This window comes from Streptomyces sp. NPDC086080, from assembly GCF_044540255.1.
Classification (GTDB): Bacteria; Actinomycetota; Actinomycetes; order Streptomycetales; family Streptomycetaceae; genus Streptomyces.
On the sequence record NZ_JBITRU010000039.1, the window covers coordinates 1 to 57,671 of the forward strand.

General features: G+C 70.4%; 46 protein-coding genes and 3 pseudogenes (1 of these 49 running past the window's edge). 31 read left to right on the plus strand and 18 right to left on the minus strand.

Features of this window, described 5'->3' with window-relative positions; all coding sequences use genetic code 11:
• The 5 genes and pseudogenes from ACIF9R_RS32555 to ACIF9R_RS32575 form a co-directional block, all read left to right on the plus strand.
• A pseudogene (locus ACIF9R_RS32555) lies at positions 1–633 on the plus strand (hypothetical protein); the annotation flags it as partial.
• Positions 630–1,205, plus strand: a complete 576-nt coding sequence (locus ACIF9R_RS32560; protein WP_399986007.1) for a DUF6262 family protein — start codon at positions 630–632, stop codon at positions 1,203–1,205. The pseudogene ACIF9R_RS32555 and the gene ACIF9R_RS32560, both read left to right, overlap by 4 nt.
• Positions 1,206–1,331: 126 nt before the next feature.
• Entirely contained in the window at positions 1,332–1,871 is a 540-nt protein-coding gene (locus ACIF9R_RS32565) for a hypothetical protein (RefSeq protein WP_399986008.1), read from the plus strand.
• A 6-nt stretch (positions 1,872–1,877) separates the two neighbouring features.
• Positions 1,878–2,351 carry a hypothetical protein gene (locus tag ACIF9R_RS32570; RefSeq protein ID WP_399986009.1) on the plus strand — a complete coding sequence of 158 codons (474 nt, stop codon included), beginning with the start codon at positions 1,878–1,880 and terminating at the stop codon, positions 2,349–2,351.
• 61 nt (positions 2,352–2,412) lie between these two features.
• Complete coding sequence (locus ACIF9R_RS32575; protein ID WP_399986057.1) at positions 2,413–3,057, plus strand: NUDIX hydrolase; 645 nt, start codon at positions 2,413–2,415, stop codon at positions 3,055–3,057.
• Here ACIF9R_RS32575 and ACIF9R_RS32580 read toward each other — a convergent pair.
• Together ACIF9R_RS32580 and ACIF9R_RS32585 are read right to left on the minus strand one after the other, a co-directional pair.
• Entirely contained in the window at positions 3,030–3,332 is a 303-nt protein-coding gene (locus ACIF9R_RS32580) for a MazG-like family protein (protein WP_399986010.1), read from the minus strand. The two genes, ACIF9R_RS32575 and ACIF9R_RS32580, sit on opposite strands and share 28 nt — an antisense overlap.
• A 73-nt stretch (positions 3,333–3,405) precedes the next feature.
• A complete protein-coding gene (locus tag ACIF9R_RS32585; protein ID WP_399986011.1) occupies positions 3,406–3,948 on the minus strand; it encodes a DoxX family protein in 543 nt (180 codons plus the stop codon).
• 129 nt (positions 3,949–4,077) lie between these two features.
• On the opposite strand from ACIF9R_RS32585, the gene ACIF9R_RS32590 reads away from it, so the two are divergent.
• The 5 genes from ACIF9R_RS32590 to ACIF9R_RS32610 all read left to right on the plus strand — a co-directional run bounded on the left by ACIF9R_RS32590 (position 4,078) and on the right by ACIF9R_RS32610 (position 13,186).
• A complete protein-coding gene (locus tag ACIF9R_RS32590) occupies positions 4,078–4,404 on the plus strand; it encodes a nuclear transport factor 2 family protein (protein WP_399986012.1) in 327 nt (108 codons plus the stop codon).
• 233 nt (positions 4,405–4,637) lie between these two features.
• The gene (locus tag ACIF9R_RS32595) at positions 4,638–8,012 is read left to right on the plus strand and encodes a pyruvate carboxylase (protein ID WP_399986013.1); all 3,375 of its coding nucleotides are present in this window, start codon (positions 4,638–4,640) and stop codon (positions 8,010–8,012) included.
• 372 nt (positions 8,013–8,384) lie between these two features.
• Positions 8,385–9,194 (plus strand): SAM-dependent methyltransferase, encoded by an 810-nt coding sequence (locus tag ACIF9R_RS32600; RefSeq protein WP_399986014.1) that lies wholly within the window; start codon positions 8,385–8,387, stop codon positions 9,192–9,194.
• Between the two features lie 46 nt (positions 9,195–9,240).
• Positions 9,241–9,984, plus strand: coding sequence for a class I SAM-dependent methyltransferase (locus tag ACIF9R_RS32605; protein WP_399986015.1), 744 nt, complete (start codon positions 9,241–9,243; stop codon positions 9,982–9,984).
• Between the two features lie 190 nt (positions 9,985–10,174).
• Positions 10,175–13,186 (plus strand): family 16 glycoside hydrolase, encoded by a 3,012-nt coding sequence (locus tag ACIF9R_RS32610; RefSeq protein ID WP_399986016.1) that lies wholly within the window; start codon positions 10,175–10,177, stop codon positions 13,184–13,186.
• Here the strand turns inward: ACIF9R_RS32610 and ACIF9R_RS32615 are convergent.
• Positions 13,183–14,823, minus strand: a complete 1,641-nt coding sequence (locus ACIF9R_RS32615; protein WP_399986017.1) for an MFS transporter — start codon at positions 14,821–14,823, stop codon at positions 13,183–13,185. The genes ACIF9R_RS32610 and ACIF9R_RS32615 overlap by 4 nt on opposite strands.
• Before the next feature lie 225 nt (positions 14,824–15,048).
• The gene (locus ACIF9R_RS32620; protein WP_399986018.1) at positions 15,049–15,825 is read right to left on the minus strand and encodes an IclR family transcriptional regulator; all 777 of its coding nucleotides are present in this window, start codon (positions 15,823–15,825) and stop codon (positions 15,049–15,051) included.
• Between the two features lie 73 nt (positions 15,826–15,898).
• On the opposite strand from ACIF9R_RS32620, the gene ACIF9R_RS32625 reads away from it, so the two are divergent.
• The 8 genes from ACIF9R_RS32625 to ACIF9R_RS32660 all read left to right on the plus strand — a co-directional run bounded on the left by ACIF9R_RS32625 (position 15,899) and on the right by ACIF9R_RS32660 (position 23,045).
• Complete coding sequence (locus tag ACIF9R_RS32625) at positions 15,899–17,059, plus strand: cupin domain-containing protein (protein WP_399986019.1); 1,161 nt, start codon at positions 15,899–15,901, stop codon at positions 17,057–17,059.
• Position 17,060: 1 nt separating this feature from the next.
• The gene (locus tag ACIF9R_RS32630; protein ID WP_399986020.1) at positions 17,061–17,888 is read left to right on the plus strand and encodes a fumarylacetoacetate hydrolase family protein; all 828 of its coding nucleotides are present in this window, start codon (positions 17,061–17,063) and stop codon (positions 17,886–17,888) included.
• The gene (locus ACIF9R_RS32635) at positions 17,885–18,520 is read left to right on the plus strand and encodes a maleylpyruvate isomerase N-terminal domain-containing protein (protein WP_399986021.1); all 636 of its coding nucleotides are present in this window, start codon (positions 17,885–17,887) and stop codon (positions 18,518–18,520) included. Before ACIF9R_RS32630 ends, ACIF9R_RS32635 begins: the two co-directional genes overlap by 4 nt.
• A 13-nt stretch (positions 18,521–18,533) precedes the next feature.
• On the plus strand, positions 18,534–19,802 hold the full coding sequence (locus ACIF9R_RS32640) for an FAD-dependent oxidoreductase (protein WP_399986022.1): 1,269 nt from the start codon (positions 18,534–18,536) through the stop codon (positions 19,800–19,802).
• Positions 19,799–20,992, plus strand: a complete 1,194-nt coding sequence (locus tag ACIF9R_RS32645; RefSeq protein WP_399986023.1) for a thiolase family protein — start codon at positions 19,799–19,801, stop codon at positions 20,990–20,992. The genes ACIF9R_RS32640 and ACIF9R_RS32645 overlap by 4 nt, the downstream gene beginning before the upstream one ends.
• Positions 20,989–21,681 (plus strand): 3-oxoacid CoA-transferase subunit A, encoded by a 693-nt coding sequence (locus ACIF9R_RS32650; protein WP_399986024.1) that lies wholly within the window; start codon positions 20,989–20,991, stop codon positions 21,679–21,681. Before ACIF9R_RS32645 ends, ACIF9R_RS32650 begins: the two co-directional genes overlap by 4 nt.
• A complete protein-coding gene (locus ACIF9R_RS32655; protein WP_399986025.1) occupies positions 21,681–22,343 on the plus strand; it encodes a 3-oxoacid CoA-transferase subunit B in 663 nt (220 codons plus the stop codon). Before ACIF9R_RS32650 ends, ACIF9R_RS32655 begins: the two co-directional genes overlap by 1 nt.
• A 93-nt stretch (positions 22,344–22,436) precedes the next feature.
• Positions 22,437–23,045, plus strand: coding sequence for a TetR/AcrR family transcriptional regulator (locus ACIF9R_RS32660; RefSeq protein ID WP_399986026.1), 609 nt, complete (start codon positions 22,437–22,439; stop codon positions 23,043–23,045).
• 17 nt (positions 23,046–23,062) lie between these two features.
• Here ACIF9R_RS32660 and ACIF9R_RS32665 read toward each other — a convergent pair whose 3' ends face one another.
• Genes ACIF9R_RS32665 through ACIF9R_RS32680 form a run of 4 tightly spaced genes read right to left on the minus strand, consistent with a single transcriptional unit; the run spans position 23,063 to position 26,493 of the window.
• A complete protein-coding gene (locus tag ACIF9R_RS32665) occupies positions 23,063–23,986 on the minus strand; it encodes a LysR family transcriptional regulator (protein ID WP_399986027.1) in 924 nt (307 codons plus the stop codon).
• A gap of 10 nt (positions 23,987–23,996) precedes the next feature.
• Entirely contained in the window at positions 23,997–25,115 is a 1,119-nt protein-coding gene (locus ACIF9R_RS32670) for an NAD(P)/FAD-dependent oxidoreductase (protein ID WP_399986058.1), read from the minus strand.
• Positions 25,116–25,135: 20 nt separating this feature from the next.
• A complete protein-coding gene (locus ACIF9R_RS32675) occupies positions 25,136–25,324 on the minus strand; it encodes a ferredoxin (RefSeq protein ID WP_399986028.1) in 189 nt (62 codons plus the stop codon).
• Entirely contained in the window at positions 25,321–26,493 is a 1,173-nt protein-coding gene (locus ACIF9R_RS32680) for a cytochrome P450 (protein WP_399986029.1), read from the minus strand. Before ACIF9R_RS32680 ends, ACIF9R_RS32675 begins: the two co-directional genes overlap by 4 nt.
• Before the next feature lie 246 nt (positions 26,494–26,739).
• Between ACIF9R_RS32680 and ACIF9R_RS32685 the strand changes: the two genes are divergently transcribed.
• The 7 genes from ACIF9R_RS32685 (at position 26,740) to ACIF9R_RS32715 (ending at position 34,435) form a co-directional block, all read left to right on the plus strand.
• Positions 26,740–27,714, plus strand: a complete 975-nt coding sequence (locus ACIF9R_RS32685) for a phosphotriesterase (protein ID WP_399986030.1) — start codon at positions 26,740–26,742, stop codon at positions 27,712–27,714.
• Positions 27,715–27,764: 50 nt separating this feature from the next.
• Positions 27,765–28,721 carry a phosphotriesterase gene (locus tag ACIF9R_RS32690; RefSeq protein WP_399986031.1) on the plus strand — a complete coding sequence of 319 codons (957 nt, stop codon included), beginning with the start codon at positions 27,765–27,767 and terminating at the stop codon, positions 28,719–28,721.
• Positions 28,722–28,734: 13 nt separating this feature from the next.
• Positions 28,735–29,850 carry an FAD-dependent oxidoreductase gene (locus ACIF9R_RS32695; RefSeq protein WP_399986032.1) on the plus strand — a complete coding sequence of 372 codons (1,116 nt, stop codon included), beginning with the start codon at positions 28,735–28,737 and terminating at the stop codon, positions 29,848–29,850.
• 4 nt (positions 29,851–29,854) lie between these two features.
• Positions 29,855–30,778, plus strand: coding sequence for an alpha/beta hydrolase (locus ACIF9R_RS32700; RefSeq protein WP_399986033.1), 924 nt, complete (start codon positions 29,855–29,857; stop codon positions 30,776–30,778).
• Positions 30,779–30,813: 35 nt separating this feature from the next.
• Complete coding sequence (locus ACIF9R_RS32705) at positions 30,814–31,812, plus strand: MBL fold metallo-hydrolase (protein ID WP_399986034.1); 999 nt, start codon at positions 30,814–30,816, stop codon at positions 31,810–31,812.
• The gene (locus ACIF9R_RS32710) at positions 31,805–33,541 is read left to right on the plus strand and encodes a CocE/NonD family hydrolase (protein WP_399986035.1); all 1,737 of its coding nucleotides are present in this window, start codon (positions 31,805–31,807) and stop codon (positions 33,539–33,541) included. The genes ACIF9R_RS32705 and ACIF9R_RS32710 overlap by 8 nt, the downstream gene beginning before the upstream one ends.
• A gap of 96 nt (positions 33,542–33,637) precedes the next feature.
• Positions 33,638–34,435, plus strand: coding sequence for a VOC family protein (locus ACIF9R_RS32715; protein WP_399986036.1), 798 nt, complete (start codon positions 33,638–33,640; stop codon positions 34,433–34,435).
• A 545-nt stretch (positions 34,436–34,980) separates the two neighbouring features.
• Here the strand turns inward: ACIF9R_RS32715 and ACIF9R_RS32720 are convergent.
• The gene (locus ACIF9R_RS32720; RefSeq protein WP_399986037.1) at positions 34,981–35,598 is read right to left on the minus strand and encodes a TetR/AcrR family transcriptional regulator; all 618 of its coding nucleotides are present in this window, start codon (positions 35,596–35,598) and stop codon (positions 34,981–34,983) included.
• Between the two features lie 89 nt (positions 35,599–35,687).
• Here ACIF9R_RS32720 and ACIF9R_RS32725 point away from each other — a divergent pair, with 89 nt between their 5' ends.
• Positions 35,688–36,350: a hemerythrin domain-containing protein gene (locus ACIF9R_RS32725; RefSeq protein ID WP_399986038.1), complete on the plus strand. Its 663-nt coding sequence runs from the start codon at positions 35,688–35,690 to the stop codon at positions 36,348–36,350.
• 151 nt (positions 36,351–36,501) lie between these two features.
• Here the strand turns inward: ACIF9R_RS32725 and ACIF9R_RS32730 are convergent, their stop codons facing one another.
• Together ACIF9R_RS32730 and ACIF9R_RS32735 are read right to left on the minus strand one after the other, a co-directional pair.
• Complete coding sequence (locus tag ACIF9R_RS32730; RefSeq protein ID WP_399986039.1) at positions 36,502–37,872, minus strand: hypothetical protein; 1,371 nt, start codon at positions 37,870–37,872, stop codon at positions 36,502–36,504.
• A gap of 522 nt (positions 37,873–38,394) precedes the next feature.
• The gene (locus ACIF9R_RS32735) at positions 38,395–39,057 is read right to left on the minus strand and encodes a phosphoribosyltransferase (protein WP_399986040.1); all 663 of its coding nucleotides are present in this window, start codon (positions 39,055–39,057) and stop codon (positions 38,395–38,397) included.
• A gap of 676 nt (positions 39,058–39,733) precedes the next feature.
• On the opposite strand from ACIF9R_RS32735, the pseudogene ACIF9R_RS32740 reads away from it, so the two are divergent.
• Positions 39,734–40,175 (plus strand): annotated as a pseudogene (locus ACIF9R_RS32740) (nuclear transport factor 2 family protein).
• Between the two features lie 25 nt (positions 40,176–40,200).
• On the opposite strand, the gene ligA reads toward ACIF9R_RS32740, so the two are convergent.
• Entirely contained in the window at positions 40,201–42,291 is a 2,091-nt protein-coding gene (gene ligA, locus ACIF9R_RS32745; protein WP_399986041.1) for an NAD-dependent DNA ligase LigA, read from the minus strand.
• Positions 42,292–42,399: 108 nt separating this feature from the next.
• Here ligA and ACIF9R_RS32750 point away from each other — a divergent pair, with 108 nt between their 5' ends.
• The 3 genes from ACIF9R_RS32750 (at position 42,400) to ACIF9R_RS32760 (ending at position 47,865) form a co-directional block, all read left to right on the plus strand.
• On the plus strand, positions 42,400–42,972 hold the full coding sequence (locus ACIF9R_RS32750) for a TetR/AcrR family transcriptional regulator (RefSeq protein ID WP_399986042.1): 573 nt from the start codon (positions 42,400–42,402) through the stop codon (positions 42,970–42,972).
• Positions 42,973–43,041: 69 nt separating this feature from the next.
• Positions 43,042–44,235, plus strand: a complete 1,194-nt coding sequence (locus tag ACIF9R_RS32755) for a GDSL-type esterase/lipase family protein (protein WP_399986043.1) — start codon at positions 43,042–43,044, stop codon at positions 44,233–44,235.
• Positions 44,236–44,592: 357 nt separating this feature from the next.
• Positions 44,593–47,865, plus strand: coding sequence for a LamG-like jellyroll fold domain-containing protein (locus ACIF9R_RS32760; RefSeq protein ID WP_399986044.1), 3,273 nt, complete (start codon positions 44,593–44,595; stop codon positions 47,863–47,865).
• 81 nt (positions 47,866–47,946) lie between these two features.
• Here ACIF9R_RS32760 and ACIF9R_RS32765 read toward each other — a convergent pair whose 3' ends face one another.
• The 6 genes from ACIF9R_RS32765 to ACIF9R_RS32790 form a co-directional block, all read right to left on the minus strand.
• Positions 47,947–50,301, minus strand: coding sequence for an AbfB domain-containing protein (locus ACIF9R_RS32765; RefSeq protein ID WP_399986045.1), 2,355 nt, complete (start codon positions 50,299–50,301; stop codon positions 47,947–47,949).
• A gap of 139 nt (positions 50,302–50,440) precedes the next feature.
• A complete protein-coding gene (locus tag ACIF9R_RS32770; RefSeq protein ID WP_399986046.1) occupies positions 50,441–51,478 on the minus strand; it encodes an ABC transporter permease in 1,038 nt (345 codons plus the stop codon).
• Complete coding sequence (locus tag ACIF9R_RS32775) at positions 51,475–52,437, minus strand: ABC transporter permease (protein ID WP_399986047.1); 963 nt, start codon at positions 52,435–52,437, stop codon at positions 51,475–51,477. Before ACIF9R_RS32775 ends, ACIF9R_RS32770 begins: the two co-directional genes overlap by 4 nt.
• Entirely contained in the window at positions 52,430–53,989 is a 1,560-nt protein-coding gene (locus tag ACIF9R_RS32780; RefSeq protein WP_399986048.1) for a sugar ABC transporter ATP-binding protein, read from the minus strand. Before ACIF9R_RS32780 ends, ACIF9R_RS32775 begins: the two co-directional genes overlap by 8 nt.
• Positions 53,990–54,057: 68 nt before the next feature.
• Complete coding sequence (locus ACIF9R_RS32785; RefSeq protein WP_399986049.1) at positions 54,058–55,155, minus strand: ABC transporter substrate-binding protein; 1,098 nt, start codon at positions 55,153–55,155, stop codon at positions 54,058–54,060.
• A gap of 735 nt (positions 55,156–55,890) precedes the next feature.
• Entirely contained in the window at positions 55,891–56,922 is a 1,032-nt protein-coding gene (locus tag ACIF9R_RS32790; RefSeq protein ID WP_399986050.1) for a LacI family DNA-binding transcriptional regulator, read from the minus strand.
• Positions 56,923–57,199: 277 nt separating this feature from the next.
• Here ACIF9R_RS32790 and ACIF9R_RS32795 point away from each other — a divergent pair.
• Positions 57,200–57,671, plus strand: a pseudogene (locus ACIF9R_RS32795) (MFS transporter) (it continues 579 nt past the right edge of the window).

Here is a 57,671-nt window from a genome sequence, read left to right on the forward strand (position 1 = left end):
GATCATCAGGAGTCGCGCTCGTCTGGCAAACCGGCCCAGCCCACCGACACATCACCGGGCAAACCACATCAACCCGGAACTACGCCGGGGCCGTGCGCCGACACCACCGCGGCTTACTACAAGGTGAGCATCAAAATGAAGCGGGAGGCCATCTACACCATCAAGAGTCTGACTACCGACCGCTTCGGCACTCCTGCTCCAATGAGATCGAGCACGGCGTACGAGATGCGGTCGGTAGCGGTGGCATTCGGAAACTGCATCGAACCCACCAACGTGAAGGCCGGCGGGAAGGCGTGCCCCATCCGGTTCCAATGCGCTGGCTGCGGCTCGTACCGACCCGATCCCTCCTACCTACCTGCCGTTGAGGAGCACATCCGTGCGTTGAAGGCGGACCGTGAGGTCGCTGCCGCCGCCGGAGCAGCCGAGTTCGTCATCCGGAACCTGGACGACCAGATCGCTGCGTTCCAGGCCGTCCGTGAAAACCAGAAGGAGAAACTGGCTTCGATGCCCGATGAGATGCGACACGAGGTCGAGGAGGCCAGCAAGGTTCTGCGAAAGCTCCGTGCTGGGGCCTCGAAGGGCGCTGTGAGCCTGGGCATGCCCGCATTCGGTCCTCCGGGGGTAGTCGCATGACGAAGAAGCCGCGTACGCCAGCTCAGGTGCTGCTTGAATCTCGGCAGAAGGCCAGCCGGGAGAAGCGCGCAAGGGTGCTCGCTGTAGTGGATCAGATGAAGGCCGACGGCGACCCGATCACGTTCCTCACAGTCGCCAAGCGGGCTGGCGTCTCAAACTGGCTTGTCTACGCCGAAGGGGTTCGCGAGCACATCGAAGTCGCTCGCGCGGGCCAGGCAGTCGGCGTAACTCGGCAGCGCAAGGAAGGAGCGGTGGCCAGCGCGGCGAGCCTGGCGACCGATCTTGAGTTTGCGCGTGCCCAGGTCCGGACGCTCACCGAAGAACGTGACCGGCTCAGGGCCGCAGTGCAGCGCAGCCTCGGCGAGCGGGTCGACGCCGTCTCGACCAAGGAGTTACTCGCCCGTGTTCAGGAGCTGTCCATCGCCAACCAACGGCTCGCCTCAGAGTTGGCCCGAGCCGAAGCAGACCGCGACAGCCTGCAGGATGATTTGGCCGAGGCACAGGACGACCTGGCCGGCGCCCGGACGGCCCTGCGGAACATGATGCGCGACCAGAACCGCGACTCAACGTAATCGCCCCTCAGATTGCTCGCAGGCGACCCTGGCCGTAGCAGCAGCCATGCGAAGCTGGGGCGTTGTTGTCGATGCTGATCACGCACATGCAACGATGTCACCCTTCCCCGCACGAAAGACACGCCAATGAGCCGTCCCGCGATACCCGACCTGGCCTGGTGGCGCGGGGACCCCGAGCGATGGAAACTTCTGGAGTTCGACGGGCAGCACACTGAGGATGGGCTGCCCATGGACGCCCGCTGGGAGGACAGGCAGCAGGTCCTCGAAGCCCTGGTCGGGGACCCTTGCGAGGAAGACGGGAACTTCGCCCGGTTCCTGCTCCTTCAGGAGACACGCTGGCATGGGCATTCCTGGGGATTCAGCCACAGCATCGAACTCGCCGCCCTGCGGGTCACCGAAGAGCGCCGCGTCGAGGACGTCTGGCTCCTGTGGGAAGCCGTCTGCCGGAGCTTCGACACCTGGTGCGGGCTTCCCCACCACCTGCTGCTCACTGCCGGAGTGTCCACCACCACGGAGTACGTCAAAGACTCTGACCATCCCCAGCGGGACAACCTCTTGGAGCACCTCGGGAAAATATCCCAGGTCACAGACAAGGAGGTCGCCCAGACACTGAGCCAGCGGCGCCGCTACTACGGCGAGATCCTCGACGAGCTGAGCGGGGAGTGAGACGGCGTGGAGATCACTGTGCAGTGGGTACGGACCTCGTGGACCAAGGAGTCGCGGGGAGGTGAGAGTGCCGCGCGCAGGAATGCCGCCCCGATCGGGTTCCCTCTTCCACATGCGTCGAGTTCGCTGGCGCACGTGGTGCGCATGCGTGAGGAGAACGGCTTTCAGCCTCATGACACTCTTGAGGACCTCGGCAAGGTCGATGTCCAACTCCGTGAAGTCGAAGGACGCCTGCGGGTCGTCCCGCGAGTGCAGCCTTTGTTTGCCCTGCCGCCGCGGCGACGACGCCTGCCGGCCGTGCGACTTGTTCCCGGGCAGTGGGTCCGTTGGCAGCTGAACTACCGCTTCAGCAGCGCACTGGGGATCCGGGACTGGTCCTACTGGTTGGACACCTTCAACATCGCCTACGGACCGGTGACCACTGACCTGTTCTGTGGAACGCCTGACTTCTTCATCGACGAGCAGGGCCCCGTCCGCTAGCGCTGGCTGACTTGACCAGCGAGAGGTTGCGGCTCCCTGCCATCATGTGCCCGTGGTCACCATGGATTCGTCAAACGCCCCCGACCAACTACTCCGCGCCCAGCTGATGCAGGTGCTCAGCGGCATCGAGCCCTGGGACGATCAGGAGCAGACACACCTCGCTGCAACAGCAGAGTGGATCACCAGCGGAGCGCCTCTCTACAGGACGCTTAAGCCTGCCACCCCCGCGAAGCACCTGGTCAGCTACTTCGTCGTGCTCGATGAGACGCGCAAGGAGCTCCTACTTGCTGCCCACCGCAAGGCCGGCTTGTGGCTTCCCAGCGGCGGTCACGTCGAGCCGGCAGAGGATCCATGGCACACGGTCCGTCGTGAATGCCGCGAAGAGCTGCGCATCGAAGCCGTACCTGCCTCGATCACCGGGGACCGCCCGACCTTCCTCACCGTCACACGGACTCGCGGACAGGGGCAGCACACTGACGTGTCCTTGTGGTACGTCCTGCGGGGAGAGGCAGGCCAGGTCACTTCCTTCGACGAAACCGAGTTCGACGCGATCAAGTGGCTCTCCTTGGACCAGGTCCTCGCCACACCAGAGGACACCCTCGACCCCCACATGCACCGATTCACTCGCAAGCTGATGAGCTTGCTTGCCCTGCAGGAGCACGCGGTGATGGCCTCCGGTCACCAGGAGAAGACGTGCCTCACGTAACTGACATCTGTAGATCGCTCTGACCAGCGTGTATTTGAGTAAAACCCCAGATAACACGTGTGTGTGGTGCCCTTGCGCGGGTTCTGGCCGGTCGCACCGATCACGGCCTGGGCGACCTCCCCGACCTCCTCGGACAGTTTCAGGATGCGCAGCAGCACGCCGTCCGGGCCGTCGACGGGACGGTTCGCGTCCAGCCAGCCGTGCAGACCGTCGATGGACTCCCACAGATCGGCTCCGGTCGACCGGGGCGGGGGCGAAGACAGGTGATCGCTCATGGCGCAGAGCCTGGCACGAGCCACTGACAGTGCACGGCCGGGCCGCCCCCGGCCGCTTCCACCCGCTCGCCCGCTACTCGAACAACGCCTCCTGCTCGCCCTCCCTGGCCCTGCGCAGCCGCCGGTTGCGCGCCCCCAGTATCACCGCCGTACCCGCCCCGATGGCCGCGAAGGCCACCGGGAGCATCCAGTTCCGGTTGGCCGTGTGGCCGAGGACATGGTCCAGGGAGAGCCGGCCGGGCCCCGTCACGGCGAGACCGGCGGCCGTCAGGCCGAGCGATGCCGCGTACTCGAAGCCGCCCTCCTGGTTGAAGAAGCCGTTGGGCGCGTGCACGGCGGACGCGCCCGCCATCGCTCCGGCCGCCGCGGCGCCCGCCGCCGGAGTCGCGAGGCCGAGCGCGAGCAGTGTGCCGCCGCCCGCCTCCGCCAGGCCCGCCACCGTGGCACTGGTCCTGCCGGGTGTGTAGCCGATGGACTCCATGAACTGGCCGGTGCCCGCGATGCCGCCACCGCCGAACCAGCCGAAGAGCTTCTGCGTGCCGTGCGCCGCGAGTACCCCGCCCGTTCCCAGCCGGAGCAGCAGCAGCCCCAGATCGCCTCGGTCGTAACAGGTCACGTCGTCTCCCCGGGAGCGGTGGCTTGACCCGACCACCGTCGCACCCCCACCACGGGCCCGGCCCGCCGCCGGTCGCCGTTCGGGTGACGCGGGTGGCGGTGCCCGGCGGCCGGTACGACGCTGGCGGACATGACCATTCAGATCACCCGTCTCAGCGACCCGGCCGTGCGTGCCTTCGTCAAGGCGGTCAACCACCACGACCGGGAGGGCTTCATGGCCCTCCTCGCGCCCGGTGCCACCATGGCGGACGACGGCACCGAACGGGACCTCGCCGACTGGACCGACCGGGAGATCTTCTCCTCCAACGGTCACCTGGAGGTCGACAACGAGTCCGACGGCGGCCGCCGCCTCGTCGCCCGCTACAGCAACGACACCTATGGGGAGATGCGCACCCGCTGGAGCTTCACGGTCGACGACGACGGCCGGATCTCCCGCTTCGAGACCGGACAGGCCTGACACCGGCACGCCGGCACCGGCAGCCCGGACGAGCCGCCCGGGATCACGGGACAGGGTGCGCAAGCCCGGGTGAGGGCCCTTGGCATGTGTGAGGGGCCGCAGAGCGGAGAGACGTTCCCCCGCGGCCCCTCACACACCCCGGTGGCCAGGTGTGAGTGGCCCGGGTCACATGGCGTACCGGACCTGCCACCGACACGATGGTCTTCGTCACAGGCAGGCTGAAGGGATCGAGAATGTTCCGCAAGGTGCTGGTCGCCAACCGCGGTGAGATCGCGATTCGGGCGTTCCGCGCGGGCTACGAACTGGGCGCCCGAACCGTCGCCGTCTTCCCTCACGAGGACCGCAACTCGCTGCACCGCCTGAAGGCGGACGAGGCGTACGAGATCGGTGAGCCGGGGCATCCCGTACGGGCCTACCTCTCCGTGGAGGAGATCGTCCGCGCCGCGCGACGGGCGGGCGCCGACGCCGTCTACCCGGGCTACGGCTTCCTGTCCGAGAACCCGGAACTGGCCAGGGCCTGTGAAGAGGCGGGCATCACCTTCGTCGGGCCCAGCGCCCAGATCCTGGAACTGACCGGGAACAAGGCCCGCGCCGTGGCCGCCGCCCGCGAGGCCGGAGTACCGGTCCTCGGCTCCTCGGCGCCCTCCACGGACATCGACGAACTCGTCCGCGCCGCCGGTGACATCGGCTTCCCCGTGTTCGTCAAGGCCGTCGCGGGCGGCGGCGGGCGAGGGATGCGGCGCGTCGAGGACCCCGCCCAGCTGCGGGAGTCCATCGAGGCGGCCTCCCGGGAGGCGGCGTCCGCGTTCGGCGACCCCACGGTGTTCCTGGAGAAGGCCGTCGTCGAACCGCGCCACATCGAGGTGCAGATCCTCGCCGACGGGCAGGGCAACGTCATTCACCTGTTCGAGCGGGACTGCTCGGTGCAGCGCCGCCACCAGAAGGTGATCGAACTCGCGCCCGCGCCGAACCTCGACCCCGCGCTGCGCGACCGCATCTGCGCCGACGCCGTACGGTTCGCCCGGCAGATCGGCTACCGCAACGCCGGCACCGTGGAATTCCTCCTCGACCGCGACGGCAACCACGTCTTCATCGAGATGAATCCGCGCATCCAGGTCGAGCACACGGTCACCGAGGAGGTCACCGATGTCGACCTGGTCCAGTCGCAGTTGCGCATCGCCGCCGGCGAGACACTCGCCGACCTCGGTCTCACGCAGGACGGCATCACCCTGCGAGGAGCCGCACTGCAGTGCCGTATCACCACCGAGGACCCGGCCAACGGCTTCCGCCCGGACACCGGACGGATCAGCGCCTACCGCTCTCCCGGCGGCTCGGGCATCCGGCTGGACGGCGGCACCACCCACGCCGGTACGGAGATCAGCGCCCACTTCGACTCGATGCTGGTGAAACTGACCTGCAGGGGCCGGGACTTCAAGGCCGCGGTGGGCCGGGCCCGGCGCGCGGTGGCCGAGTTCCGCATCCGCGGCGTCGCCACCAACATTCCCTTCCTGCAGGCGGTCCTCGACGACCCGGACTTCCAGGCCGGACAGGTCACCACCTCGTTCATCGAACAGCGTCCGCAACTGCTCACGTCGCGCCACTCCGCCGACCGCGGCACCAAGCTGCTCACCTACCTCGCCGACGTCACGGTGAACAAACCGCACGGCGAGCGGCCCGAGCTGATCGACCCGCTGACCAAGCTGCCCCCGCTGCCCGACGGTGAACCACCGGCAGGCTCCCGGCAGCGGCTCGCCGAACTCGGCCCCGAGGGCTTCGCCGCATGGCTGCGCTCCTCCCCGGTCACCGGTGTCACCGACACCACGTTCCGTGATGCCCACCAGTCGTTGCTCGCCACCCGGGTCCGCACCAAGGACCTGCTCGCCGTCGCACCCGCGGTGGCGCGTACCCTGCCCGGACTGCTCTCGCTGGAGTGCTGGGGCGGTGCCACCTACGACGTCGCCCTGCGCTTCCTCGCCGAGGACCCGTGGGAGCGCCTGGCCGCCCTGCGCGAAGCCGTGCCCAACATCTGTCTGCAGATGCTGCTGCGCGGCCGCAACACGGTGGGCTACACCCCGTACCCGACCGAGGTGACCGACGCCTTCGTCCAGGAGGCGGCGGCCACCGGCATCGACATCTTCCGCATCTTCGACGCGCTCAACGACGTCTCCCGGATGCGGCCGGCCATCGACGCGGTACGCGGGACCGGCACGGCCGTCGCCGAGGTGGCCCTGTGCTACACCGCCGACCTGTCCGACCCGTCCGAGCGCCTCTACACGCTCGACTACTACCTGCGGCTGGCCGAACAGATCGTCGAGGCGGGTGCCCATGTCCTGGCCGTCAAGGACATGGCGGGACTGCTGCGGGCGCCCGCGGCGACGACGCTGGTGTCGGCCCTGCGGCGGGAGTTCGGCCTGCCGGTGCACCTGCACACCCATGACACCGCGGGCGGCCAGCTCGCCACCTACCTCGCCGCGATCCAGGCGGGCGCGGACGCGGTGGACGGGGCGGTGGCGTCCATGGCCGGCACCACCTCGCAGCCGTCGCTGTCGGCGCTCGTCGCGGCCACCGACCACTCGGAGCGGCCCACCGGCCTGGACCTGACGGCCGTCGGCGACCTGGAGCCCTACTGGGAGAGCGTCCGCAAGGTCTACGCCCCGTTCGAGGCCGGCCTGGCCTCGCCGACCGGCCGCGTCTACCACCACGAGATCCCCGGCGGCCAGCTCTCCAACCTGCGCACCCAGGCCATCGCGCTCGGCCTCGGCGACCGCTTCGAGGACATCGAGGCGATGTACGCCGCCGCCGACCGGATGCTCGGCCGCCTGGTGAAGGTCACCCCCTCGTCGAAGGTGGTCGGCGACCTGGCCCTGCACCTGGTCGGAGCGGGCGTGTCCCCGCGCGACTTCGAGGAGGAGCCGGACCGCTTCGACATCCCCGACTCAGTGATCGGCTTCCTGCGCGGCGAGCTGGGCACCCCGCCCGGCGGCTGGCCGGAGCCCTTCCGCAGCAAGGCCCTGCGGGGCCGCGGCGAGCCGAAGCCCGTCCAGGACCTGTCCGCCGACGACCTGGAGGGCCTGGCGAAGAACCGCCGGCCGACCCTCAACCGGCTGCTCTTCCCCGGCCCCACAAGGGAGTTCGAGACGCACCGGCAGACGTTCGGAGACACCGGCGTCCTGGACAGCAAGGATTTCTTCTACGGGCTGCGCCCGGGCAAGGAGTACACCGTCGATCTCGACCCCGGTGTCCGGCTGCTGATCGAACTGCAGGCCGTGGGCGATGCCGACGAACGGGGCATGCGGACCGTGATGTCCACGCTGAACGGGCAGTTGCGGCCGATCCAGGTCCGCGACCGGTCGGCGGCCTCCGACGCACCGGTCACCGAGAAGGCGGACCGCGCCAACCCCGGCCATGTCGCGGCACCGTTCGGCGGTGTGGTGACGCTCGCGGTCGCCGAGGGCGACGAGGTGGAGGCCGGTGCCACGGTGGCCACCATCGAGGCGATGAAGATGGAGGCCTCGATCACCGCCCCCAGGTCCGGCACGGTCGCCAGGCTGGCGATCAACCGAATTCAGCAGGTGGAGGGCGGCGACCTGCTGGTGGAACTCGGCTGACGGCGGAGCTCGCCGGCCCTCGCGGTGCCCGGAGGATAACGCCATGGACCCTCTGCCGCATCTCGACCGCACCCTCGACGAGCCGGATCCGCCCCGCTGGGCGGATCCGGCCGCCAGGCGGTCACCGCCCCCGCCCCGGCGTGGGCCGAGCTCCCGGAGCTCGCGGTGCGGCTGCGCGAGGTGATCGGGGAACGGCCGGAGGCGTCCCTCGCGGATCCGCCGTGCGGCGCGGCGGAGGACCTGGTGCGTTTCGCAGGCCGGACACCCTGAAGTCGCCCCGTGTCCCTGCCGAACAAGCCTGCGCCGACGTGCTGTGGGAACGTAGATTGTGCGTTGGCCAGAACAGCCCTCGAACGACTACGGACGGTACTCATGACCGACCCTGCCACGGCGCCCGGATCAGCGCAGCAGAACATCGACACCTCGGTGCCGCACTCGGCCCGTATCTGGAACTACTGGCTGGGAGGGAAGGACAACTATCCCGTCGACGAGGAAGCCGGTGACGCCTACACCGCCGTCTTCCCCGGCATCGTCACCATCTCCCGCAGCAGCCGTGCCTTCCTTCGGCGCAACATCACCTATCTGGCCGAGAAGGGCATACGGCAGTACCTCGACATCGGCACCGGGCTGCCCACGGCCGACAACACCCATCAGGTCGCCCAGCGGATCGCGCCGGACTCCCGGATCGTCTACGTCGACAACGACCCGATGGTCCTGGCCCATGCCCGCGCGCTGCTCTACTCCACCGCGGAGGGGGCCACGGCCTACGTCGACGCGAACGTCCTGGAGCCGGACCGTATTCTGGAAGCCGCCGCCCAGACGCTGGACTTCACGCGTCCCACCGCCCTGATCCTCAGCAACATCCTGGGCCACATCGCGGACTACGACCAGGCGCGGTCCATCGTCACCCGGCTGATGGCCGCACTGCCGTCCGGCAGCTATCTCTCGATCAACGACGGCTCGCGCGGCTTCGACCCCGACTTCGAGCAGGCCCAGGACGCGTACAACGAGAGCGGCGCCGTTCCGTACAACCTGCGCACCGTCGAAGAGATCACGGCGTTCTTCGACGGGCTGGAACTCGTCGACCCCGGCGTCGTCTCGGTACAGCAGTGGCGTCCGGAGGCCACCTCGCCCGCACCGGAGGTCATTGCCGAGCACGGCGGCCTGGCCCTCAAGCCCTGACGTAATCCATTGGACAACACCCCGGCCGACGGGGAGCGTTGACGGAATGAACCAGGAGGAGATCTGGAACGCGGCCGCCGCCCGGCGCTATGACACGCCGGGCACCGGCATGTTCGCCCCCGAGGTTCTGGGGCCGGCCGTGGACCGGCTGGCCCGTCTCGCGGGAGAGGGCGCGGCCCTCGAGTTCGCCATCGGCACCGGCCGGGTGGCCGTTCCGCTCGCCGAGCGCGGCGTGCCGGTGACCGGTATCGAGTTGTCCCCGCCCATGGTGGAGCAATTGCGCACCAAGGCCGACGAGTCGAGGATCCCGGTGGTCATCGGCGACATGGCGACCGCCGTCGCCCCCGGTACGTACACCCTCGTTTATCTCGTCTACAACACCATCTCCAACCTGCTCACCCAGGCCGAGCAGGTCGCGTGCTTCCGCAACGCCGCCCGCCACCTGGGGCCCGGCGGACGGTTCCTGGTCGAGCTGTGGGTGCCCGAACTGCGAAGGCTCCCGCCGGGCCGGAAGGCCACGGTCTGGGAATGCTCCCCGGGCTATATCGGCCTGGACACCTACGACGTCCTGCGCCAGCACGTCGTCTCGCACCACTTCCGGTTCGACGGGACCGAACAGGCCCGGTTGTACCGCAGCCCCCACCGCTACATCTGGCCGGCCGAACTCGACCTCATAGCCCAACTCGCCGGGTTCGAGCTGGAGTCCAGGCATGCGGACTTCAACGGCAATCCCTTTGAGGCCGATTCGGGCTCACACGTCTCCGTCTACCGGCTTCCCGCAGCCCCGTAGGGGCGCACCGGGCGGCAGCAGACCCATGTCATCGGGACATGCTGCCCACGGGAAGGACTTTGAACTCATCGATGACAAAGTATGGACGAGTTCAGTAGAAGTCTCCTAGCGTGTCGGCCGCAACCGTTGACGTTTCGCCTATTCGGCACCGGAGTTATCCGGCCCTCCGGTCGACTCAGCAGGAGGAAGCATGGACGCACGGCTGTACCGGCGTGCCCGAAGATGTCTGACCGGGCTCGTCGTCGGCACGTTCGTCGCAGGGGGGCTCTGGGTGTCTCCGGCGGCCTCGGCCCGGCCGGGCTCCGCGGCGGGGGACGATGTGCCGCCCCAGGAACCCGGTGTCACCCTGCGCGTCTTCGACGTCCAGGTCCCGCTTGAGGAGATCTGCACCCTCAAACCCGGCCAGACCCCCAACGTCGACAGGCTGATGCCGGTCGTCGACTACAGGTCCACCGACGACTTCGGCGGGTTCGGCGACAACTTCGTCACCCAGGTCACCGGCAACATCCATGTGCCGGCGGACGGTTCGTACACCTTCAGGCTCTCCAGTGACGACGGCTCGCGCCTGCTGATCGACGACCGGCTGGTCATCGACCACGACGGGCTGCACGGCGCCGACCCCAAGGACGGTACCGTCGAGCTGAGCCAGGGAATGCACGCGCTGCGCATCGACCACTTCGAGCGCGGAGGAGACCAGCAGCTCACCCTCGCCTGGCAGCCGCCGGGCGCCACCGGCTTCGTGACCGTGCCGAACACGGCACTGAGCACCGACGCCGGCGTGGTCCGGGTGACCGCCCCGGGCCGCAAGGAGTGCGAGGGCATCACCGACTCACCGGGCGACGGCCTCCCGCTCAACGGGGTGCGCCCCGACCACACCCTCACCGACCTGCGGCCGGCAGGCTTCGAACCACAGGTCACCGGCATGGACTGGCTGCCCGACGGCCGACTGGTGGTGAGCACCTGGGGCGGCACCGACAACACCGCCGGCGAGGTCTACGTCATGGACGAGGTCACCGGCACCACGGGCCCGGACAAGGTGAGGGCCACGAGGATCGCGGAGGGCCTCAAGGAGCCGATGGGCCTCAAGGTCGTCGACGGCACCGTCTTCGTCTCCCAGAAGCACGAGCTGACGGAGCTGGGCGACAGCGACGGCGACGGTGTCATGGATGAGTTCAAGACCGTCGCCACCTGGCCGTACGGCGGCAACTTCCACGAGTTCGCCTTCGGACTGCTCTACAGCAAGGGCAACTTCTACCTGAACCTCTCCGTCGCCATCGATTACGGCGGCGCCACCACGGACCCGCAGCCCGCACCCGGCCGCGGTACGACCGTCAAGGTCAACAAGAAGACCGGCAAGGTGAGTTACATCGCCGGTGGCCTGCGCACCCCGAACGGCATCGGCTGGGGCCCCGGTGGCGACCTCTTCGCCACGGACAACCAGGGTGGCTGGCTGCCCTCGTCGAAACTGGTCCACATCAAGCAGGACCGCTTCTTCAACCACTACACGAACCCCGCGGGCCCCTTCGACACGGAGCCGGTGACCCGGCCGGTGCTCTGGCTCCCGCAGAACGAGATCGCCAACTCGCCCAGCACACCCCTGTACCTGACCAAGGGCAGGTTCAAGGGACAGATGCTGTTCGGTGACGTCACCTACGGCGGTCTCCAGCGCGCCTGTCTGGAGAAGGTCAAGGGCCAGTACCAGGGCGCCGTCTTCCGCTTCACCCAGGGTCTCGAAGCCGGCGTCAACCGGATCACCATGGGCCCCGACGGCGCGATCTACGCGGGCGGTCTGGGTGCGGACGGGAACTGGGGACAGGAGGGCAAGCTCAGGTACGGCCTCCAGAAGCTGACGCCGAACGGCGGCAACACCTTCGACATCCAGGCCATGCGGGTGAGGAGGGGCGGCTTCGAGCTGGAGTACACCCAGCCGCTGTCGCAGGAGACCGCCGAGGACCTGGTGAGCCACTACGAGGCCGAGCAGTGGCGCTACACCCCGACGCGCGACTACGGCGGACCCAAGATCGCCGAGGAGACCCTGAAGGTGACCTCCGCCGAGCTGTCGCGCGACCGCAGGAAGGTGACCCTGGCGATCGAGGGACTCGAGCCGGGCCGCGTCGTGCACCTGCGCTCCCCGCGGCCTTTCAGCTCGGCGTCGGGCGAGACCCTGTGGAGCACCGAGGCCTGGTACACACTCAACGCCATGCCGGGCGGACAGCCCGCGCAGGGCCCGCTGTACGAGGCCGAGGAAGCGTCCCTCACCGGGGCGGCCGGCATCAACACCGACCACCGGGGCTATTCCGGCAGCGGGTTCGTCGACCGGTACGGCACCCTGGGCGCCACGACCACCTTCGACATCAGTGTGCCGCGGCGGGGAACGTACGACCTGGGGCTGCGCTACTCCAACGGCCCGAACCCCTTCCAGGGCACCAAGTCCCTGTCCCTGTACGTCAACGGGAAGAAGGTGGGACAGTCCGGGTTCCGCAGCACCGGTGACTGGGACACCTGGTCGACACAGACCGAGGCCGTGCCCCTGCGGGCCGGGAGCAACACCGTCGCCTACCGGTACGACGAGGGTGACACCGGCCATGTCAACCTCGACCTCCTCACCGTCCAGCGGCACGGCAGCCCGGTCACACTGTTCGACGGCGGCGGACTGGAACACTGGCAGCACACCGACGGACGCCCGGTCGAGTGGCCCGTCACCGGCGGGGCGATGGAGGTCTGCTGCGGGGACATCCGGACCAAGAACGGCTTCGACGACTTCAGGCTGCACCTGGAGTACTGGCTGCCGGAGCTGCCCCCGGACGTGACCGGCCAGGACCGGGCCAACAGCGGCGTCTACCTCCAGGACCGCTACGAGATCCAGATCCTGGACTCCTACGGCGACACCTCACCCGCCACCGACGAGGCGGGAGCGATCTATCAGAAGAAGGCCCCCGACGTGAACGCCGCGAGGGCGCCCGGGACCTGGCAGTCGTACGACATCGTCTTCCACGCGGCGCGTTACGACGCCGACGGCGCCAAGACCGCCGACGCGCGGGTCACCGTGGTGTGGAACGGCGAGAAGGTCCACGACGACGTGGCGATCGACGGTCCTACGGGAGGCGGAAAACCCGAAGGTCCCGCAGCCGGGGCCATCCGGCTGCAGGACCATGGGAACGCGGTGCGCTACCGCACCATCCGTATCGAACCGCTGGGTTAGCGAGCGGTCACCGGAGCCGGCGTCCTTCCGTCCGCAGCGGACGACGGGGCGCCGGACTCCTCGTCCTCGCGGCCCTGCGTGTTCTTGATGCCGATCATGCCGAACGCGGTCAGCGCGGCGGCGACGACGGCCGCTATGGCGCACACCACGTACGCGGTGCTGAAGCCGCTGCCCAGGGCCTCCAGGGCGACGCCGTGCGCCGCGGAACCCGGGGCACCGGGCGGCAGGCTGTTCACGGCGATCGGCCCGCCGGCGTTGGCGATCTCACGCGCCGCGGCCATCTGGCCGCCGTTCAGGCCCGCGCCGCCCAGGTTGGCCATGAACGCCGCGCCGGCGCCGCTGAAGGCGACCGCGCTGACGACCACGGGGCCGAGCACGAAGCCGAGGTCGCGCAGCATGTTGGTGGTGGCGCTCGCCATACCGGCCAGATGCGGCGGCACGCTGTTCAGCGCCACGGCCGTCACGGAGCTGACGGTCAGGGCGAAGCCGATACCGATCAGCAGGGAGGGCGCGACGAAGGCACCGAGCCCGGTGTCGGTGACGTCCATCCGGGAGAACAGCAGGCTGCCCGCCGCTATCAGGAGGAACCCGGAGGTCAGCAGCCAGGTCGCGGCGATCCGGTGCAGAAGGCGCGAGACGACGGGGATGAGCAGGAAGGCGGGGCCCTGGAGCAGCAGGAACGGAATCGCCACCCGGATCGGGTCCTGGTGCTGCACCGGACCGAGCCACATGCTCGTGGCGAAGCAGGCGCCCAGGAAGGCGAGCATGCCGATGACCGCCACCACGGACGACACGGTGAACGCCCGGTTGCGGAACAGCTTCAGGTCGAAGATCGGGGACTCGGCGCCCAGCTCCACCAGGACGAACGCGGCGAGGAAGCACCCGCCGATACCGAAGGCGAGCATCACGGGCAGGGTGGTCCAGCCCGACTCGGGGCCCTCGACGGCGCCGTACAGGACCAGGATGAGGCCGATGGCGAAGGTGATCTGACCGGGGATGTCGAGACTGCGGCCCTCGGGGGCCTTCGACTCCGTGGCCAGGATCAGGGTGAGCACCATGCTGGCCAGGGCGAGTGCGACGAGCACCCAGAAGGAGCCGCGCCACGACCCGACCTTGGCGAAGATGCCGCCGATCACGGGGGAGACGGCGGCACCGGCGGACAGGAAGCCGCTCCAGAGGGCCACTGCCTGCGCACGTTCACGCGAGGTGCGGGTCACGGCACTGATCGCGGTGAGCGAGCCGGGGAACATGGCGCCGGCGCCCAGACCGTTCAGGGCGGCGCCGATCCACAGGACCTGGACGCTGGGGGCGAGCGCGGCCACGGTGCTGCCCGCGACGACGAGCGCCGTACCGGCCACGACGAGCCTGCGCCGGCCGAAGAGGTCGCCGAGGACACCGAAGGTGAACTCGAAGCAGACCACGGCGATCATGAACGCCGCGGTGATCCAGGTCAGTTGTGAGCCATGGGTGTTCAGGTCCTGCTGGAACAGACCGTTCAGCGAGACCGGCAGGGCGTTCGCGACCTGTGCCACGAAGACCGCTGCGCAGGCGGCGGCCAGTGTTCCCGCGTAGCCCGGCGTCCGGGCCGCCCCCGCGGTCGGGCCCTGGGACATCCGCGCCCCGTTGTTGAGCGTCATTGCTGTGTCTCCCTGGCTGGGAAAGCGGGTGACCCGGAGAAACGGGCACCCTGAGAGCGAGAAGGCGCTCGGCTCCGCGTACGTGGTGGGGAGAAAGGGCACGTCGCGCGAGTCCGGCGTGGTGCCGTGGAGAATGGCACTTCGCTTTACGGCATGTCAATGAAATCTTCACAACTTGAAGTGAGTGACCAATATGTAAGATCGTTTCGCCGTCCGGAGTGCGGGTCAGTGCCGCTCCAGCAGGTCCTTCTCCAGGGCCCGCGCCGCGGTGTCCAGGATCGCCACCAGGTGCTGAAGGCGGTGCGGGTCGTAGCGCACACCGGGCATGGACACCGACAGGCCGGCCGTCGCGGTGCCGTCCCGGTCGCGGACCGGCACTCCGACGGCGACCAGGCCGCGCTCGGACCGTTCCTGGTTGACGGCGAAACCGTTGCGGCGCAGCCGCGCCAGCTCGGCCCGCAGCCGGGGGAGGTCGGGGCGGTCGCCCGGCCGGTCCAGGTAACGCTCGGGGGCGTACACCTCGTCCAGTTCCCCGTCGGAGAGATCGGCGAGCAACAGCAGTCCCGCCGTCGTGCGGTGGGCAGGGAAGACCATGCCCTCGCGGGAGCCGACCCGCAGTGCCTGCCGGCATTCGACGCTGGCGATGAACCGGGCGGTGTCCCCGGAGCGCACGATCAGGTTCGTGGTCTCGTCCAGCAGATCGACCACCCGGCGCAGATGCGGCAGGGCCGCCGCCCGCAGCCGCGACACCAGGGACTGCGAGTGGGCGGCGAGCTCGAGCACCGGTCCCGCCCGGTAGACCCGGTCCTCGCCCTGCACCGCGAAGTCCCGGTAGACCAGCATCGCCAGGACCCGATGGGCGGTCGAGCGGGCGACACCCAGTCGCTCCGCCATCTGGGAGACGGTCGCGCCGCCCTCCATCTGCAGGATCGTCGCCGCCCGCAGCGCGTGGTCCACACTGGCGATGGGGTAGGGCGGCGGTGTCTTGAGCGGCTTGTCCATGACGAGACCTCCGGGGGATTCTGCTCTCCAGAATCTACATGTTCTTCAGGAAGACACGGTGCACCCTGAGGGTGTGACTCAGTCCTCCTTCGCCCAAGACACCGCCACGGGTTCCCCGGTCCGGCTGCAGGCCGTATCCGCCGAGGGGCATCCCGAGGTCACCCCGGCGCTCGAAGAGCTGTACCGGGGCTTCGAGCAGGAACTGCTCGTCCCGCTGTGGACCGAGATCGGCGACCTGATGCCGGCCCACCCGCGCTCGCGTGCCGTGCCGCATCTGTGGCGCTGGGAGAAGCTGCGGGAGCTGGCGGACCGGGCCGGCGGCCTGGTGCCGGTCGGCCGCGGGGGCGAGCGCCGCGCCATCGCGCTGGCCAACCCCTCCCTCGGCGGCAGGCCCTTCGCCACCCCGACCCTGTGGGCGGCCATCCAGTACCTCATGCCCGGCGAGGACGCCCCCGAGCACCGCCACACCCAGCACGCCTTCCGCTTCGTCGTCGAGGGCTCGGGCGTGTGGACGGTCGTGGGCGGTGACCCGGTGCCGATGAACCGCGGCGACTTCCTCCCGCAGGCGGGCTGGAACTGGCACGCCCACCACAACGCGACCTCCGAGCCCATGGCCTGGATCGACGGCCTGGACATCCCCTTCCAGTACGTCACCGAGGCGCAGTTCTTCGAGTTCGGCCGCGACGAGATCACCGACGCCGAGCGCGTCACCCCCGAGCGGTCGCGCTCCGAGCGCCTCTGGGGCCACCCGGGCCTGCGCCCGCTGTCGGCCGCACCCGCCGCGCCGGGCAGCCCGCTGCTGTCCTACAAGTGGGAGTACACCAACGCGGCCCTGCGCGACCAGCTGCTGCTGGAGAAGGAGGGCTTCGGCGGCACCGTCGAGCCCGGCCACGCCGCGGTGCGCTACTCCAACCCGCACGACGGCTCGGACGTCCTGCCGACCATCCGCGCCGAGTTCCACCGGGTGGCCCGCGGCGCCGAGACCGCCCCGGTGCGCGAGACCGGCTCGTCCGTCTACCAGGTGTTCGACGGATCCGGTGTCGTGACCGTCGGCGACACGTCCTGGACGGTGACCCGCGGCGACCTGTTCGTCGTCCCGTCCTGGGAGCCGTTCTCCGCCAGGTCCGAGGCCGGTGCCACCGACTCCGACGAGGGCGCCTTCGACCTCTTCCGCTTCTCCGACGCGCCCGTCTTCGAGGCGCTCAAGCTCGACCGCACCCAGAAGGACGCCTGACATGAAGCTCGCCACCATCCGCACCGCCGACGGCACCCGGGCGGTCCGCCTCGACGGCGAGACCCTCGTCGACCTCGGGTACACCGACCTCGGCGAGCTGTTCGCCGAGGACGACTGGCAGGCCAGGGCCGCCGCCGCCTCCGGCACCACCTACCCGGCCGACGGCGCCGACTTCGCGCCGGTCGTCCCGAACCCTTCCAAGGTCGTCTGCGTCGGCCACAACTACACCAACCACATCAAGGAGATGGGCCGGGACCTGCCCAGCCACCCGACCCTCTTCCCGAAGTTCGCCGACACCCTGCTGGGCGCGAACGACGACATCGTCAAGCCGGCCGAGACCGAGGCGTTCGACTGGGAGGTCGAGCTGGCCGTCGTCATCGGCAAGCAGGTGCGCCGCGCCGACGAGCAGCAGGCCGCCGACGCCATCGCCGGCTTCACCGTCATGAACGACATCTCGGTGCGTGACTGGCAGTTCCGCACCATCGAATGGACCCAGGGCAAGATCTGGGAGGCCTCCACCCCGGTCGGCCCCTACGTCGTCACCCCCGACGAGGTCGGCGGCGTCCGGCCCGCGCTCGAGGTCAAGACGACCGTCGACGGCCAGGTCATGCAGCAGGACGACACCGGCACGCTGCTCTTCGACCCGGTCTTCCTGGTGCAGTACATCTCCACCGTCATCACCCTGCGCCCGGGCGACATCATCGCCACCGGCACCCCGGCCGGTGTGGGCAACGCCCGCGACCCCAAGGTCTTCCTGCTCCCCGGCCAGACCGTCGTCACCGAGATCTCCGGCCTGGGCGCCTGCGCCAACAAGGTGGTCGAGGCGTGACCGGGGCCGCGCGGACCTTCGCCGACGCCCGCGCATGGGCCCGCACGGGCACCGAGCTGATGCTCGACGCCGTCGCGGGTCTCGACGAGGCCGGCTTCTCGGCCCCGAGCCTGCTGCCGCAGTGGACCCGGAAGCATCTGGTGGCGCACGTCGCCGCCAACGCCGACGCCCTGGGCAACCTGGTGCACTGGGCGGCCACGGGCGAGGAGACGCCGATGTACGCCTCCGCCGAGGAGCGCGCCGCCGGCATCGCCAAGGGCCCGGCCCTCTCGGCCGACGAGCTCTGCTCCTGGCTGACCGACTCCGCGCACAAGCTCGCCGCGGGACTGGACGGACTCACCGACGAGCAGTGGCAGCACGAGGTCGTCACCGCTCAGGGCCGTACCGTTCCCGCCACGGAGCTTCCGTGGATGCGCGCCCGTGAGGTGTGCGTCCACGCCGTCGACCTCGGCAGCGACGTCGTCACCTTCGCCGATCTCCCGAAGGGCTTCCTGACCGCCCTGATCGCCGAGATCAGCGCCAAACGCGGGCTGACCGCACTCCCCGGCGGTCCGCTGCCCGAGGTCGCCGCCTGGCTGGCCGGCCGTCCCCATTCGCTCGCCGACGCTCCCGAGCTCGGCCCGTGGCTGTAGAGAAGTGAGTTCCATGTCCAACCCTGATGTGATCGTGGTCGGTGGCGGTATCGGCGGCCTCGGCGTGGCGTTCTCGCTGACCCGCCAGGGCCGGCGTGTCCGCCTGCTGGAAAGCGCCCCCGCCTTCGGCGAGGTCGGTGCCGGCATCCAGCTGGCCTCCAACTGCACCCGGATCCTCGACGACTACGGCCTCCTGGAGGAGGCCAAGAGCCTCGGTGTCGTCCCGGACGCGATCGTCATGCGTGACGCCGTCGACGGCGCGGAGCTGACCCGTCTCGACCTGCGGGACGTGGAGAAGCGCTACGGCTACCCCTACCTGGTCATCCACCGCAGCGACCTGCACGGCCTGCTGCTGCGCGCCTGCCGCCGCGCCGGCGTGGAGCTGATCAACGACGCGCACGTCACCTCGTACGAGAACACCGACGGCGGCGCCCGCGTGACCGTCGCCTCCGGCGAGACGTACGAGGCAGACATGGTGATCGCGGCCGACGGCCTGCACTCCCCGGCGCGCAAGCTGTTCGTCGACGACGCGCCCGTCTCCTCGGCGTACGTCGCCTATCGCGGCATCGTTCCCGCCGAGGAGCCGCGGGTGAAGTCCGTCGACCTCAGCGAGGTCGTGGTCCACATCGGTCCGCGCTGCCACTTCGTCCACTACGGACTGCGCGGCGGCGAGATGCTCAACCAGGTCGCCGTCTTCGAGTCGCCCAAGGCGCTGGCCGGCGAGGAGGACTGGGGCACGCCCGACGAGCTCGACGCCGCCTTCGACGGGACCTGCGACTTCGTCAAGGACGGCCTGCCCTTCATGTGGCGGGAGAAGTGGTGGCGGATGTTCGACCGTGAGCCGGTCATGACATGGGTGCACGGCCGGATCGCACTGCTCGGCGACTCGGCGCACCCGCCGCTGCAGTACATCGCGCAGGGCGCGATCATGGCCCTGGAGGACGGCTGGGTGCTGGGCGAGCACGTGGCCCGCAACCGCGCCGAGGACGGCACCGTCGACTGGAGCACCGCGCTCGCCGCCTACGAGGCGGTCCGCCCGGAGCACTGCCGCCGGGTGCTGACCACCTCCCGCAAGTGGGGCGAGCTGTGGCACCTCGACGGTGTCGCCCGTGAGCAGCGCAATGTGCTGCTGCGCGCCCGGGACACCCACGACTACGCGTTCACGGACTGGCTGTACGGCCCGACCGCCCTGACGCCGGACCAGGAGCCGGAGATGTTCACGCCGATCCCGCTGGACTCGGTGCCCGTCGGGGAAGCCATGCCGGCGGGCGGGGCCGTATGAGCGACGCCTACCTCTACGCGACGGCCCGCACTCCGTTCGGCCGGTTCAACGGCGCGCTCGCCGGGGTGCGCCCCGACGACCTCGCGGCCACCGCGCTGACCGGCCTGCTGGCCAGGGCCCCCGGTCTCGACCGCACCGGGATCGGTGACGTGGTGTGGGGCAACGCCAACGGTGCCGGCGAGGACAACCGCAACGTCGGCCGGATGGCCGCGCTGCTGGCCGGGCTGCCGGTGAGCGTCCCCGCCACCACCGTCAACCGGCTGTGCGGCTCCAGCCTGGACGCGGCGATCATGGCCTCGCGCACCCTGGAGTCCGGCGACGCGGACATCGTCGTCGCCGGCGGCGTGGAGTCCATGACCCGCGCGCCCTGGGTGCTGCCCAAGCCGGACCGCGCCTTCCCCGCCCGCGATGTCACGGCCGTCTCCACCACCCTCGGCTGGCGGCTGGTCAACCCCGCGATGCCGAAGGAGTGGACGGTCTCCCTGGGGGAGAGCAACGAACTGCTCCAGGAGAGGTTCTCGATCTCCCGGGAGCGGCAGGACGAGTTCGCCGCGCGCTCCCACCGGCTCGCGGCCGAGGCCTGGGACGACGGCTTCTACGACGACCTGGTCCTCCCCGTGGAGGGCCTCGCCCGCGACGAGAGCATCCGCCCCGGCACCGACCCCGGGAAGCTGGCGGCCCTGAAGCCGTCGTTCCGCCCGGACGGGACGATCACGGCGGGCAATGCCTCCCCGCTGAGCGACGGGGCGTCGGCCGTCCTGCTGGGCACCGGGGCGGCGGCCGGCCGGATCGGGCTGGACCCGGTCGCCCGTGTCGCGGGCCGCGGTGTGCACGCGGTCGAGCCGCAGATGTTCGGCTTCGCCCCCGTGGAGGCGGCGGAGAAGGCGCTGCGCCGGGCCGGGATCACCTGGGGCGACGTCGGCGCGGTCGAGCTGAACGAGGCGTTCGCGGTGCAGTCGCTCGCCTGTGTGGACGCCTGGGGCGTCGACCCGGAGATCGTCAACACCCGCGGTGGCGCGATCGCCCTCGGGCATCCGCTGGGCGCCTCGGGCGGCCGGCTGCTGGGCACGCTGGCGAAGGTGCTGCGCGAGCGACGGCAGCGCTGGGGCGTCGCCGCGATCTGCATCGGCGTGGGCCAGGCTCTCGCCGTCGTCCTGGAGAACGTGACCGACGAGGTGAGCCAGGGATGACCACGATCATCGCCGCCACGACCGACGAGGCCGTGGCGGGCATCGAGGACGGCTCGACGGTCCTGGTGGGCGGATTCGGTCTGGCGGGCATGCCGTTCGACCTCATCGACGCCCTCATCCGGCAGGGCGCCACGGATCTGACGGTGGTGTCCAACAACGCCGGCAACGGCGACGTGGGGCTGGCCGCGCTGCTCAAAGCGGGCCGGGTGCGCAAGGTGATCTGCTCCTTCCCCCGGCAGAGCGACTCCTATGTCTTCGACGACCTGTACCAGGCCGGACGCGTCGAGCTGGAGGTCGTACCGCAGGGCACCCTCGCCGAGCGGATGCGGGCCGCCGGAGCGGGCATCGGCGCCTTCTACAGCCCCGTCGGTGTCGGCACCCCGCTGGCCGAGGGCAAGGAGACACGGGAGATCGACGGCCGCGTCCACGTCCTGGAGTACCCGATCAAGGGCGACCTCGCCCTGATCTCCGCCCACCGCGCGGACACCATGGGCAATCTCGTCTACCGCAAGACCGCCCGGAACTTCGGCCCCGTCATGGCCACCGCGGCGACCACCGTCGTCGCCCAGGTCACCGAGATCGTGCCGGTCGGGGAGATCGACCCGGAGACCGTGGTCACCCCCGGCATCTACGTCGACCGACTGGTGCGGGCAAAGGCCCGCCGGCTGACCGTGCAAGGAGCCCGCTGATGACCACCACCGTGCCGGAGCGGACGGACCGGGGGCCGCTCACCACCGACGAACTCGCCGCCCGTATCGCCCGGGACATCCCCGCCGGTTCCTACGTCAACCTCGGCATCGGACAGCCGACCCGGATCGCCGAGCACCTGTCGCCCGACGCCGGGATCGTGCTGCACACCGAGAACGGCATGCTCGGCATGGGCCCGGCCGCGACCGGCGACGAGGTGGACCCCGACCTCACCAACGCCGGCAAGGTTCCGGTCACCGAACTGCCCGGAGCGGCGTACTTCCACCATGCCGACTCCTTCGCGATGATGCGCGGCGGTCATCTGGACGTGTGCGTGCTCGGCGCGTTCCAGGTCTCCCGGCACGGCGACCTGGCCAACTGGCACACCGGTGACCCCGACGCCATCCCCGCCGTGGGCGGGGCGATGGACCTCGCCGTCGGAGCGCGGCAGGTCTGGGTGATGATGAAGCTGTTCGCCCGGGACGGCTCCCCCAAGCTCGTCCCGGCATGCACCTACCCGCTCACCGGGCCCGGCTGTGTCCACCGCGTCTACACCGACCACGGCGTCTTCGCCGTCGGCCCGGACGGGGTCCGGGTTCTGGAGACGTACGGTGTCACGGTGGCGGAACTGGAGCAGCGGCTCTCCGTCGACCTGCACGGATGAGTACTTTACGTAAAGTAAAGATCGCGTCTATTGTGTCAAAAATATGGTCTGCCGAACGGTTCGCCGTGCGGAGACGGCGATAGGATCTCCGGCATGGCGAACCTTCGTGCGGCCCAGAAGCAGATGACCCGACGTCTGCTGCTGGAGTCGGGACTCGAGCTGTTCAAGGCGAAGGGGTATGCCGCCACCACGGTCGACGACATCGCGACCGCCGCGGGCACCACACGGGTGACGTTCTACGCGTACTTCCCCTCCCGCAGCGAGCTGATGAAGGCGCTCATCGACGAACAGCTCAACGAGGCGCTGCAGCGCGTCCGTTCTCCCGAGCACGGTTCCACGGCGCGGGACCTCGTGGCCACCGTCGCCGACGGATCACCTGAGGCGATCATGGCGTGGCTGCGGCGGACCTCCGACATATGGCCCACCATCCGGCCCATCATCCGTATCGGCCGCGACGCCTCGGTGGTCGATCCCGAACTCCCCGACCTGGTCGAGCGATGGCTGGAGGAGGCCATCAGCGACATCGAGGACGGCCTGGCCATGGCCGGACGCCTCGAGCCCCATCAGCGTCACTTCCGGGGCGTTCTCGCGATGGCGGAACTCGACTACGTCGCCCAGCACTGGAACGGTTCGGACTGGAAACTCACGCGCGATCAGATGCTCGACGAGCTGGGCGCCAGCTGGGTACGGCTACTGTCCTGAGGCCGGCCGCGGCGGCCTCAGAGAGGCTTCGCCGCGTCGAACAGCAGCGCCCGGAGCCACTCGACGAAGTACTGGTCGCTCAGCCGGGGATTCCACACCATGTCGATCCCGAGGCCGGGAAGCGGGAACGGGAACTCCTCGATCCGCAGATCGGCGAGCGTCCGCATCGTGACGGCGACCCGGTGGCGCATCAGCGCGACGCCGCCCCCGCGCGCGACCAGGAAGGGCACCAGCAGGTAGTCCGAGCTGAACTGGCCCACCCGGTAGGGGATGCCCTTGTCCTCCAGTACCGCATAGGGGAAGACCCGCCGTTCGGTGTCGACGACGACGTGCGGCAGGGTGGTGATGAGGTCGAGCGCGCCTGCCTCCGGCGGGGCGTCCGCCGAGGCCACCACCACACAGCGGTCGTCGTACAGCCGCTCGCGCGGGTACGGCGAGAAATGCCCCTCGGAGATCAGCACCACGTCGACGCCCTGGTCGCTGAAGGTGGCCTCGGACGGCACCGCGATGGTGCGCAGCCGCAGTGTGGCGTGCGGGGCGCGCTCGGCGACCTGCCGCATCAGCCGGGGTCCGATGACGAACGCGGTGCTGTTGGTCATGGCGACGGTGATCACCCGCTGGTCCGTGGCGGGGTCGAAGGAAGGGAAGTTCACCACGCGGGCCGTCTGCTGCAGGGCGCTGCGCAGCGGCCCGAGCAGTTCCAGCGCGCGCGGGGTCAGCGTGAGGCCCGTCCCGTGCCGGACGACGAGGTCGTCACCCAGCATCCGCCGCATCCTCGTCAGCGCGTGGCTCATCGCCGGCTGTGACAGACCGACCCGCTCCGCGGCCCGGGTCACCGAACGCTCCTCCAGCAGAGCGAGCAGGGGCACCAACAGGTTCAGGTTGACCGACGCCAGCCGGTCGAGACCCGAACCCGTGGTGCCCTGCGTCTCCTCGCCCATGCGGCGAACCCTACGCGGCCGCCCGGGTCATCCGGCGCAGCCGGGGGATCGGTATCCGGTAGTCGAGCGCCACGGCGTCAGCGGTGCCGTCCTCGTGCGACCAGCGCATCAGCGCCGGACCGCCCCCCGGACTTCCGTCGACGTACTCCGGTGCGCCGTCGACCGGAAGGTGGCCCACCGCCTTCAGACTCAGTCCGAACTGCTCGGTCCAGAAGTACGACTGGAAGTCGAGCGGGGGCGCCTCGTCGCCATGGACGAGGGCTCTCGCGGCCACCTTCGCCTGCTCGATCGCGCTGCTCCACAGGGGGACGCGGCGCACGCCCTGCGCGGTGGGGAACGCCGCGAGGTCACCGACGGCCGCCACGTCGGGGCGGACGAGTCCCCGGCTGTCGACGGCGATGGCCCCTTTCGCGGTGAGTCCCGAGCCGGCGAGCCACTCCGTGTTGGGAATGTCGCCGGCCGCGGTGATGATCACCTCGGCCTCCAGGACCGGAGCCTCGGCGAGGACGACCCGGGCGTTTCCGGCGTCCCCCTCGATCCGGGCGGCGTCGGTCTCGACGACGGTGAGGCCCTGCTCCCGCGCGGCCTTCACGAAGACGTCGGCGAGGTACGGACCGAGCTGGAGGACCAGCGGGACGCCCTGGGAGACCACGGTGACCTCGCAGCCCGCGGCCAGGCACCCCGAGGCGATCTCCATGCCGAGCGGGCCGCCGCCCACCACGACGACGGACGGCTTGGCCGCCAGCCGGTCGCGCAGGGACAGGGCGTCGTCGAGTCCGCGCAGGGTGAGCTCCTCGGGCAGAGCGGACAGCCGCCTCGCCCGGGAGCCGGTGGCCAGCACGACACGGTCGTACGGCAGCGCCGTGCCGTCGTCGAGCGTGACGCGCCGCCGGTCCGGGTCGAGCCCGGTCGCCCGTACGCCCAGCAGTTCCGTCGCGCCGTGCCCGGCCGGCGGGAGCTCGTGCGAGGACACGTCGTCGCCGTCGAGCAGCAGCGCCTTCGACAGGGCCGGGCGGCTGTACGCGGGGTGTGGTTCGTCGCCGACGACGGTCAGCTCGCCGTCGAAGCCGGCCTCGCGCAGCGTGTCGGCCGCGGTGAGCCCGGCGATCCCGTTGCCGACGACGACCACGCGCCTCAAGGCGCCGGCGCTCATTCGACCCTCAGGGCCGCGACCGGGCACACCCGGGCGGCGGCCTGCGCCCGGGCGATGTCGGCGCCGTCGACCTCCTCGCGGTCCAGCACCAGCTCGCCCTCGTCGTCGAGGTGCATGAGCTGCGGTGCGGCCTCCTCGCACAGGCCGTGGCCCTCGCAGCGGGGGCGGTCGAGAACGATCCTCATGCGGGGATCACCTCCAGGATGGGGAGCTCTTCGATGCTCCGGGTGGTGTTGCTGGGGATACGGACCTCGGGTCCGGCGACGAGGCGCTCGACGCGTCGGGAGAGTGCCTCGATCACGGCGTGCGCCTCCAGGCGGGCGAGTCCCTGGCCGGCGCAGCCGTGCGGGCCGTAGCCGAACGCCAGGTGGTCGACCGGGTTGCGCTCGACGAGGAAGGCGTCCGGGTTGTCGTAGTGCCTCGGGTCGCGGTTGCCGGCGCCGAGCAGCACGGCGACCTGCGAGCCCGCCGGGATGAGGACCCCCTCGACCTCGACGTCCTTCGTGGCGAGCCGGCCCCAGGTGTTGATGGGCCCCCAGAAGCGCAGCACCTCGTTGAACGCCGCCGGGACCAGTGAGGGGTTGGCGCGGACCAGCGCGAGCTGGTCGGGGTGCTGGGCGAAGAGGGCGACGATGTTGCCGATCGCCGCGATGGTGCTGTCGACACCGGCGCCGAGGTACTGGTGGATGATGTGGCCGGCCGTGTTCGGCGGAATGGCGCCGCGCGCCTCGGCGTCGAAGATGCCGCGGCCGACGGAGCCCTCGGCCAGGTCCTCGGCCGTCACCTGGGAGCACCAGGCGTAGAGTTCGCCGGCGATGGGGAAGTTCTCGGCCGTGCGCTGGTTCATCGGGCCGAGGACCTGCATGGCGGCCTGTCCCCAGCGCAGCATGTTGTCGCGCACATGGCCCGTGAAGCCGATCAGGTCCGCGACGACCTCCAGGGGGAAGGCCCGGGCGAGTGCGTCGATGGCCTCGAACGAGCCCTTCTCGACGAGGGAGGCGACCAGGGCGTCCGCCTTCGCCTCGATGCCGCCCTTGAGGCCGCGCAGGGCCCGCGGCGAGAGGTTCTCGGTGAGCGTGGCGCGCAGCTGCGTGTGCACGGGCGGGTCGGAGGCGAGCGAGGTGCCGGTGAGTGCCTCGTTGGCCATCGGATTGAATGCGATCGAGGCCGACGAGAACGACTCCCAGTCCGCGAGGGCGTCACGGACGACGTCGTACCGCGTCAGCGCGTAGACGTCATTCTGGGGGAGATGGACGACGGGGCCCCGTTCCCGCAGTTCGGCGTGGACGGGGTAGGGGTCGAGGACGACGTCGTCGGCGAAGAGGTCGACGTCGGAGGTGGGAGGGGTACTCATGCCCTCAGTGAAGTCCCCGCCATCACATCGAACAAATGAATGATTTACATGCCCCCGCATGCATGACGTGCATGTGGCGCGCCGCGGGAGTCTCCTGTGACATGAAGGGCGGCCGGGCGTGCAACTGTTGAGACATTGTTTTTTCGTGGCGTTCGTTTCATTGACGGCGTGTAAAGCCAATGGTTACCGTGACCGCAGCCACAGGGTGTGCTGTGCGCACCCCACACAGGAAGACGTGAGGCAGGCATGAGCGTCAGCAGTAACACCGTGAACACCGTCCTGGGCCCGGTGCCGGCCGATGAGCTCGGCGTCATCTCGGTCCACGAGGCGCTGCTGTCGGTGGTGCCGGGCGCCGAGCACGCCTTCGACATCCGTATCGACCGCGCGGAGATCTTCGAGACGCTCGCGGCGAAGCTCAAGGACTTCCGCGCCCACGGCGGCGGCACGATCGTCGACAGCACCGGCATGTTCCACGGCCGGGACGTCCGGCTGTACGAGACCCTCGCCCGTACGACCGGTGTGCACATCGTCGCCTCGACGGGCCAGGGCCCGGAGGAACTGCTCGGCGGCTACTTCCTCACGCCGCAGACCAACCCGCCGACGCCGTGGCCGGCCGAGAAGTTCGCCGACCTCTTCACCAAGGAGGTCACCGAGGGCATGGTGGTCCCGCGGGTCGAGCGCCGCGGCGCGGCGGGCCTGGTGGCCACCACCGCCACCCGTGAGGGCATGACCGCCACCGATGAGAGCCTGTTCCGGGGTGCGGCCCGGGCGGCTCTCGGCACGGGCGTCGCGGTCTCCGTCCGCTACGGCAGGGACGCCCTCCACGACCTCGGCGTCGTCCTCGACGAGAAGCTTCCCGCCGACCGTGTCGTCGTCGGCGGTCTCGACCGCCGGGACGCCGTCGCCGCCGGGGCGCCCCTCGAGGTCGCCCGCCGCGGCGCCTACGTCGCACTCGACCACGTGGGTACGGAGGACGACACTTGTCTCACCGACGCCGAACGCGTCGCTCTGGTCGCCGCCCTGGTGGAGGCCGGTTTCGCCGACCGCGTCCTGCTGTCGGCCGGCGCGACCGGCGTGGCGAAGGGCCACCCCGGCAACGACGTGCCGTACAGCTACCTCCTGACCACCTTCGTCCCGCTCCTGAAGACACGGGGTCTCAGTGACGAGGACACGCGACGGATCCTCGTGGAGAACCCGCGCGACCTGCTGTCGGTGCGCTGAGCGCGCCGGCACCGACGACCATCAAGTCTCTTATCCCGAAGGTGAGTGTTGTGTCGAGAGTGAACACGGTCCTGGGGCCGGTCCCGGCCGAGGAACTGGGACTCGTGGCCGTCCACGAGCACATCGGATACGGCATGCCCGGCTCCGAACTGGACACGAAGTGGTGGAAGACGCCCGAACAGCGGTACCAGGAGACCGTCCCGAAGCTGCGCGCGTTCCACGAGTACGGCGGCGGCACCTTCGTCGACGCGACCGGCATCTGCAACGGCCGTGACGTCGATTACTACAAGTCGCTGTCCGCGAAGACCGGGGTGCACCTCGTCGCCTGCACCGGCTTCGTCGGCGGTGACACCGCCCTGCCGCACTTCGCCAACGCCGACGTGGACTACCTCATGCGGCAGTTCGTCCACGAGATCACCGTCGGCATCGGGGACACCGGCAGCCTCGCCGGTGTCATCAAGGTCGGCGTCAGCCGCGGCGGCCGCATGACGGACCTGGACAAGCGCATCTACCGGGCCGCGGCCCGCGCCTCGCTCACCACGGGCGCGCCGCTGCTGACCCACCTCGCGATCGACGCCGAGAACGCGATTTCGATCTTCGAGGAAGAGGGTCTGCCGCTGGACCGCGTCCTGTTCGGGCACGTCGACGACGGTGTGAACGCCCAGAAGACGCGCGACGTCTGGATCGCCGAGAAGGGCGGCCGCATCGGCTTCGACACCTTCGGCTACGAGACCGAGCTGCCCGACCCGCCGTTCTGGGCCCGCCCCCGCCAGGAGCGCCTCGACCACTTCCTCCGGTTCATCGACGGGGGCCGCCGGCTGAAGCAGGTGCTCGCCTCCGCCGACGCCAACTGCAGCCCGCTCGGCTGGCCGGGCGTGAAGGGCCACACCGTCAACTACATCTTCGAGGACCTCATCCCGGACCTCCGAACCGCGGGCCTCGACGACGCCGCCATCAAGACGATCTTCGTCGACAACCCTGCCGATTTCCTCACCCTTCAGAAGTAAAGCGAGAACCATCATGCAGTCCTCAGAGCTGAAGAACCTGAAGATCGCCGTCGTCGGAGCGGGCTACGGCGGCGCGGCGGCGGCCAAGGCGCTCAGCCTGCTCGGTGCCGAGGTCGACGTGTACGAGCAGGCCAACCAGATCCGCGAGGTCGGGGCCGGCATCGGCCTGCGTCCCGCCACCATGAACAAGTTCCGCCAGTGGGGGATCTTCGACGCGGTCGCGAAGGTGAGCTCGCCCAGCGACTACTTCGAGATCCTCACGGCCACCGGTGACCCGATCATGAAGGAGCCGTGGCCGGCCGACGGCGAGCAGACCCACACCCACCTGATCCACCGCGGCGACTTCATCGACGCCCTCCTGGGCGTCCTCCCCGAGGGCATGGTGCACCTCGGCCACAAGCTGGAGACCGTCCAGGACAAGGGCGACAGCTCCGTCCTCACCTTCGCGAACGGCAAGACCGTCGAGGCGGACCTGGTCGTCGGCGCCGACGGCATCAAGTCGGTGGTCCGCCACCAGCTCTTCAGCGACAAGGGCCCGGTGTTCTCCGGCGAGCACGCCTACCGTGCGGTCCTCTCCGCCGACGACGCCCACGGCATGGTCGTCGACGACAACCTCCGGATGTACATCGGCCGGGGCACCAAGGTCTACCTGCTGCCGCTGCGCCACCGCAACCAGGTGTCGTTCGACATCACCGCCCTGTGTTCGGACAGCACGTGGTCGCCCCAGGCCACCAAGGACGACATGCTGGCGACGCTGGAGGGCTTCGACGAGCGCCTCGTGGGCATCGCGCGCGACCTCGACATGAGCACCGTGAACGTGCGCGCGGTGTACGACATCGATCCGGTCGACACGTGGCACTCGGACTCGGTCGCCCTGGTCGGCGACGCGGCCCACTCGATGCTGCACCACCAGGGCCAGGGCGCGAACTCGGCCATCGAGGACGCCGCCGGGCTCGCCGACGCCCTGCGCGAGGCGGACTCCCTGAAGGAGGCGCTGGTCCTGTACCAGGCCAACCGCAAGCCGGTGACCGACGAGCTGCAGCGCATCTCGCGCCAGGGCTGGACCGAGGACGAGATCAACGACGTCTTCCCCGGCCAGAAGCCCGCGGGCGTCACGCCGAAGGAGTAGGAACATGCCGCTGCACCCCGAGATCGCCGGCTTCCTGGCCGGCCTGCCGGCCGCGCCGGAAGGGCCGCTCGATCCGGTCGCGATGCGTGCCGCGGAAGAAGGGCAGGTCGCTCCCCTCGGGGAGCGCCTGCCGCTCCACGCGGTCGAGGACCTGACGGCCCGGACGGCGTCCGGCGACGTACCGGTGCGGATCTACACACCGGTCGAGGCCGACGACCACGGCGTGCTGGTCTACTTCCACGGCGGAGCGTTCTTCCTCGGCAGCCTGGAGACCCACGACCACGTCGCCCGCTCGCTGGCGAAGGAGACCGGACTCAAGGTCGTCTCCGTCGGCTACCGACTGGCTCCCGAGGCGGCCTTCCCGGCCGGCCTCGACGACTGCTACGCCGTCGTACGCTGGGTCGCCGACGAGGGTGCGGGCCTGGGCTGGGACGGCAGCACCCTCGCCGTCGCCGGCGACAGCTCCGGCGGCAACTTCGTCGCCGCCGTCGTGGCCAGGGCACACGACGACGGCTTCGACCGGATCACCCACCAGATCCTCTACTACCCCTCGCTCGACCTGGACTTCGACGTCGAGCGCTATGCCTCGCTGCGGGAGAACGCCAAGGGCTACGGCCTGGAGACGGAAGGGCTGAAACCCTTCAACGCCTTCTACCTCGACAGCGGCGCCGACCCCGCGGACCCGCTGGTGTCGCCCATCAAACGGGCCGACCTCACCGGGCTGCCGCCCGCGCTGGTCGTCACCGCCCAGTACGACCCGATGCGCGACGAGGGCGAGCTGTACGGGGAGCGGCTGCGTGAGGCCGGAGTGGCGGCGACGGTCACCCGGTACCAGGGCGCGGGCCACGGCTTCGTCCAGCACTTCTCCTGGATCCCGGAGTACCACAAGGTCTTCGGGGAGACGCGCGACTTCATCGGCCGGCGCTGAGCCGGCCGGCCCGGTACGAGTTCGGAAAGAGGACCATGACGCAGGCAGTCGACGTCCACCCCCTGGTGTCGCCGTGGGGACGGTTCGGTCTGTACAGCTTCTTCATCGACGCGCCCGAACCGGCGATCGTCGACACCGGCATCGCCTCCTCGCCCGCCGAGGGGATGGCCCCGGCGCTCGAGGCGATCGGGCGCCGCATCGAGGACGTGCGCTGGATCCTGCTGACCCACGGTCACATCGACCACGTCGGCGGGGCGCACGCCCTGTGGGAGCTCACCGGGCGGCGCGCACAGGTGGTCATCCACGAGGCCGACGCGCCGATGCTCCGCTCGCGCCGGGCCCATGTGGAGGAGTACCTCACGGGCCGGGGCCGGTACCTCGACGATCCCGAGGGCGAGGCGAAGGTGACGGCCGCCACCCAGGCCGTCATCTCCGGGGAGATGGAGCCGTCCTTGCTGGTCAGAGGCGGCGAGACCCTTTCCCTGGGCGGTGATGTCACCGTCTCGGTGCACGCGGTACCGGGGCACACGCCCGGATCGGTCGCCTACGTCGTCGACGGGCAGCGCTCGGTGTTCACCGGCGACGCCGTCCAGGTTCACGGGGCGGCCAACGGCTTCCCCGGCTACACGGACCCGGTCGCCTACCGCGCGAGCCTCGAGCGTCTGCGCGACGAGATCCGTCCGCGCCATCTCTACCTGGGGCACCCCTACCGCCGCACCGACGGCACGCCGTACGGCGTCGAGCTCGACGAGGCCGAGGCCCGGGAGGCCATCACCCAGAGCCTGGACATCGAGGCCCGGGTCGCCACGGCCGCCTGCGGATGCCTGGAGGCGGGTCTGCGGGAGACGGATTCGCCGTACTCCCCGTTCGCCGGTGCCGCCGAGGAACTCGGCTACACCGGCGACCCCACCCTCGAGCCCTCGCCGTTCTTCACCTCGATGGCCGGCTACCGCACGCACCTCGAACAGAACGTGTACCGCACGTCTGGGGAATGCCCCCCCGGACCCCCACAGGAGCTTCATCCTCATGACTGACCTTCATACGATCCGGGCGGGCGCGCAGTCGATCGGCGTCCGCAAGGATCTCCGGGTGCCGATGCGCGACGGTGTCACGCTGGCGGCCGACGCCTACGGCGGCGTGGACGACACCCCGCGGCCCGCGCTGGTGGCCCTGAGCCCGTACGGCAAGGAGCTCCAGGCACTGGCCCTGACGACCCCGCCGCAGCGCAGGCCGAGCCCCATGTGGGACGGCTGCATCGAGGCCGGCGACATCGCGCGCGTCGTCGGCGAGGGCTATGTCCACGTCATCGGCGACCTGCGCGGCTCCGGTGCCTCCGAGGGCGAGCACATCGGCAACTACAACGCCGGCGGTGTCTCCCTCGGCCAGGACGCCCACGACCTCATCGAGTGGGTCGCGGCCCAGCCGTGGTGCGACGGCAACGTCGGCATGATCGGCATCTCCTACTTCGGCTCCATGCAGGTGCTCGCGGCGGCCGAGCGGCCGCCGAGCCTCAAGGCGATCTTCGTCAGTGGCGGCCACTACGACTTCTACGAGACCACCTACCACGGCGGTGTCATGTGGTTCATGCCGCGCGCCGCCCGTGAGGGCCGCGGCGGCGACTCCGGCTGGGCCTTCACCGACGGTGTGAAGTCCCGCATGCTGGAGACCTACGCGCCCGAGGAGATCAAGAGGCGTGTCGCCGAGCGCCTGGAGGACCCGGACGTGGCCGCCTGGCCCAACCTGGTCCATGTGCTCAACTACCCGAAGAACCACGAGGCCTGGTTCGACATCGTGATGAACGAGGTCGACGGCGAGTGGTACGAGGAGCGCAACCCGGTCACCCTCGCGCCGGACATCGACATCCCGGTCTGGCTCCAGATCGACCAGGGCCGCGGCTGGACCCTGGACGGCACCATCGAGCTCTACAACCGGCTCCAGGGCCCCAAGAAGCTGGACATCGGCCCCTACCCGCCCATGCAGTCGCGCCCCTTCATCGAAGAGCACGACAAGATGTTCCGCTGGTACGAGTACTGGATCAAGGGCATCGACAACGGGATCATGGACGAGCCCGCGGTCACCGTCCATGTCGAGGGGGCACGGACATACGTCACCGGCGCCCAGTGGCCGCCGAAGGACGTCGAGCACAAGCCGCTCTACCTCCGCCCGCGCCACAAGCTCTCCGTCGAGCCCGAGCCGATGGGCGCCGAGCACGCCGTCCCCGACGGCTTCTACCAGGCGCCGCTCACGGTCACCGACACGGTGCAGATGCTCAGCTGGAGCACCGAGCCGTTCACCGAGCCCACCGAGATGATCGGCCAGGGCGCCGCGCACCTCTTCGCGGAGATCGACCAGCCCGACACCAACTTCATCCTGCGCCTGTGGGACGAGGCCCCGGGTGGCAAGCGGCAGCTCATCACCACCGCCTACCTCAAGGCCTCGCACCGCGAGATCGACGAGGAACGCACCACCGAGGGCGACCCGTACCACCCGCACACCCGCGCGGTGCCGGTCGAGCCGGGGAGGATCGAGGAGTACGTGCTGCGCGTCTACCCGTTCGCGGCGACGTTCCTGCCGGGCCACAAGCTGGTCGCGGAGCTCTCCAACAACGAGCCACTGGCCGACGCGCACAACGCGCTGCTGCCGCCGGACGCCTTCCACCTGCCGGTGGGCCGCCCCGTCACCCACAAGATCTACCGTGACGCCGCCCACCCCTCGCGGCTCGTGCTGCCGTTCACACGGTCGGAGGCGGTGGAGGGGGCGTAGCGCGCCCGGGAACGCCCGGACGGCGAAGCCGGAGGGCGAGTGTCAGTGCCCGGTGGCACGCTGAGGCCACACGGCATTCAGCGAAAGGACACCGCGATGATCACCACTGACTTCGCCCCCGGCTCGCCCTGCATGCTCGACCTAGGCACCCCCGACGTCCCGGCCGCGGCCGCCTTCTACGGCGCGGTCCTCGGCTGGGACTACGAGCCCATGGGCGACGGCGAGGACATGGAAGGCGGGATGTTCAACCAGGACGGCAAGATGGTCGCCGGCCTCGGCAAGCTCACCGAGGAGGGCGCCCGTCCGGCCTGGATGATCTACTACACGGTCGCCGACGCGGACGCCACCACCCAGGCGGTGGAGCGGGCCGGCGGCACGGTGCGGGTGCCGCCGATGGACCTCGAGCAGTGGGGCCGCATGGCCCAGTACAGCGACCCGCTGGGCGGTCAGTTCGCCGTCTGGCAGCCGCGCGACAGCAAGGGCGTCGACCTGGTCGACGAACCGGGCTCACTGTGCTGGACCGAGCTGTACACGAGCGACGCCGCCGCCGCGAAGGAGTTCTACGGCGGAGTCCTCGGCTGGCGGTACAGCGACATGAAGATGCCGGGTGGCGAGGGCACCTACACCATGATCACTCCGTCCGGTCTCCCGGAGGAGCGGATGCACGGCGGTCTGATGGAGGTCCCCCCGGAGGGCCTCGCCCTGGCGGGGGGCCGGCCCTACTGGCACCCGGTCTTCAACGTCCCCGACTGCGACGCGGCGGTGGCCCGGGTCACCGAGAACGGCGGCAGCGTGCAGATGGGGCCGGAGGACGCGGAGGGCGTCGGTCGCATGGCCGTCTGCCTCGACCCGTTCGACGCGGACTTCGTGGTCCTCACACCGTCCGGGAGCTGAGGACCGGGGCGCTGCCCGCCCCGTCCGTCACCGCACCGGCCGTCGCGCGCACACCGCGATCTCGGTCCTCGTACGGGAATCGGCGATCGCGCACATGAGCACGGTGGCGGACGTGCGGACCTCGCCGAACCGGGCTCGGCCACGCCGTGATTACCGGCCTTCCGCCCGTCGCCGTCACAGAATCCCACGGGTGTGCCGGGCGTGCGCCCACGACGGCCGGGACAGCCTCCTCACCGGCACCGAACCGCTGGGCGCGGTGAGTTCGTACACCTACGACGGCGCGGACACCGGATCGCGCAGAGCGACTTCGCACGTCCGCGACGCCCGGAAGGCCCCCGGCCAGTACGGAGACCGGGCTCCGCGTCAGGCACTCGACCCGGTCCAGGGACTGTCTGCCCACCCGCACCGACCCGCCCGACGAGGTGCGGACGGGTGGGCCGCCCCGCACGCCCACGCGATGACCGTCCTCGTCGTCGACGCCGCGTTCCGGCTCATCGGCGCTGTCCCCCCCCCCCGCGGGCAATCTCACCTCTGACAACACCTGATCAGCCGCGTCCCCGGCGCGGAGCCGGCGGGCGGGTGCCGGCCGGGGCGACGATGCCGTACAGCGCCAGGGTCACCAGCGTCCCCACGCGCCCCGCCGGATCGTCGGTGCGGCCCTCCGCCCAGGCGCGCATCCCGGTCTCCAGCGCGCTGTGCACATGGGCGCACACCAGGTCGATCGGCACGTCATCGCGGAGCTCGCCGCGTGCGGCGGCGGCCTCCAGCAGACGGTGGATCCTGACGAACACAGCCGGCGTGGACGGCGCATCCGGCCTGAGCAGCGACTCGTGGCGCACGGGAAGGCTGTAGACGAACCGGGCGAGGTCCTCCTGCTCCACCATCCTGCGGACGGCGTCCTTCACGACCACGTCGATGCGCTGGAGCGGCGGCATGTCGTCCGCCACCTGCGGTTCCGCCTCCTCGCGCACCAGCAGCCGCTGGAAGAGCGCGCCGAGGACCTCCTCGCGCTCGGAGAAGTGGTTGTAGAAGGTGGCCCGCGAGACTCCGGCCGCACGGGCGAGGTCCTGCACCCGCACTGCGTCGTACCCCTGCTCGGCGAAGAGCCGCAGCGCGCTGTCGAGGATCGCGTCGCGGGTCCCGTTCCTCTTGTCCGGTCTCATAAGGCTCAGCTTACTTGACACGTGTCCAACTCGTCGTAGCCTTGACACGTGTCCAATTGGACATGTGTCAAGCAGCAGGGAGTTTCACCATGAAGTACCCCAAGGCCTCCGCGGCCGTCGCCGTGGCGGTTGCGGCCGGCATCGGCGTGACCGCCTGGACGTGGTCCGGTTCCGAGGGCAAGGCCGAGCCGCACCAGAAGGAAATGACCGGCTCCAGGGTGACCGAACCGCTGCGGGCGGAGCACAAGACGCTGCTCCCGCACATCGAGGCACTCGCCGACGCGGGCGACGCCATCGGTACCGCGCCCGCGGAGGAGCAGCGCGAGAAGGTACACGCGTCGTACACCTTCCTCACCAAGCAGCTCATCCCTCACGCCGTCGCCGAGGACAAAGTGCTCTACGTGAAAGTGGACAGCCTGATCGGCGGTAACGGCGGTAACGGCGGCAACGTCAGCACCAAGGCGGCCGACACGATGCGCCGTGACCACGTCGAGGTCGGCACCCTCACCGACGAGCTCGGCGAGCTGGGCGAGAAGCTGCACGAGGGCAAACTGACCCCGGCCGAGCAGCAGGAGCTCCGCCGCGTCCTCTACTCGCTCAACGGCATCGTGGGCCTGCACTTCGCCAAGGAGGAGGAGGTCTTCCTCCCGCTGCTCGACCAAAAGCTGAACGCGGCCCAGGCGCAGCAGATGTTTGAGGAGATGGAGAAGGTCACGGAGGAGTCCGGCGGTGAGGGCGGACACGCGCACTGACCATCCGCCCCTGCGGCGCGCGAGTCCGCCGCCTCCGCGCGCGGCGGCAGAGTACCGCCCCGGGCTTCTGAGCCCGGGGCGGTGCCGTGTTTCCGTGCGTGCGGGCCCGCTGTGGGGTCCGGCCGGACGCCGGATGGGACCGGGCGCGGGCTCAGGCCGGGCGTAGGACGGCCGGTCGGGACACGCCGGGTCCGGACGCCGCAGACCCGTGGAGTACCCGCAGGAGACCTGTGCCCCACCAGGCGAGGGCGGTGAGTTCCAGCAGTCCGCTGATCCCGACGACGGAAAAGAAGAACGGGTGCCAGTCGGTGAGGGTCTGCAGGGAGACCCGCAGCGCGCAGCCGGTGTTGAGCAGGATGAAGGGGCCCGTGAGCGAGCCGAGCGTGCCGGGTTGGATGCCGCGCAGGGCGGGCACCACCCGGGCCGAGATTCCCATGATCATCATCGAGACGAAGCCGACGGTGATCGCGTGCCGGATCGCGCCGTAGTACGCGTGGCTGAAGGCGATGCCGCTGATGAACTGGTAGACGGGCATCAGCAGCAGCATCACGAGCGAGAGCGCCAGCCATCCGTAGGCGGCCCGGACGAATTTGCCGGACCGGTGGTCGGTCCGGGGCAGTCGTCGCCAGAGGCGCCAGGGCAGCACCATGGCCGCGACCCCGCCGGCGATCATCAGCCAGGGCAGCATCAGGAGGGCGGCGAGCCGGTGGTCGTCCGCCCAGCGGTAGGCGATGAAGACGACGACCTCGATGACGACGCCCGCGTTGATCAGCATCAGAGCGGACCAGGCCCGGCGTTCCGGCGTCTTTGCCACCCCGAACATCTGCGGCAGCAGATGACTCGACAGCCCGAGGACCATCAGCAGCGCCATCCCATGGATCTGGACATCGCGCAACGGGGCCTGGTAGGCCGAGATGTACCACAGCAGGTCGGACCGCTCGGTGGCCATCATGGTCATCCCCGTGTGCCAGAGCCCGAACGCGGCCTGGGCGACGAGCCACAACAGGCCAGAGCCGATGAAACCCGTCACCGCGCGCATCGGGGCCCCGCTCCGCAGGTACGTCGCGAGGAGCTGCCCGGCGAAGATGAGGGAACCGGCAAGCACGATGGCGTTGCCGACCAGCGCTGCGGACACGGTCCAGCCTCCGTCGACGCGGTATCCGGCCGCTCCCATGCCGATGACGGCCATGACCAGTCCGCAGACGGTCGCCGTCAGGACGACCGGAACCAGACGCGGAGCGGCCAGGGAGGTGCGCCACAGCCGGGGGAACGCCTGGTAGCCGAAGCCCATGACGAACAGCCCGACCCACCCCGTGATCTGCGCGTAACCGTGCGCGTTGATCTCGTGGACGGACACCCCGGTGAAGCTCTCGTCGAAAGCGATCCGCCACAGGATGAGGACGCCCCACGACGCGCCGACCGTGAGTACGGACAGCACGGCTGCGGTGAAGAACGGCGCGTGGACGGTGCCCCGGTACTTCGATGGGGGTTCCGGGCGGGTGGTGGACAGCGTGACCGGCATGGCAGCCGGCGAAGGGTTGGCCGATCGGCCTGATGCTGGGGGACGGTGGCGGTGCACAGTGCTCCTCCGAGCGAGGCCGTGGCCTCTTGGGGGCATCGGCCCGGCGGCGGAACGCGGCCGGGATTACCGCTCGACGCTAGCCCGGGAGGCAGGCTCGCCGGATGGGTCCCCCAGAGTACTCACCGGGCCCTTCGGCCTCTTCCGGTCCGGGCCGAGCCGCGTTCCGGCTTCTCTGCCCGGCGAGCCCCTCACTCGATGCCCGGTCGGCGAACCCGTACGGCAGGGAACGCTCCGCCCCACCGTGTGAGCGGGGGACGGGTCAGGTTGATACCCCAGCGGTTGCCTCAGGGCGGGGACATCAGCAGACCGCGGCCCGATACGGCCTCCAGGGCACCGGCCATCACGCCGGCGCCTGGTGCCCGCTCCTGCCTCGGATCGCACAGTGGATGATCCGCACCGTGTCCAGGACGAGCGTCAGCCGGAGGCCGCCGCACGCCAGGTGATCATCGGCTGTGTCCCCGTTCATGGGCGCTCACCGGCCGGGTGCAGTTCCCGCAGGGCAGCCAGCACTTCCTGGTCGGAAACCTGAGGGAAGTCGTCGTACCACTCATTCACGGAGCCCAGCCGCTGCGGCTGGTGCAGCGCCACGACGTCGTCGGCATCTTCCCGCAGCGCGATGGCGGTGGCCGGCGGGCACACAGGAACGGCCAGGGTCAGCCGCAGCGGACCACCACGCCGTAGATGCCGCAGTGCTGCGCGGGCGGTGATCCCCGTGGCCAGCCCGTCGTCCACGACCACCACGCTGTGCCCGCGGACGTCCGAGGCGGGGCGTCCACGGTGGTAGACCTCCGCACGCCGGCGTACTTCGACGCGCGCCCGGGCCACCTCTGCCGAGAGCTCGTCCTCGGTGAGGTCCAGGGCACGCAGTCCCGTGCGGTCGAAGACCGGCGGATCGTCCCCGGCGACCGCCCCGATCCCCACCTCAGGGTGCCCCGGCACTTCGATCCTGCGGACGACCAGGACATCCAGAGGGACGGCCATCACCCGAGCGACCTCCGCCCCGACCGGGACACCGCCGCGCGGCAATGCCATGACGATCACATTCGCGAGATCGCCACTGCTCGCCCACTCCAGCATCCTGACGGCCAGCTCCTGGCCGGCTTCCTCGCGGCTTCGGAATCGCACGGCTCGCTCCCTTCCTCGGCCCCCGGGTGCCGGGTAACCGAGGGCGTCCCCGTCACTCACGTGCCCCCGCGCGGCACGGTGGGGAGAGGACCGCACGCGAGGAAGCGCCGCCGGCCGGGACCCGCGCAGCGACCGGGCTCCTCCCACCTGAGGGCCGGCGGACCCGGTCCGGCCGGGACCCGCCTTCCTCCGCCGGGACGGCGGTCAGCGGTCCTGGGACAGGCGCAGGAGGCCGGCGAAGGCGCAGGGCGCCCCGGTGACCCTCCAGGGCGGGGACGGTGGTGTACCCCTCGGGAGTGACAGGAGTCCGCGCGGGCATGCGTGGTGTCCTTTCGCCGGTGTTCGGATGCTCGGCAGGCCAGGGACGTGGCAGGGCGGCTCCTGTCCTACTCGGTGCCACCGGAACCGTCGGCCGTCAGGTCGCCGCCGAGGTGCTCGCCCGCGGCCGCGAGGTCCGCGCCCGACCCGGGGTCCGGCGTAGGCGGGCCTGCCGTCCGGAGCCGAGTGGGCGGCAACCGTGTCCGGCTCTTCCCGCCGGCCCGGCGACCTGCCCGCACGCGGTGCGCGGCCTCGCATGACGTCGCAGGTAATCGACCCGGCTCACCGCCTCCGTGAGGATGGGGCACGTCCCCCGAAGCCCCCGGCCGGAACCGGCCGCAGCCGTGAGGAGAGCGTCATGTCCACCCACTCCGCCACCGTCCCCCCGTGTTCCGTCGCCGAGGGCACCCGGGCCGTGGTGCGGGGTCCTCGCCGCCCGGCTCGCCGGGGACACCGGGCGGCTCGTCGGGCTCTTCGCCGACGAGGTCGACTGGATGCTCGCCGACAACCCCGCCGTCCCGTGGATCCGCCCCCGCTCGACCGCCGCCGAATGCGCCGCCCAGGGCACGGAACTGGCGGAACACACCGTGCCCGAGGACGCGCGGGCCACGATCGACGCCCTCCTCGTCGACGGGCCGGACGCGGTCCTGACGGGCCATCTGTCCGGGACGGTCCGGGCCACGGGACGCTCCTTCCAGGGCCCGTTCGCCCTGCGTCTGACCGTGGTGGGCGGCCGGATCACCCGGCACCACCTCTACGAGAACAGCCTGTCCATCGCCGAGGCCTGCGCCACCCCCTGACGGCCGGGTGCGGGCCGGGGCCTGCTCAGCCGAGGAGTCCGGCGACCATGGCGGCGAACTCGTCCGGGGTGGCCAGACGGACGCCGAGCCGTTCCGCCTTGGCGCGCTTCGACCCGGCGCCCTCTCCCGCCACCACCAGCGTGGTCCTCTTCGAGACGCTGGAGGAGGAACGGCCGCCGGCCCGCTCGATGAGTTCGTTCATCTCGTTGCGGGAGAGCTTCTCCAGGCTGCCGGTCATCGCGCCGGTGACCACCACCGCCATGCCCTCCAGCGGTCCTCCCGATGCCGGTGCCCCGGACGGGCCGTCACCGTCCGGGGCGGCATCGGCGGCCGGTGGGGGAGTGGCTCCGGGCTCGCTCATGGTGACGCCGGCGGCGACGAGTCTGTCGATGAGCGGGGCCAGTTCGGCCATCTCCGCCACGATCGAGGGCGCCTTCTCCGACCCGATGCCGTCGACCTGCTGCATGGCCGCGGCATCGGCCGCGCGGATGTTGTCCATGGTGGCGAAGTGGCGGGCGATCCGCCGCGACATGGACCGTCCGGTGCCCCGGACACCCAGCGCGCACAGGACCCGGGACAGTGGCTGCTCCTTGGCCCTGGCGATCGCCGCGAGCAGATTGTCGGTGCTGGTCTCACCCATCCGCTCCAGGGCGAGCAGTTGCTCGCGCCGGAGCGTGAACAGGTCGGCGAGGTCGGCGACCAGGCCCGCGTCGACGAGCTGGACGACGCGGGTGGCGCCCAGGCCCTCGATGTCGAGCTGGTCGCGGCCCGCGGCGTAGGCGAGGGAGGCGACCAGGTGGCAGTTGCGGCCCTGGGCGCACCGCCAGCGTTCCTCGGTGGTGTCGATGTCCGAACCGCAGCGCGGACACTGCGCCGGGAACTCGATCGGCCGCTCCTCACCCGTGCGCAGGTGAGCGACCGGTGCCTCGATCCGGGGGATGACGTCGCCGGCCCGGTGCACCATGACATGGTCGCCCAGGCGCAGGTCACGACGGGTGATGTCGGCCGGGTTGTGCAGCGTCGCGTACGTGATGGTGGATCCGTCGATGACGACCGGCTCGAGGACACCGCGCGGCGCGATGATGCCCGTACGGCCGACGTTCCACTCCACCTCCAGCAGCCGGGTGATCTTCTCCACCGCGGGCAGTTTGTAGGCGACCGCCCAGCGCGGCGCGCGGGAGCCCGATCCGGCGGCCTCCCGGTCGGCGGCCAGGTCCGCCTTGATGACGATCCCGTCGATACCGAACGGCAGTTCGGCGCGGAGCGCGGCGATCTCCTTCACCCGGACCAGGACCTCCTCGGGGGTCTCGGCGAGGGTGTCCGGGACGGCGGTCCGCTCGCTGGTGTGCACACCGAGGCCGGCGGTCAGCCGCATCAGCTCGCTGTGGGCCATCCCGCTCATCCGCTCCGCCGTCGCGGAGCCGGTGCCGGGCAGCGGCAGCAGTCCGTAGCCGAAGAACGTCATCGGTACCGTGTAGGCCCGCTCCCTGGCCCGCAGGGTGCCCGCGGCCGCGTTGCGCGGGTTGGCGAACGGCTGCCCGCCGTGAGCGGTGCGCACCTCGTTGGCGCGCTCGAACTGAGCCGACGTCATGAGGACCTCACCGCGCACCTCCACGGTGACCGGCTCGTTCAGCTCCGGGGGAAGCCCTTCGATGGTGCCGATCGCGTGCGAGACGTCCTCCCCGGCCGTCCCGTCCCCGCGGGTGATCAGCCGGCTCAGCCGGCCGTCGATGTAGCGGGCGGCGACCGCCAGCCCGTCCAGCTTCGGTCCCACACTGAAGCGTGTCGTGTCCCGGCCGGTCCGGCGCGCCAGCGACGCCGTCCAGGCGGTGAACTCCTCCTCGGAGAACACATTGTCCAGGCTCAGCATCGGCACCGTGTGCGGGACGTCGCCCTCCACCGCGCCGCCGGCCACCTTCCCGGTGGGGGAGTCGGGGAGTATCCCGTCCGGGTGCTCCGCCTCCCAGTCGGCGATGCCCCGGACCAGCCGGTCGTACGTGTCGTCGTCCAGCGGCGAGGTGCCGCCCCCGTAGTAGGCGGCTGCCGCGCGCACGGCGTCCTCGACCGCCTGCGCGTAGGCGGCGGCATCGACGATCACTGCTGCAGGTGTTGTCATGCGTCACATCCTGGCGCCCACCACTGACAAACGATCACGACGATTAGGCATTTGCCTAAAGGCATTAGGCAAATCCATACTGGACGTGATCCGACCGGAAGGATGGGCATGGCACGCGCACGACTGACCCCGGAACGGCTGACCAGGGCGGGTGCGGAACTGGCCGACGAGCTCGGCTTCGACCAGGTGACCGTCTCGGAGCTCGCCCGGCGCTTCGACGTCAAGACGGCCAGCCTGTACTCCCACCTGAGGAACTCGCACGACCTCAGGACGAGGATCGCGCTGCTCGCCCTGGAGGAACTCGCCGACCGGGCCGCGGACGCCCTGGCCGGGCGGGCGGGCAAGGACGCCCTGACCGCCCTGGCCAATGTGTACCGCGACTACGCGCGCGAGCACCCCGGACGCTACGCCGCGGCCCAGTTCCGGCTCGGCCCCGAGGCGGCCGCCGGCAGCGCCGGAGTACGGCACGCGCAGATGACCCGGGCCCTGCTGCGCGGCTACGACCTGACGGAACCGGACCAGACCCACGCGGTCCGGCTGCTGGGCAGCGTCTTCCACGGCTACGTCAGCCTGGAAATGGGCGGCGGATTCAGCCACAGCGCCCCCGACACACAGGAAACCTGGTCACGCGTCCTCGACGCGCTGGACGCCCTGCTGCGCAACTGGCCCCCGGCCCCCTGACGGCCGGCCCCCGCTCCCGCGCCCTGATCGGCCGGTCAACCACCCACACCGCAACCGGACGGACGACAGATGCCCTCCACCCCGTACAGCTGGATCACCACGCCCATCACCGCAGGCCTGGTGCGTGGCGCGCTCGACCTGGAGCCCACCCCGCGAGGGCTGCTGCCGCACCGCCTGCCCGCCTGGGCCCGCGCCCAGAACAGCGACGGGCAGCTCGCCATGGCCGAGTCCCAGCCCTCCGGCGTACGACTGGCCTTCCGCACCCGCGCGACCGCCGTCGAACTGGACACTCTGCCCACCAAGCGGATCTACGTCGGCGCGCCGCCCCGCCCGGCCGGCCACTACGACCTGGTCGTCGACGGACGCCCGGCCGGCCGGGCCACCGCGACCGGCGGCAACACCCTGACCATCGACATGAGCACCGGGACCGTCGAGCGCGGCGCCGGCCCCGCGGCCACGCTCCGCTTCACCGGCCTCTCCGAGGACGACAAGGACGTCGAGATCTGGCTGCCGCACAACGAGACCACCGAACTCCTCGCCCTGCGCACCGACGCCCCCGTGGAACCCGCGGACATCTCCGGCCGCCGGACCTGGCTGCACCACGGCAGCTCCATCAGCCACGGCTCCGACGCGGCGAGCCCCACCACCACCTGGCCCGCGCTCGCCGCGGCCCACGGCGGGGTGGAACTGATCAACCTCGGACTGGCCGGCAGCGCCCTGCTCGACCCGTTCGTCGCGCGCACCATGCGCGACACCCCCGCCGACCTGATCAGCGTCAAGATCGGCATCAACCTGGTCAACACCGACCTGATGCGGCTGCGCGCCTTCGCCCCCGCCGTCCACGGCTTCCTCGACACGATCCGCGAGGGCCATCCCACCGCACCGCTGCTGGTCGTCTCGCCGATCCTGTGCCCCCTCCACGAGGACACGCCGGGCCCCACCGCCTACGACTTCAGCCGCCTCGGCGAAGGACGACTCCTGTTCACCGCCGCCGGTGACCCCGCGGAACGCGCCGGGGGCAAGCTGACGCTCAACGTCATCCGCGACGAACTCCGGCGCGTCGTGGCGCACCGCGCGGCGGACGACCCGAACCTGTACCACCTCGACGGCCGCGAGCTCTACGGCGAGGCCGACCACGGCGAACTGCCCCTGCCCGACCGCCTCCACCCCGACGCGGCCACCCACCGCCGCATCGGCGAACGCTTCGCCGCCCACGCCTTCGCGCCCGGGGGCGGCGGCCCGTTCACCCGGTCCATGGACTGACCCGCGCGAAGAGCCCGGGGCGTCAGCCGGTGTCCGCACACCGGTGAGGTCCGCCCCCGTGCGCGGCGCGCCGTCGGCGACGCGTGAGACCTCGCGGTCCGGCGGCCGCCCCGCCGGTACGTCGTGGCGGGGCGCGGCGTACCGCCTGCCAGGGCGTTCTCACGGGCACACCCATCCCCACCCGCACACACGTCTTCTGACGGAACGTCAGCTGTGTGCAAGGCCTGGACAGTCGTCGGGAGGCGTGTTGTCATTCCGCTGCACGGCGGATTTCCAACGTTGGAAGGAATCACTGGCCGAGCCGACGGCCGTGCCCGCTCCACCTGGCCCCATGCCCTCTGTGCGAGGAAAGGTCCGATGACAAGACAACACTCCCGTCCCAGAGTCCGATGGTGGGCTCTGCTGACCGTGACGGCCCTGGCCCTGTCCACCGGCGCCCTGGCACCCGCGGCGACCGCCGCGGCGCCGGCGGCCGGCGTCCCCGCCCGAGCGGCCGCCGAGGCCGACGTCCAGGTGCACGGCCTCAAGGGCGAGTACTTCAGCATGTCGGCACCCGGTGCCCGGGACTTCGCCGAACTCGGTGGCACCCTCCTGGAGCCGCAGATCAACTTCTCCGGCCTGACCAGTACCTTCGAGGAGCTGACCGGGCGCACGGAGCACACCACCGCCCGCTGGACGGGACAGATCGAGGCGCCGGAGGACGGTGACTACACCTTCTACGCCATCGGCGACAACGGCTTCCGGCTCTTCATCGACGGCGAGCCGGTCATCGACCACTGGGAGCCGGACTGGGACCGGGAACAGACCAGTGCGCCCGTCGCCCTGAAGGCCGGCGAGAAGCACGACTTCCGCCTGGAGATGTTCCAGGATTTCGGCGGGGCGAACATGTTCCTGCGCTGGTCGACGCCTTCGACGAGCAAGCAGCTCGTCCCGGCCTCCGCCTTCACCCCGCCCGCCGGCTTCGAGGTCTTCCCGGTGGAACTGACCGTCGGCGAGGACGGACGGAAGCTGCGCGCCCGGTTCGAGGACCGGGTCAGTGATCTCGCGCAGGTGGCGGACCACCTCAAGATCGAGGCCGACACGACCGCCATGCCGGTCAGGTCGGTCGCCGCCGCCCGCGGTGACCGGGGCGAGCTCGTCGTCACCCTCTCGGAGCCGATCCAGAAGAACCAGCAGGTCCGGTTCACGTACGACGGCGAAGGGGGCCTCAAGGCCGGCGGCGAGGCCGTGCCCAGGATCGTCCGCTACGCGTCGAACGTCTCCACCCACCGGCTCACCACCCCGTGGGGCGACAAGGTCGACACGAGGAACCCGCTGCCGGAGTATCCCCGCCCGCAAGCGGTCCGCTCCCAGTGGAAGAACCTCAACGGACCCTGGCAGTTCAGTGGCGCCGAGGCCGGTGAGCAGCCGGTCTTCGGCAAGAAACTGAACGAGAAGATCCTCGTGCCGTTCCCGGTCGAGTCGCAGCTCTCCGGGCTCGAACGGCACGAGGACCACATGTTCTACCGCAAGCTCGTGGACGTACCGAGGAACTGGAAGGTCGGCACGAGCGGCAACGGCAACCGGCTGAAGCTCAACTTCGGGGCCGTCGACTACCAGGCACGTGTCTGGGTCAACGGCAGGAAGGTCGCCGAACACACCGGTGGCTACAACGCCTTCAGCGCCGACATCACCGACGCCCTCACGCGCAAGGGGCCGCAGGAGATCGTGGTCGCGGTCACCGACACCGGCGGCGCCGACCAGCCGACGGGCAAGCAGTCCACCCACCCCGGGGGCATCTTCTACACCCAGTCGTCCGGTATCTGGCAGACCGTCTGGATGGAGCCCGTCGCCGACACCTCCATTGACAACGTAGTCACCACCCCCGACATCGACAGCGGCACCCTGGCCGTCACCGTCGAGTCCGAGGGTGCCTCGAAGCGGGCCCGGGTCGAGGCAGTGGCCCGCGACACGCGCGGCAAGGTCGTCGGCAGGGTCAGTGGACCGGCCAACAGCGAACTCCGGCTGCCGGTCGCAGGACAGCACCTGTGGAGCCCGGACGACCCCTACCTCTACGACCTCGACGTCAAGCTGAAGGACGGCAGATCGACCGACAGGGTCGGCAGCTACTTCGGTATGCGCGAGATCGGGATCGAGGAGGTCGGCGGCTTCCCGAAGCTGGTGCTCAACGGCGAGCCCGTCTTCTCCCTCGCCACCCTCGACCAGGGCTTCTGGCCCGACGGCCTCTACACCGCGCCCAGCGACAAGGCACTGGCCTTCGACCTCGAGGCGCACAAGAAGCTGGGCTTCAACGCCGTCCGCAAACACATCAAGGTGGAGTCGCCCCGCTGGTTCTACCACGCGGACCGGCTCGGCCTGCTCGTCTGGCAGGACTTCGTCTCCGGCAACCTCACCAACGAGACCGGCCGCAAGGCGTTCGTGGACCAGGGCCGGGAGATGATGCGCCAGCACCACAACGCGCCCTCCGTCATCGGCTGGATCGTCTTCAACGAGGGCTGGGGCGAGTGGAACCGCGAGGAGAGCGGCCGGCTCGCCGAATCGGTGAAGGCCGCCGACCCCTCCCGCGTCGTCAACGCCCACAGCGGTGTCAACTGCTGTAACTCCAAGGGCGATTCGGGCAAGGGCGACATCATCGACCACCACGACTACAACAACGACGACCCGCCCTTCCCGGACCACCGCGCGGCCATGGACGGCGAGCACGGCGGCTTCACCCTGCGCACCCCGGGCCACATGTGGCCGGGCGCACCGACCGTGATCTACAGCGGTGTCGCCGACAAGGAGGCGCTGACCCGCAAGTACGTCGAGAACACCGAGAGGTTCTACCTCGATCAGGCCGGCGCGGAACTCTCCGGCTCGGTGTACACCCAGATCACCGACCTGGAGAACGAACTCAACGGCCTTTACACCTACGACCGCCGGGAGATCAAGGTCGACCCGGTCCGGGTGCGGGAGATCAACCGGAGGGTCATCGCGGCCGGCGCCGGGGCGGGGGACCGGGAGCAGTTGAAGGGCGGCGGCTCCTGGACCCTGGACGAGGGCACCGGGAGCACCGCGAAGGACGACGGCCCGGGTGACCGGCCGCTGAGGCTGTCCGAGGGAACCACCTGGACGGACGGGGTCAGCGGCAGCGCACTGACGTTCGACGGCCGGGGCCAGTACGCCCGGACCGACGGACCGGTGCTCGACACCACCGGCAGCTACACCGTCTCCGCCTGGGTCAGTCTCGATTCCCTCCCCGGCAACTACGCCACCGCCGTCAGCCAGGACGCCCTGCGTCAAACGAGCCCCTTCTACCTGCAGTACGGGCAGGGCGCGTTCGCCTTCAGCACCCCCGACGGACGACGCGCCCGTCTGGAGACCACTCCTGAGACCGGCCGCTGGTACCACCTGGCCGGTGTGCGGGACGACACGACGGGCGAGATCACGCTCTATGTCGACGGCGAGCGGGCGGCGACCGTCAGGGGCGGCCCGAACTACGTCGCCTCCGGGCCCTTCACGGTGGGGCGCGCCCAGTGGAACGGCCAGAACACCGACTTCTGGGACGGAGCGGTGGACGAGGTCCACGCCTACGACAGGGCGCTCACCGCGCAGGAGGTGAGTGCGCTGTACGCCGCGGAGCGGCCGTAACCGCCCCGAACAGCGCGAGGTGCGGACGCCGGGGCGTCCGCACCTCGCCGTGGGACGGTCAGCGCGCGGGCCTCGCCGCGGTCACGGCGCCCAGGGCGATGCCACCGCCCAGGTGGTGTCCGCCGTGAAGTGGGCGGAGGCGTCCCAGGCGCGGGTGCCCCCCGGGACGGCCAGCCACAACTCGGCGTCGTAGTGGCGCAGATACTGCTCGGGGAAGTTGTAGGCGGACAGCCTGATCCCGCCGCCTGTGCCCCGGACCGTGCAGAAGGTGGCGTCCGCGCGGAACAGATCGCCGCTGCCACCCTCCTTGTACACACGGGAGTTGCGGTGGCGCAGATACTCGCCGGGATAGTTCCGCGACTCGAACGAGTAGCACGAACGGTCGGCCAGACCCGGGACGATCCGCCACGTCGCGTCGTTCTTCAGCAGCGTGCCGCTGCCGCCGGTAACGACCTCCGTGAACACCGCGCCGTCCCGGTGCCGGACATAGCGGTCGGTGTAGCCCGGCGTCGTCACGCGCAGGGACGTGTACTGCCCGGTGGGCAGGGTCACCGGCGCGGCCGGGGAACGGGACGCGTCGATCAGCGCCCGGTTCGCGGTCCTGACCCTGGTCTCGTCCACCTTGACGACCTGACGGTCGTAGGTGAGCAGGCCGTTGGCCTCGTTCTCGACATCCGTGATCTCCGTGTAGACCGACGCGGAAAGACCCTTGGGCATCCGCACCTCACGGATGCCGTCCAGCAGTCCGACGAACCGGTCGTTCAGATGCGCGAGGTCCGGCTGGTCCTCGTAACTGAAACCGCCGCCGGGGTACCACTCGTGACCGGCCACCTTCAGTCCGAGCCCGCCGAACTCGCCGAGCACGGCCGCGCGCGTGGCGCTCGGCACCGTGGTGCCGGGACCGACGTAGACATGGTGGTCGACGACGTCACCGTTGCCGCCGTCCACGGCCCCGCAGCAGTTGACACCGCTCATGTTGTCCACCAGGCGGGACGGGTCGTACGCCTTGACCTCGTCGGCGATGCGCGCCTGGTCGTACTGGCCCCACCCCTCGTTCTGGTTGACCCACATCACCAGGGACGGCGAACTGCGGTGCTGGTCGATGATCCGGTCGTACTCGGCCTCCCACTGGGCGCGGGCGGCGGCGTCGGGGGTGCGTTCCATGGAGGGCATGTCCTGCCAGACCAGCAGCCCGAGCCGGTCCGCCCAGTGGAACCAGCGCTGCGGCTCGACCTTGATGTGCTTGCGGACCATGTTGAAGCCGAGGTCCTTGTGCTTCTGCAGGTCGTACCGGAGGGCGGCGTCGGTGGGGGCGGTGTAGATGCCGTCCGGCCAGTAGCCCTGGTCGAGCGTGCCCGTCTGGAACACGAACTCCCCGTTCAGGACCGGGCGGAGGACGCCGTCGACGCGGGCGATGCCAATGGAGCGCATGCCGGCGTAACTGCCGACGGAGTCGACGGCGGTGGTGCCCGAAAGAAGGTCGGCCCGGACGTCGTAGAGGAACGGGTCGTCCGGGCTCCACCGGCGCGGATCCGGTACGGGAACGCTGAACTCGCCGCCGACGGGACCGGTGGCGGTGCCGACGGTGGTGCCGCCGGCGGTGACGGTGACACGGGCCCGGTGGCCGTTCGTGCCTGCGCCCCGCACGGTGACCTCGAGACGGCTGTTCGCCAGATCGGGTACCAGGTCGAGGCGGGTGATGTGCGCGGCGGCCGTGGGCTCCAGCCACACCGTCTGCCAGATGCCGGACGCGGCCGTGTAGAAGATGCCGCCGCCCGGATGCGGTGTCACGTCGCCCAGCCGCTGCTTGCCGACGGCCTGGGCGCCGGTCTGGGTGGGGTCCCACACCGAGACGACGAGGGTGTTGGTGCCGCCGTTCAGGAGATCGGTGATGTCGTAGGAGAAGGAGTCGAAGCCGCCGCTGTGGACGGCGCCGGCCTGCCGGTCGTTGACCCACACGGTCGTACGCCAGTCACTGGCACCGAAGTTGAGTTGGACGCGGCGGCCGTCCCAGTCCGACGGAACGGTGAAGTCGCGCTGGTACCAGAGCTTGTCGTTCTGCGTGATCCTGCGCTGGATGCCGGACAGAGCCGACTCGGCGACGAACGGGACCCGGATCTGCTCGCTGAACGACGCGGGCCGCCCGGCGTCCGCCGATGTCACGGCGAAGTCCCAGATGCCGTTGAGGTTGGCCCAGTCGAGGCGGGTGAGCTGCGGCCGCGGGTACTCGGGCAGCGGGTTGTCGACGGAGACCTGGCCGGTCCAGGGGGTGGTCATCGGCGCGGGTTTGGGCGCCCAGGCCCGGGGCACCGCGGCCGCGGTGCCGGAACCGGTGAGGGCGGTGCCGGCGAGCAGGGCCAGCACCCCCGCCAAGGCGGTGAGCCACCACCGCCGGAACCGGGGGAGGGGCGGTCGTGGGACGGGTACTCGACGCATCGTCACTCCTTGGGGTGTGGGGGTGGGAGACGTGCGCGTGCGAGAAGCGGCCGGTGCACGCCGGAGCGTGACCGGCCGCCCGGTGAACGAGGTACCGGCGGTCCGGGGTCTTCGGTGGACCGGTGCCGCGTCCGGAGCTCTACATCAGGTGCCGTCGGCGGCCGAGCCAGGTCTGGGCGACGACCACGACGGCCAGGAAGGCGCCGCTGACGACCTGTTGGTAGGAGGAGTCGAGCGAACCGATCTGGTTGATGACGTTCTGGATCACCTTGAGCAGCAGCACACCGACCAGCGCGCCGCTGACGTAGCCGAGCCCGCCGGTGAGCAGGGTGCCTCCGATGACGACGGCGGCGATGGCCTCCAGCTCCATGCCGTTGCCGAGAATGGTCACCCCCGAGGCCAGCCAGGCCGCGTTGAGCGCGCCCGCCAGTCCGGCCGTCACCGCGGACAGGGTGTAGACGAGGATCTTCGTACGGGCCACCGGGGCACCCATCAGCGCCGCCGCGTCCTCGTTGCCGCCGACCGCGTACACATGCTGCCCGAACCGGGTACGGCGCAGGACGACGGCCCCGGCGACGAACAGCGTCAGCGTGATCCACACCGGGTTGCCGAGACCCAGCGTGCTGCCCTGGCCCAGTTCGGCGAGGAACGAACCCTTCCCGATCAGATAGGTGTTGGCGCCCTCGTCGGTGAGCGCCAGCATCAGGCCGCGCGCACCGAGCATGGCCGCCAGGGTCACGATGAAGGGGGCCAGCCGGGAGCGGGCCACGAGCAGACCGTTGACGACACCGACCGCCGCGCACACCACGAGCGGCAGCAGCAAAGCCACCAGGGTGCCGTGCCGGGACCCCCAGGCCGCCAGGACCCCGCCGAGCGCGAACAGCGAACCGACCGACAGGTCGATGCCCCCGGTGATGATCACGAAGGTCATGCCGAGCGCGACGATGGCCAGGAAGGCCGAACTCGTCGCCATATTGCTGACGTTGTCGCCAGTGGCGAAGGAGTCGAAGCCGAACGACGCCACCAGTGAGACGATCAGCAGCACCGCCAGCGCGCCGTGCTGCTGGACCAGCGCGCTCACCCGCTCGGAGCGTGCGGAACCCGCCGGCTCACCGGCCGGCGCCGGCCGCTCGTCACGCGTCGCGGTCACCGGGGCGTCCGTCTTCGTGGCGGTCATCGCTTCCCCCGTCCCCGTGCCGCGTAGACCGCGCACACGATCACTATGGCCTGCGCGATCTGGGTCCAGGAGGGCGGCAGATCGTGCTTGATGAGGGTGGCGGTGAGCAACTGGATGAGGACGGCTCCCGCCACGGTGCCGGCGATGTTCACCCGGCCGCCGGTCAGCGGTGTCCCGCCGACCACCACGGCGGTGATGGCGGACAGCTCCATCAGATTGCCCAGCGACGTCGGGTCGCTGGCCTGCAACCGTGCCGTGGCCAGAACGCCCGCCACGGCGGCGAGCAGCGCGCAGACGACATACACCACGATCAGCACCCGGCGCACCGGCAGTCCGGCGAGCTGCGCCGCCGGGCGGCTGTCGCCGATCGCGAGGAGCTGCCGCCCGAACGTGGTGCGGCGGACGACGAAGGCCACCAGCAGTGCCAGCACGGCGGCGATCAGCATCGGATACGGGATGCCCAGCAGGTCGCCGGAGCCCAGGGAGGCCAGCGCCGGGTTGCGCAGGTCTTCCAACTGCGGCAGCAGCACCAGGGCGAGGCCGCGGCCGCCGACCATGAGCGCCAGTGTCGCCACGATCGGCTGCACCCCGACGAACGCGACCAGCGCTCCGCCCGCGAGCCCCACTCCGGCGGCGAATACGGCCACCATGAGCAGTGCGGGCAGGAGTCCGTAACCGAGATAGAGGGCCGTCACGGAGGCCGCGAGGGCCATCACGGCACCGACCGAGAGGTCGACGCCCTCGGTGCCGATGACCAGGGCCATGCCCAGCGCGACGATGATGACGGGGGCGACCTGCACGGCCTGGGTGCGGAAGTTCTCCGTGGACAGGAAGTGCGGCGTGATGACGGTGTTGACGACCATCAGCAACGCCACGCCGGCGTAGACGCCGTACGTCTGCAGCCATGACAGGAGGCGGGTCCTGTCCAGCGGGACGGTCTTGAGAGCGGCCTCAGCCATCGGTGGCCGCCTCCTCCACCACGTCCCCGTCCGGGGCGGACCCGGCGATGGTCCGCATCAGCTGGTCCTCGGTGACCTCGTCGCCGGTCAGTTCACCGACGACGGCACCGTCCTTCAGTACGACCACGCGGTCGGACCCTTCGATCAGTTCCTCCAGATCGGAGGAGATGAGCAGGACACCCAGGCCGTCCGCGGCCAGTTCGTCCACCAGTTTCTGCACCTCGGCCTTGGCCCCGACGTCGATGCCCCGGGTGGGCTCGTCCAGCAGCAGCACCTTCGGGTTCATCGCCAGCCAGCGGGCGAGCAGCACCTTCTGCTGGTTGCCGCCGGACAGTTCACCGACCTTCTGGTGCGGCGAGGACGCCTTGATCCGCAGCCGCTCGATGAACGTGTCCACGATGCTGTCGACACGTGCCTCGGAGACCAGGCCGAAGCGGGAGAGCCGGGGCAGGACGGCCAGGGAGATGTTCTCCCGGACCGACAGACCCGGCACGATGCCCTCGCTCTTGCGGTCCTCCGGCAGCAGACTGATGCCCGCCCGGATGGCCGCGGGCGTCGAGCCGGCGCGGAGCGGCACCCCGGCCACCGTCACCCTGCCCGAACTCGTCGCCAGCGCACCGGAGATGGCTTTCGCGGTCTCGGTGCGTCCGGAACCGAGCAGGCCGCCCAGTCCGACGACCTCGCCGGGACGGATGCTCACGGAGATGCTGTGCAACTGGTGCGGGACCTTCAAGTCGACCGCCTCCAGCACTGGTTCGGAGTCGGTGGCGTGATGGTCGCCGGTGAACTTCGTCAGACCCTCGTCGCGGACCTCGCCCAGTTCCCGGCCGAGCATGGTGGACACCAGGGAGAGCCGGTCGAGTTCGGCGAGGCGGCCGTGGTGTACGCGCCGGCCGTCGCGCAGCACGGTGACCGTGTCGCACACCGCGTACAGCTCGTCGAGGCGGTGACTGACGTAGATGACGGCGATGCCCTCGTCGCGCAGCCGGCGGATGACCGAGAACAGCGTCTCGACCTCCCGCGGTTCCAGGGAGGAGGTCGGTTCGTCCATGACGACGATCCGCGCCTCGCTCGCCACGGCACGGGCCAGGGCCACCATCTGCTGCGCGCCCACCCCGAGGCTGCGCAGCGGCCGGCGGACGTCCACCCGCACGCCGTAGGCGCCGAGCGTCTGCTCGGCCTCGCGGTTCATGCGGGCGAGGTCCAGCAGGCCGACACGGTTGCGCGGCTCGCGGCCCAGGAAGAGGTTGCGGGCCACGCTCAGCAGCGGAATGAGGTTGACCTCTTGGTAGATGGTCGAGATCCCGGCCTTCTGGGCCTCCAGGGGGGTTCCGAAGGAGACCGTACGGCCCTGGAAAACGATGTCACCGGCGTCGGGGCGGTACACCCCGGTGAGGAGTTTGATGAGCGTCGACTTGCCGGCGCCGTTCTCGCCGATCAGGGCGTGCACCTCACCGGCGTGCAGGGTCAGGTCCACGCCGTCCAGGGCCCGGACGCCGGGGAAGGTCTTGCTCAGTCCGCGAACGGCGAGGACTTCGGCGGGGGGAGCCACCTGTGCCTCCAGGAAGAATGGGGTGACGGACGGACAGGGGCCCGAAGGTCCCGGGCCCCGTGACGGGATCAGTAGGCCCTGCCGAGGTCCTGCTCGGCGTTGTCGCCGTTGTAGGCGCTGTCCTGGATGACGATGTCCTGCGGGACTTCCTTGCCCTGGGTGAAGGTGTCCAGCGTCTGGAACGCCAGCGGGCCGAACCTCGGGTTGGACTCGATGACACCGCTGATCCAGCCGTCGACGACGCCCTGTACGGCGTTGCGCGTGCCGTCCACGGTGACGATCTCGATGTCACCGGCCTTCTTGCCGGCGCCCTTCAGCGCGGCCACCGCACCCAGGCCCATCTCGTCGTTCTCCGCGTAGATGCCCTTGATGCCGGGCTTGGACTGGATGAGCTGCTCGGTGACCTGCTGGCCCTTCTCGCGGGTGAAGTCACCGGTCTGCTCGAAGACGACCTTCAGGCCGGGAGCCTTCTCGGCGACGCGCTCCTTGAAGCCCTGGGTGCGCTCGGTGGTGACGTTGTTCCCGGCCGAGCCCAGCAGGATGGCGACCTCGCCCTTGCCGCCGGTGGCCTCGATCATCTGGTCGGCGGCCCGCCGGCCCTGCTCGACGAAGTCCGAGGCGATGAAGGAGACATAGTCCTTGCAGGCCGTGGCGTTGATCTTGCGGTCGATGGTGACGATCGGGACCTTCTTCGCGGCGGCGGCCTGCAGCACCGGGTCCCAGCCGTCGGAATTGAGCGGGGCGATCACCAGCAGGTCCGCGCCCTTGGCGAGCAGGTCCTGGACGTCGCTGATCTGCTTGGAGAACTGCGACTGGGCGTTGGCCGTCAGTAGCTTGACGCCCCGCTTCGCCGCCTCGTCCTTGATGGACTGCGTCTCGGCGATGCGGAAGGGGTTGGCCTCCTTCTCCGACTGGGAGAAGCCGACCGTGGCGTCCTTCAGGTCGATCTTCTTGCCGCCGTAGGCGTCGATGGTGCAGGTCTTGCTGCCCGGCTTCGGTGTGACGACCTTCTGGCCGGCGTCGTCGGCGGCCGCCGGGGACTTCGTGCCGGCCGCCGCGTCGTCCTCCGACTTGGCGCAGGACGACGCGGTCAGGGCCACGGCGGCGGCCAAGGCCACGACCACGGGGCGGGCGAGAAGAAGAGAACGGTGAGTGGTGCGCTGCATGGTGACCCCGATCCGGGTGACGCTGAAAGGGAACTGAGGAGCCGAAAGACGCGCGGATGTGGAACTGCTCCCCCTGTGCACGACGGCGTCCGGTGCGCCGCAAGGAGGTTTTACATCGTTGGAAGGATGCTGTAAACCCCTCGCGCGCAAGGTGGGAGGGGAACGCGGCGGGGAGAGCGGTGGAGGGGCACGGCGAGCCGCGTGTCGCACGGGACGGCCGGCGCCCGCGGTCGGCGGTGAGCCGGGGGCCGGACCGACGTCGGCGAGAGCTGCCCCGGGAACGGCGTCCTTCACCGGAACCTCCGCGCGGCGACCGGCGTCGCCAACGGGCGGATCGGGCACGGCACCTGAGGCGGCGTCGGATCATGCCCGCCGGTGACCGGACCGGCCCGTGCGGTCACGCGGCGCACTCCGCGCGGCGGATGGAACGCCGGTCGCGCGCGGAACGTGCTGGTGGACCGGCGGGTACGCGGACGGTGAAGGTGTCCCGGTCCCGCACCCTGCGAAGCCACGTTCACCGTGCTTGTGGACCGGCGGGTACGCGGACGGTGAAGGTGTCCCGGTCCCGCACCCTGCGAAGCCACGTTCACCGTGCTTGTGGACCGGCGGGCACGAGGTCGGAGAAGGTGTCCTCGTCCCGCACCCTTCGACGGCGCGTTCCGCGGTCCCGCGGCGGGCGGCGCGGGCGGGATCCGCAGCCGCGAACGGCCCCGGCGGCGGTCGTGCACCACCGCGTCAGGAGACCGGGCGCTCCGCGGCCGCGGACCGGCCCAGTGTGCTCTCCCGTTCCACCAGCCGGTAGTCCGCCCGGATGCGACGCGGCTCCGGGGCCCGGTCGCCCAGCCGGGCCAGAACCGATTCCACCGCGAGCCGGCCGATGGCCGCCTTGTCCGGGGACACCGACGTGAGCGTGACCGCGCCGAAGCGTCCCTCGATCACATCGTCGAAGCCCACGACGGCGATGTCCTCCGGCACCCGCAGACCCCGCTCGTGCAGCACCCGCATCGCCCCGATCGCCATCGGGTCGTTGTAGGCGAACACCGCGTCGGGCCGCCGTCCGCTGTCCAGGAGGTGTTTCATGGCCAGTGCCCCGTCGGCGTGCCCCCAGCCGTCGGTGGCCGCGACGAGCCCCTCGTCGACGGGCAGCCCCGCGGCCGTCAACTCCTCGCGCCAGCCCTGTATGCGCAGTTGGGCGGGCTCGCTCCGCCTGCGCCGGGCTCCGATGAACGCCACCTCACGCCGCCCCAGCCCGAGCAGATGCCGGACGGCGGCGCGGGCCGCGGCGACGTTGTCGATCGCGATGTGGTCGTACGGGAGGTCGTAGTGCCGCTCCCCGAGCAGGACCAGCGGTACGGCCTCGGAGCGGTCGCGCAGGTCCTCGGTCTCCAGCTCGATGGGACTGAGGATCAGCCCGTCGATCACCCGGGCCCGGAAACCCTGACTCACCAGGAGTTCCTGCTCGCGCGATCCTCCGGTGTGGTCGAGCAGCACGATGTAGTCGTGCTGGGACGCGGCGTCGATGACGGACGCGGCCAGTTCGGCGAAGTAGGGGTTCCCGAGCTCGGGCAGCGCGAGCGCGATGATGCCCGTACGCCCTTTCCTCAGGTGCCTGGCCGCGAGGTTGGGCCGGTATCCGAGTGTGTCGATGGACCGCTGCACACGCTCGCGCATGGCCGGGGTGACGTGCTGGTAGTTGTTCACCACGTTGGAGACGGTCTTGATGGAGACCCCCGCGTGCGCGGCGACGTCCTTGAGGCTGACCCGCACGGCAATCCCTTCATGAGCGGCCCGACTCGGTCGGCCGGTGCGGAAGAGGTGCCGTCACCATGAGTCGTGCGCCGAGCCGCCTGGCTCAAGTTTTACAACGTTATACATGTCGTTCCGTGGCACTGACAAGGCCATGGAAGCCGCAGTCCGGGGCGTCTGTCACCCTGTCTCACCCCTCGGTCGGGCGGCCGGCGGGCAACCGTCGGCCGCCCACGGCCCGGCCCGGTCCGTGGCGTGCCGGAGGGGCCGCGGCGGTGTGCGGGGTTAGCGTCGGGACATGGCCGGTGAGCGCCGCGGGTGGCGGGTGTGTCTGCTGGGCGGTGCCGTGTTCGCGGTGTGCACGGCCGGTGCCACGCTACCGACTCCGCTCTATCCCCTGTACCAGGAGAAGTTCGGCTTCTCCGAGCTGACCGTCACCATCGTCTACGCCGTGTACGCCTTCGCGGTCATCGGCGTACTGCTGCTCGCGGGCAATGCCTCGGACGCCGTGGGCAGGCGTCCGGTGCTGCTGTGGGGCGCCGCCCGGCGGCTCCCGGGCCACGTTCGTCGCCGCGGCCGTCAACATGGGCGGGCTCGGCTGCGGTCCGCTGCTCGCCGGACTGCTCGCGCAGTACGCGGCCTGGCCGCTGCGTCTTCCGTTCGCCGTGCACCTCGCCCTGGTCGCCTGTTCGGCCGTCGTGCTGCTGTGGCTGCCCGAGACGGTGGGCCGACGGCGGCCGCTCAGCAGCGTCCGTCCGCAACGTCCCGGG

Coding starts and splice junctions, on each gene's coding strand:
- ACIF9R_RS32560 (WP_399986007.1), top strand. CDS start 630: ATGACGAAGAAGCCGCGTACGCCAGCTCAGGTGCTGCTTGAATCTCGG.
- ACIF9R_RS32565 (WP_399986008.1), top strand. CDS start 1,332: ATGAGCCGTCCCGCGATACCCGACCTGGCCTGGTGGCGCGGGGACCCC.
- ACIF9R_RS32575 (WP_399986057.1), top strand. CDS start 2,413: ATGGATTCGTCAAACGCCCCCGACCAACTACTCCGCGCCCAGCTGATG.
- ACIF9R_RS32580 (WP_399986010.1), bottom strand. CDS start 3,332: ATGAGCGATCACCTGTCTTCGCCCCCGCCCCGGTCGACCGGAGCCGAT.
- ACIF9R_RS32590 (WP_399986012.1), top strand. CDS start 4,078: ATGACCATTCAGATCACCCGTCTCAGCGACCCGGCCGTGCGTGCCTTC.
- ACIF9R_RS32595 (WP_399986013.1), top strand. CDS start 4,638: ATGTTCCGCAAGGTGCTGGTCGCCAACCGCGGTGAGATCGCGATTCGG.
- ACIF9R_RS32600 (WP_399986014.1), top strand. CDS start 8,385: ATGACCGACCCTGCCACGGCGCCCGGATCAGCGCAGCAGAACATCGAC.
- ACIF9R_RS32605 (WP_399986015.1), top strand. CDS start 9,241: ATGAACCAGGAGGAGATCTGGAACGCGGCCGCCGCCCGGCGCTATGAC.
- ACIF9R_RS32610 (WP_399986016.1), top strand. CDS start 10,175: ATGGACGCACGGCTGTACCGGCGTGCCCGAAGATGTCTGACCGGGCTC.
- ACIF9R_RS32615 (WP_399986017.1), bottom strand. CDS start 14,823: ATGACGCTCAACAACGGGGCGCGGATGTCCCAGGGCCCGACCGCGGGG.
- ACIF9R_RS32620 (WP_399986018.1), bottom strand. CDS start 15,825: ATGGACAAGCCGCTCAAGACACCGCCGCCCTACCCCATCGCCAGTGTG.
- ACIF9R_RS32630 (WP_399986020.1), top strand. CDS start 17,061: ATGAAGCTCGCCACCATCCGCACCGCCGACGGCACCCGGGCGGTCCGC.
- ACIF9R_RS32640 (WP_399986022.1), top strand. CDS start 18,534: ATGTCCAACCCTGATGTGATCGTGGTCGGTGGCGGTATCGGCGGCCTC.
- ACIF9R_RS32645 (WP_399986023.1), top strand. CDS start 19,799: ATGAGCGACGCCTACCTCTACGCGACGGCCCGCACTCCGTTCGGCCGG.
- ACIF9R_RS32650 (WP_399986024.1), top strand. CDS start 20,989: ATGACCACGATCATCGCCGCCACGACCGACGAGGCCGTGGCGGGCATC.
- ACIF9R_RS32655 (WP_399986025.1), top strand. CDS start 21,681: ATGACCACCACCGTGCCGGAGCGGACGGACCGGGGGCCGCTCACCACC.
- ACIF9R_RS32660 (WP_399986026.1), top strand. CDS start 22,437: ATGGCGAACCTTCGTGCGGCCCAGAAGCAGATGACCCGACGTCTGCTG.
- ACIF9R_RS32665 (WP_399986027.1), bottom strand. CDS start 23,986: ATGGGCGAGGAGACGCAGGGCACCACGGGTTCGGGTCTCGACCGGCTG.
- ACIF9R_RS32675 (WP_399986028.1), bottom strand. CDS start 25,324: ATGAGGATCGTTCTCGACCGCCCCCGCTGCGAGGGCCACGGCCTGTGC.
- ACIF9R_RS32680 (WP_399986029.1), bottom strand. CDS start 26,493: ATGAGTACCCCTCCCACCTCCGACGTCGACCTCTTCGCCGACGACGTC.
- ACIF9R_RS32685 (WP_399986030.1), top strand. CDS start 26,740: ATGAGCGTCAGCAGTAACACCGTGAACACCGTCCTGGGCCCGGTGCCG.
- ACIF9R_RS32695 (WP_399986032.1), top strand. CDS start 28,735: ATGCAGTCCTCAGAGCTGAAGAACCTGAAGATCGCCGTCGTCGGAGCG.
- ACIF9R_RS32700 (WP_399986033.1), top strand. CDS start 29,855: ATGCCGCTGCACCCCGAGATCGCCGGCTTCCTGGCCGGCCTGCCGGCC.
- ACIF9R_RS32705 (WP_399986034.1), top strand. CDS start 30,814: ATGACGCAGGCAGTCGACGTCCACCCCCTGGTGTCGCCGTGGGGACGG.
- ACIF9R_RS32710 (WP_399986035.1), top strand. CDS start 31,805: ATGACTGACCTTCATACGATCCGGGCGGGCGCGCAGTCGATCGGCGTC.
- ACIF9R_RS32715 (WP_399986036.1), top strand. CDS start 33,638: ATGATCACCACTGACTTCGCCCCCGGCTCGCCCTGCATGCTCGACCTA.
- ACIF9R_RS32720 (WP_399986037.1), bottom strand. CDS start 35,598: ATGAGACCGGACAAGAGGAACGGGACCCGCGACGCGATCCTCGACAGC.
- ACIF9R_RS32725 (WP_399986038.1), top strand. CDS start 35,688: ATGAAGTACCCCAAGGCCTCCGCGGCCGTCGCCGTGGCGGTTGCGGCC.
- ACIF9R_RS32730 (WP_399986039.1), bottom strand. CDS start 37,872: ATGCCGGTCACGCTGTCCACCACCCGCCCGGAACCCCCATCGAAGTAC.
- ligA (WP_399986041.1), bottom strand. CDS start 42,291: ATGACAACACCTGCAGCAGTGATCGTCGATGCCGCCGCCTACGCGCAG.
- ACIF9R_RS32750 (WP_399986042.1), top strand. CDS start 42,400: ATGGCACGCGCACGACTGACCCCGGAACGGCTGACCAGGGCGGGTGCG.
- ACIF9R_RS32755 (WP_399986043.1), top strand. CDS start 43,042: ATGCCCTCCACCCCGTACAGCTGGATCACCACGCCCATCACCGCAGGC.
- ACIF9R_RS32760 (WP_399986044.1), top strand. CDS start 44,593: ATGACAAGACAACACTCCCGTCCCAGAGTCCGATGGTGGGCTCTGCTG.
- ACIF9R_RS32765 (WP_399986045.1), bottom strand. CDS start 50,301: ATGCGTCGAGTACCCGTCCCACGACCGCCCCTCCCCCGGTTCCGGCGG.
- ACIF9R_RS32770 (WP_399986046.1), bottom strand. CDS start 51,478: ATGACCGCCACGAAGACGGACGCCCCGGTGACCGCGACGCGTGACGAG.
- ACIF9R_RS32775 (WP_399986047.1), bottom strand. CDS start 52,437: ATGGCTGAGGCCGCTCTCAAGACCGTCCCGCTGGACAGGACCCGCCTC.
- ACIF9R_RS32785 (WP_399986049.1), bottom strand. CDS start 55,155: ATGCAGCGCACCACTCACCGTTCTCTTCTTCTCGCCCGCCCCGTGGTC.